The following is a 57671-nucleotide window of genomic DNA, read 5'->3' as shown; positions in this document are numbered from 1 at the left end:
GTAGGTGATGTTGAGGTAATCCGGGCAGCCGTTGTACTGCTCGCCGCCGTAGTGTTCAGCGGTCAGGTTGAGCTTTTGCAGGCTGGTGCCCATGGCGCCGTCATAGACCAGTACGCGCTTGGCCAGCGCATCCAAAAAGCCACGGCGGGTGTAAGTGCGGTGTGTGCTCAAAAGAATCTCCTAATTGCTTAATCAGTTAATCGATTGGTTGATTAACTGATTAACAGATGCTTTAAAAACGAAACGCCTCTATACAAGAGGCGACCGAAAACTAGACTTCATCGCCTCATCTCCCAGAATTCGTCTGTCGGATTTGGCACCGTCCGTTTCAGGGGGTTGCCGAGGCTTCAAAGGGCCGATTCCCTCCACCTCTCTGGATGAGTGCGCTGCTGCGCAGCGCGGCGAACGAAAGCGTGTTCGCCTATTCAATTGGAGGTGAGTATATCGCCAGCGGGGGGCAGTGTCAAACTGCCCAAGAAGTATCTATGCTGAACTTCAAGCTCTTTTAGGCTGCTTCAATTCAATACGTGTGTCTAGCGGATGTGATGACAAATCAACTAATCGACCAATCGACGATTTTGATTATCGATCATCGATTGGTCAATCCTCCACCTTCACCACCTCGCCCCGCTTTACCTGGAACGTATCAAAATCACGCGCCACAACCACATTGGGGAAGATCGCCCGCGCCTCGGCCAACACATCGCTCTCGCGATAGCGGCGTGAGATATGCGTGAGCAGTAGTTTGCCCACGCCCGCCTCGGCGGCCAGCTCGGCCGCTTGGCGCGCCGTCAGGTGCGCAAAATCGCGCGCCATATCCCGCTCCGATTCCAAATAGGTCGCCTCGATCACCAGCGCGTCTGCGGCGCGGCAGTGCTCCACGACATCATCCGTGCGGCCGGTGTCGCCAATGTGCACCAGTTTGGCGCCCTTCACTTCTTCGCCCAGCACTTCGTGCGGCTGCACTGTGTGGCCATCAGGCAATGTAACCGTCTTGCCCAGCACCAGGTCGCGGCGCAGCGGGCCATTCGGCACACCCAGCGCCTCGGCCTTCTCGGGCAGGAACGGGCGGCGGGCGGGCTCCTCAAACACAAAGCCCAGACAGTCTGGCCCACGATGGCTCACCGCAAAGGCACGGATGTCAAAATCTTCAGTTTCAAAGATCACCCCCGGCGCCACCGCTTTCAGGCTGACGTTGACCGGGTTCTGTTTGCCCTTGGGGATCACGCGCACGCCGTACAGCAGCGCCTCAATGCGCTCCAGCGTCCAGCTCCCCGCCATGATCTCAATATCCTCCAGCGTCTCCCAGCGGGTGAAGGTGGAGAACAAGCCAGCCAAACCCAAAATATGGTCCAGGTGGCCGTGGGTGATCAGGATGTGATTGAGGCGTTTGAAGCCCAAGCCAGATTTGAGGATCTGGCGCTGCGTCCCCTCGCCACAATCCACCAGAAAGCGATACTCATCATGCTTGATGATGTGGGCGGAGAGCCCGCGGTGCACAGACGGCGCCGAGGCAGAGGTGCCTAGAAAAGTGATCTCGAACAAAATTCCTCGTTTATGAGGGGATTGTACTTGACTCAGCAATGAGCTAGTCGGGTAGTCAACTGGTTGACCGGTCGACTAACTGACTAGCCGACTGGTAGGTATACTCAACTGAATTTAACAATGGCTAAAAAGAAACGCACCACCAAAAAAAGCTCGCGCAACCAAAGCGCCTATGAGCCGCAAATCCTGCCGGCTCTCGAATCGTTCTGGAACAGCATCTCGCCAGACCGCAAGCTGGATGCGCTCGGCATCCTGCTGGCCGGGCTGGGCATCCTCACCTTGTTGCTGGTCTTTTCCGATTCGCCCGGCAACCTCGGGGCGGCCTGGGTGCGCTTGCTGCGTGCCGGCTTCGGCTGGGGGCTCTACCTCTTCCCGCTGGCGCTGATCGTCCTCGGCGGGTGGCTGGTGCTGCGCCACTTTGAGCGCATCCCTCCACTGCGCCTGCGCCGCCTGCTCGGCATCGGCCTGCTACTGGGCAACGTACTGTTCCTGCTGCACGCCTTCCTCTTTCCGCTGGATGCTGGCGCGGCGCTGCAGATCGCCGAGCAAGGCATGGGCGGCGGGCGCGTGGGCGCCGGGCTGTACAACGCCCTGCTGGCCGGCCTTGGCCCGGCGGGCATGTGGGTCAGCGCGCTCACCTGGCTGGTGATCGCCGTACTGCTCAGCTTTGATCTGCCCGCCAGTAGCCTGGTGGCCTGGCTGCCACCCTTGCTGGCCACACTGCGCCGCCAGCCCACCAGCGCGGCCCCACCCGAGTGGGAGGTCTATCCTCCGTTGGAGCCTGATTACCCCGCCGAGCCTGAGCTGCCCGTGGCCAGCCCAGCGGCGCCGGCGGTGGTGAGCCCGCAACAACAAGCCGAGATGCAGCAACTGGCTGAACAAATTGAGGAAGAGATCGCCGAAGCAGCCCCGGCGGCAGCCCCCGTGTGGGAATTGCCCGCGCTGGCTGATATGCTCGACCCCGGCGATGTACTTACCTTCAGTGCCGACGCCGACCGCCAACGCGGTGAACTCATCGAAGAAACCTTGCACTCCTTCGGCGCGCCGGCCCGCGTGGTCGAGATCAACCGCGGCCCCACCATCACCCAGTTTGGCGTAGAGCCAGAATTTGTTGAGACGCGCGGTGGCCGCACGCGTGTACGCGTCGGCAAGATCGCTGCCCTGGCGGATGATCTGGCCCTCGCCCTGGCCGCCTCACGCATTCGCGTGCAGGCGCCCGTACCGGGCAAAGGCTATGTCGGCATCGAGGTGCCCAATGAGCAGATCGGCCGCGTGGCGCTGCGCGATGTGGTCGAGAGCGAAGCGTTCAACCGCTTGCGCTCGCCACTGCGCTTCGCCCTCGGGCAGGATGTAGCTGGCAATGCCGTCTCGGCGGATCTGGCCGCCATGCCGCACCTGCTGATCGCCGGCGCCACCGGCTCCGGTAAATCCGTGTGCGTCAACGCGCTGATCTGCTGCCTGCTGCTCAACAACACGCCGGAAACACTGCGCCTGATCATGATCGACCCTAAGCGCGTCGAGCTGACCGGCTACAACGGCATCCCGCATTTGCTCACTCCGGTAGTGGTCGAGATCGATCGCGTCGTCGGTATTCTGCAGTGGGTCACGCATGAGATGGACAAGCGCTACCAGAAGTTTTCCAAAGTGGGGGCGCGCCACATCACGGATTACAACCAACGCGTCCAACCCGCGAGCGACAAGTTGCCCTATCTGGTCGTCATCATTGATGAACTGGCAGACCTGATGATGGTGGCGCCAGACCAAACCGAGAAGCTGATCACACGTGTAGCTCAATTAGCGCGTGCCACCGGCATCCATTTGGTGCTGGCCACCCAACGCCCCTCGGTGGACGTGGTCACCGGCCTGATCAAAGCCAACTTCCCGGCGCGTATTGCCTTCGCCGTGGCCAGCACCACCGATAGCCGCGTGATCCTTGACCAGCCCGGCGCCGAACGCCTACTGGGCAAGGGTGACATGCTCTTCCAACCGCCAGATGCGCCCGCCGCGGTGCGCTTGCAAGGCGCCTTCCTGGCCGAGAGCGAGATCACGCGCATCACCACTCACTGGCGCAGCTTTGCCGGTAGCGCCGAGCAGGTGCACCCGGGCGCGCCGCGCCTCACCACTGACCACGAAGGCGAAGAAACCCTGGCGCGCGATCTGCCGCTCAAACAGATCCCTATTTGGGAAGAGATCGAAGAAATTCAGAATCAAGATGAGCAAGACAGCATTTTCGATGAAGCCGTAGACCTGGTGCGCCGCCGTGGCCGCGCCTCGATCTCGATGCTGCAGCGCCGTTTGCGCATCGGCTACACGCGCTCGGCGCGCATCATCGAGCAGATGGAAGCGCGCGGCATCATCGGGCCGCAGAAGCCCGGCGCCCAGCATCGCGAGGTGTTGGATTACGGCGGCGGCGACGCTCCGCCAGTGGGCGAGTAAATGGCCGCAGTCACTTTGCGTCCCATCACCGCGGAGAATGTGCACGCCATTCTGAAATTGCGTGTGGCTGCCGCGCAAGAGAAGTTTGTGGCCTCTAACGCCTACTCGCTGGCCGAGGCGTTGTTCCAGCCAAAGGCCTGGTATCGTGCGGTCTATGCCGGCGAAACGCCCGTAGGCTTTATGATGATGGAAGAAGACCCGGAGCAAGGCAGATACTACTTGTGGCGCTTTTTGATCGGCGCCGAGCACCAGGGGAAGGGCTATGGCTATCAGGCAATGCAATTACTGATCGAGCGCGTAAAGCAGTTGCCCAAGGCCACCGAGATGACCTTGAGCTACGTGCCTGATGAGCACAGCCCACAGCCCTTTTATAAGAAGCTCGGCTTTGTAGATACGGGGGAAGTAGATGAAGATGAGCTCATCATGCGGCTCACATTCTGAAGCGAAACAAAAAAAGCGGCCATATGGCCGCTTTTTGTTTCGCTTGGCACCAACACTTACGGAGAAACGGGGCGCGCCCCCAGCGTAAGCTCAATTTGTTGCGGTTGGCCCTCACGCAGCACGTCCAGTTGCACTACATCTCCGGGGCTGGCATGGCTGAACAAGTAAGAGATCAGCTCGTCAAAATTTTTGACGTGCCGGCCATCGATCGCCACGATCATATCGCCCTGGCGCAGGCCGGCTTTGTCCGAGGGGCCGCCGGCCACCACATTGGCCACCAGGGCGCCTTTGGTATCCTGCAGGCCCAGTTCGCGCGCCGCCGCCAGGCTGAGGTTGCTGGTGCTGCTCAGCCCCAGGTAGGGATATTCATAGTGGCCGGTGGCGATCAAGCTGGGCACAACGCGCTTCACGATATTCGAGGAGATGGCGAAGCCCACGCCGGAGTTCAACGCATCGCCCGAATCGTTGAAGCTGAACGAACGGATCGCCCGGTTGACGCCGATGACTTCGCCGTACAGGTTGAGCAGCGGCCCGCCGGAATTGCCGGGGTTGATCGCCGCGTCGGTTTGCAAAATATCGCCGGCACTAAAGTATTGGTTGGTATCAGGGGCAAAGTTCAGCGATTCCAGCGAGCGCCCTTTGCTGGAGATCACGCCCAGGCTCATGCTGCCACTCAACCCGAACGGGTTGCCGATCGCCACCACATACTGGCCCACATGCAGCGTATCCGAATCGCCGATCACCAAGGGGGTCAGCTCGCTGGCCGGGGCCTCGATCTTGAGCACGGCCAGATCCGAATCGCGGTCCTCGCCGATGACTTTGCCAATCGCCTGAAAGCCAGACGGAAAAGTCACTTCGATGTATTGGGCGTTTTCGACGACATGGAAATTGGTGACGATGTGGCCTTGCACATCGTACACAAAACCAGAGCCTTGGCCACTGCCTTGCTGCGTGGCCACGGCGATCGAAACCACGCCCGGGCTCACGGCTTCATACAACGAAACCAGCGCCTCCTGCTGCGAGAGCATGTCACTGGAGACCTGGATCTGCGGGTTGCTTTGTATCTGCGGCAACTGCATGTTCTCCATCTGCTCTTGCACCTGCTCACTGAAGTTTTGCAGGGCTTGGGAAGCATCCGGCAGGCGGATCGTGCCACAGGCCAGCGTAGCCAGCACCAGCACGCTGATGGCGGCTACAAACGAACGTGTGCGCTTTGGTTGCATAGGTCCTCTACGGTATTACTGAGTGAGATTTTCGAGAAAAGCCTTCTCGTCAGGATTGGTTACTTTAGGAATGCGCACGCGTACCTGCGCAAACAGATCACCGCGCTGGCTGGGTTGGCGCAATTTGGGCATGCCCTTGCCCTTCAGCCGGAAGGATTGCCCCGGCTGCGTGCCCGCCGGCACGGTCAGCACTACTTCGCCGTCCATGGTGGGTACGCGCACCTCGCCACCCGCGGCCGCGGTGGCCAGATCCAGCGTGATTTCGCAGCGCAGGTTATCCCCTTCACGGCTGAAGCGCGCATCCGCGCCAACCTCCACCACCAGGTACAAGTCGCTGCCATTGGCGGCGCCGGCCATGCGAATCTTGGTGCCCGTCTGGGCGCCAGCGGGGATCTTTACCTCCAGCCGCTTGCCATCCAGTTGCAGCAGGCGCGTGCCGCCGCGAAAAGCTTCTTCGAGACTGATGCCGATGGCTTGTTCGTAAGCAGGCGCGGGTTGGGCGCGGCGGCTTTGGCGCGTGGCGGTTTGGGTGAAACCGCCACCAAAGATCTGCTCAAAGAAATCAGAGAAGCCGCCCATGCGGCCACCAAACACGTCGGCCGGGTCAGCATATTGCTCGTTGCCGCCGCGGTTGGCCCATTGGCCCCAGTTGAACCCGCCGGGTTGGCCGCCGCGTTCCCATTGCGTGTAGGCGCTGCCCAATTGGTCATACTTGGCACGTTTTTCGGGGTCACTCAGCACTTGATGGGCTTCGTTAACCTCTTTGAACTTGTCTTCCGCGCTTTTGTCATCCGGGTTACGGTCGGGGTGGTATTGCAGGGCCAGCTTGCGATAGGCTTTTTTGATCTCATCCGCGCTGGCATCCCGGCCTACGCCCAGCACTTTGTAATAGTCTTTGTATTCCATAGGGTTACTACGCTCGGGTCGTTCTTGTGTATTCTATGACCGCCGTGCGCCGAGTCAATAAGAGCATTGTTAGAAACAGGCATCATGCTATGATGTCAAAACAGTGCCCAAGCAAGTCCTGCTCTCTCTTTCTCAAGCGCCACTGGCTGCCCATATGGCCCAGCATGTGCTGGAGCCTGCGGGGTATACCGTGCAGGTAGCGCTCGATACAGCAGCATTGCAGGCGGCATTGGCGGCCAGCCAACCCGATGTATTGTTCCTTGGTGAATTGGCCGGCGCGGATGCGTTTGAGCTGGCCGAACGCATCAAGGCTGAACAGCCCACGCTGCCGGTGGTGTTCCTGGCCGCGCACGCCTCGCAGGAGCAGTTGTTGCGCGGTGTGCAGCTCGGCTTCGTCGATTACCTCACCCTGCCGGTCGAGCCGTTGGTGCTGCTGGAAGCGGCCAGCCGCGGGCTGGAGCGCAAGCGGCGTTGGGAAGGCTGGCTGCGCAAGGAAACCGGCCGCGTTACAGGCACGCTCACCCGGCGCCTGGCCGAACTCGAAAGCATTCTGCAACAAGTCAATGATGGCGTGATGTTGGTGGACCGCGAGCACAAGGTGCTCATGGTCAACCGGGCCATGCGCAAAGCCTTCTCGCTGGGCAGCCGTGACCCGGTGGGCCGCCCGGTGCAAGACGTAATCCCCAATCGTGAGCTGCATGAGCTGCTGCGCAAACCACCGGCGGAGACTGCTCATATTGAGATCAAGAGCCCGGCGGGGCGCAGCTACGATGTGCGCCTTTCACTGATCGCTGGGATCGGCACGGCGATCAGCCTGCTGGATATTACCAATCTGATCGAGCTGGACCATTTACGCAAAGACTTTGTCAACACCGTTTCGCATGATCTGCGCTCGCCACTGACCGCTATCCTCGGCTATGTGGAGCTGATCGAGCGTGCCGGGCCGGTAAACCCGCAGCAGGCCGAATTCATCAAGCGCGTCAAGACCAGTGTGTATACCACCACCGAGTTGATCGATGATCTGCTGGATCTGGGGCGCGTGGAGGTGGGCCTGATCGACGAGCTGGCGCCTGTAGACATGCCGGCGATCGTGCAGGCCAGCCTGGATGCCTTACAAGGCCAGATTGAAAACAAGCAGCTGACAGTGAAGCTGGCCGTGCCGCAGGATGTCCCGGCGGTGCTGGGCAGCCATACACAATTGGGGCAGGTGGCCGCCAACTTGATCGGCAATGCGGTGAAGTACACACCGGCGGGCGGCGAAGTGCGCGTGCTGCTGCGCCGTGAGCAAAACCAACTGATCCTGCATGTGGCCGATAGCGGGCCGGGCATCCCGCTTGAGGAGCAGGGCAAGATCTTTGATCGCTTCTACCGCGCTACGAATGCGCTGCCGAGCATTCCCGGTACCGGGTTGGGCTTGGCGATCGTGAAGACGATCGTGGAGAACCACCGCGGGCGCATCTGGGTGGATTCCAAAGTGGGGGAGGGCAGTATTTTTACCGTGGTGCTGCCGCTGGCGAAGCCCTAGCTCAAATTGGCCAGGAAGTTGCGCACATCCTCAATCGCTTCCTGCTCATTGGCGTAGTCTGCCAGGGTCAGGCCGGGCTTGGTGTTGCCCGTGATCATCTTGGAGACGCGCACCCCTTGGCGGAAGATACACAGCACCGGTTTTTGATACTCTAGCGCGTAGCCGATCTCATAGCCGACCCCGTGGGAGGGCGTGCTGACTTCGGCGATCAGGGCGTCACTATCATCGATCCAGCCAATGTCGCGGCTGTAGACTTCCTGCGGAGCCAGGTCGATTTCCATGCCGGGCTCGCCCGCGGCCAACACACCCGCGTTCGCGGCGGTGGGCACGGTGTGGCCATCGTCAAGCAGGGCCTGCACGATATGGCGATAGATCGCCTCATCCTGCCGGCCGCCTACAATGGAACATGCGAAATAGATTCTCATTCTTCGTATCCGTGTGGGTGGCTTTGGTGCCAGGCCCACGCACTGCCCACGATGCTTTCCAAACTGGAGTGTACAGCCTTCCAGCCCAGTTCGCTTTGAATCAGGGCAGGGGAGGCCACCAGGCGCGCGGCATCACCTGGGCGGCGCGGGCTGTCGATCGCCGGGATCGGGTGGCCGGTGACCTGGCGGGCCATCTCGATCACCTGGCGCACGGAGAAGCCCTCCCCGCTGCCGATGTTGTAGATCATACGATCGCGCGCCCCCAGCGCGTCGAGTGCCAGCAGGTGGGCGGCAGCCAGATCCTGTAGATGGATGTAATCGCGAATGCAGGTGCCATCTGGCGTGGCGTAATCCTCGCCATAGATGGCAATCTGCTCGCGCTGGCCCAGCGCCACCTGCAGGATCAGCGGGATCAGATGGCTCTCCGGCTGGTGGCCTTCGCCGTGCCCTGGCATGGCGCCGGCGGCGTTGAAGTAGCGCAGCGCGGCGAAATGCATGCCGTGGGCGCGGCGATACCATTCCAAGGCTTCTTCCACCATCAGCTTGGTTTGCCCGTAGGCGTTCTCCGGCCCCAGTGGCGAGGCTTCGCTCAGCGGGGTATCGCTGCTGCGGTAGACCGCAGCAGTGGAGGAGAAGACGAAGCGTTTTACTCCCGCTTGTTGGGCGGCCTGCAGAAGAGCAAAAGAGGCACTGACATTATTGTCAAAGTACTTGCCGGGGTTTTGCATGCTCTCCCCGGCTTCAATGAAGCCGGCGAAGTGCAGCACTGCTTCATAAGGCTGCGCAGCCAGCGCGGCCTGAAGTGCGGACCGATCGGCCAGATCGGCCTGGATGAAGTGCGCCGCGGCGGGCAGGGCGGCGCGGTGGCCGGTTACCAGCGAGTCGTAGATGGTGACCTGGTGGCCGGCGGCGAGGAGTTGGGTGGCAACGGCTGAACCGATATATCCGGCGCCGCCAGTGACGAAAATGTGCATAGCTATTTCCCTTTAGGGAGTGGTTGTAAATTGGCGAAGGCCGCCATCACTTTTTTGAGGCCCACGCCCTGGAAGAAGATATCCACCAGCTCATCATCATCCTGGATGCGGCTGTTCAACACCATGCCCTCGCCCCAGGTAGGGTGCAGAACGTTCATGCCGGGCGTGAACTTGGGCTGCAAGATCGGCGCGCTGGGCTGGCGGGGATTTTGCCAACGGTCAGGGCGGTTAGGGTGCTCCCGGCGGGTTTGGTTGCCGCCTTCCACCAATTCATCGGGCAGATCATCTAGAAAGCGCGAGGGCAGGGTGCCTTCGGCGTAGCCGTAACTGCTCTTGTACATGTTGTGCAGCAGGATCAGTTGGTCCTTGGCGCGGGTAATGCCCACGTAAAACAGGCGGCGCTCTTCCTGCATTTCTTCGGGGTCGTCGAGGGCGCGCTGGTGCGGCAGGGTGCCATCATTCAGGCCGGTGATGAACACGGTGGGGAACTCGAGACCCTTGGCCGCGTGCAGGGTCAGCAGGGTGGGCACCTCGGCGGCTTCATCCAGCGTATCCTGATCTGACACCAGGGCGATGTTCTCCAAAAACTCTGGCAGGGTTTTGCCGCTGTATTCGGCGGCCAGGCGGCGCAGCTCTTGCACGTTGTCCCAACGGTCCTGGGCTTCGTCATCCGGCCCATCATCCGCCATCAGGTAGCCGTGGTAATCCACATCGTGGAGGATGCGATCCATCAGTTGCATTGGCTCGCTGCCCGCCTCGGCGAGGGCGTGCCAGTGGGCCAGCAAGGTGCCGAACTTCGCCATGGCTTGCGCGGTGGGGGAAGGCAGCGGGGCGAAGCGCGGGTCTTCGGGCGCGGCGCCCAATTGCATCAGTAGATCGCCAGGGGTGGTTTTGTGCTGCAGCGCCAGGGTGCGCAAAACCGCCTGGCCCTTGATGCCGATGCGCCGGGTGGGCACGTTGATCACGCGGTTAAGGCTGACTTCGTCATTGGGGTTGAACACCAGGCGCAGATAGCACAAGACATCTTTCACCTCGCGCCGGCCATAGAAGCGTTGGGCGCCTACCAGCTTATAGGGCAGGTTGGCGTACAAGAAGGCTTCTTCGATCAGGCGCGATTGGGCGTTGGTGCGGTACATCACGGCGAAGTCGCCTAGGCGGGCGCCCTCGGCCACGCGGCTGGCAATCGTCTCCACGATAAATTTGCCAGTCTCTTGCTCGTTGAGCGTTTGCTGGTAGATCACCTTGTCCCCGCCGCCGCGCTGGGTGAAGAGCTGCTTGCGCGTGCGGTGCGGGTTGCGATCGATCACCGCCATCGCCGCATCCAGAATGCGCTGGGTGGAGCGGTAATTTTGCTCCAGCAGAATGACCTGGGCGTCGGGATAATCTTCTTCGAAGCGGATCACGTTGCGGTAATCGGCGCCGCGCCAACGGTAGATCGATTGGTCAGTATCGCCGACTACATAGAGATTGCGGTGCACTGAGGCCAAATGCTTTAGCAGGCTGTATTGCGCCTGATTGGTGTCTTGAAATTCATCCACCAGGATGTGCTCGTAGCGCTGGGCATACTTTTGGCGCACGGTGGGGTTGGTGTCCAGCAGGTAGGCCGTCCATAGCAGCAGGTCGTCAAAATCCATGGCGTTGTTGGCTAGCAGCGCCTGCTGGTAGCGTTGGTAGACGCGCGCCACCACCTCGTCGCGATAGCTGTTGACGGGCATATCTTCGGGCAGGGCCAGCTCATTCTTGGCGGCGGAGATGCTGGCATGCACCCCGCCGGCACGGTGCATCTTCTCGTCAATGTTGAGGTCCTTGAGCGCCTGGCGCACGATGGCGAGCTGGTCGTCGCTATCGTAGATGACGAAATTCTGATTGACCGGCAGGTGCTCGGCTTCCTGGCGTAGCAAGCGCGCGCAGATCGAGTGAAAGGTGCCCAGGGTCAGGCCGCGCGGGCGCCCGCCGAGCAGATTCTCTACGCGGGTATTCATCTCCTTGGCGGCTTTGTTTGTGAAAGTCACCGCGAGGATGTTGTAGGGATTGACCCCCAGCTCGCTGATCAGGTAGGCGATGCGATGGGTGAGTACCCGAGTTTTCCCCGAGCCGGGGCCGGCCAGTACGAGCACCGGGCCGGCGCTGGCCAGCAGGGCTTGTTGTTGTTGTGGATTCAGGCCCACGGCAAGGTCTAGCATAACGTGATTGTACCTGTAGCGATTCTTGGCGTTGTAAGCCCATGGCACATGCTGTATAGTATTTAAACATTCCAGCAGCTGTGGAGGAAGAGCAATGGAGATGAACGAGAAGAAGATTGGCGTTGTCACTCATTTCTTCGGCGGTCCCAGTGCGGCAGTGTTGAGCCTCAGTGCACCGCTTAAAGTGGGTGATGAGATCCATATTGCCGGCTTCAGCACAGAGTTAGTGGAAGAAGTACGCTCGATGCAAATTGAGCACACTAGTGTCTCCGAGGCGTTCCCGGGAGACGATGTGGCCATCTTGGTGAGCGCCCCCGTGCGGGCTGGCGACGAAGTCTACCTGCGCCAGGCGGAAGCGGTTGGCTTTGCCGCCGCCGCCGAGGCAGATGACACAGGTATGGATGCTGGCGATGAACCGGCCAGCAATCTTCCGGTGCCGCAGCCGGCCAGCAGCATGCCCAGCCCGGCGCGCCCGTGGGATGCGCCGTCTGACGCAGTGAAGCCCGCGCCCGAACCCAAGCCAGAAACGATGGCGACGCCCTCGGCGGCGATGGCCGCGGTGAGCCCGCCCGCGCCGGCGGCTACACCCAGCGCGCCCAAAGCGCCTCCGGCAAAATCCACGGCGAAAGCTGCTGCTAAGCCGAAGGCCAAAGCGGCCACAAAGGCCAAGCCCAAGGTGAAGCCTAAGACTAAGGCGGCAACAAAGAGCAAAGCTGCACCGAAATCAAAAGCTAAAGTAGCTACCAAGGTTAAAGCCAAGCCGAAGTCGGTAGCTAAAGCTAAAGCTAAAGCCAAGCCGAAAGTTGTTAAGAAGTCTGCGACAAAGGCAGTAGCCAAGGCCAAGACTAAGGCCAAAGCTAAGACGAAGACGGTAGCTAAGGCCAAAGCCAAGACAAAAGTTGCCAAGAAGACGGTGACAAAGGCCAAAGCCAAGACCAAAAAGAGTAGCGCGCCTAAAAAGAAGACCCGGCGCTAAGCGTTTGCTGACCAAAGAGTAGAATGGGTGCTTCCAATGGAAGCACCCATTGATTTTTTAACCAACTGGGGTCTCATCGGGCATGCTTGGGCTGTGGATCTGTTGCGCCGCCAAGTGGCAGAAGGCCGCCAACGCCATGCGTACCTCTTCACCGGGCCACCCGGCATCGGGCGGCGCAGCCTGGCGCTGCATCTGGCGCAGGCGCTTAACTGCACCCAGCCGCCTGCGCCCGGCCAGTTTTGCGGGCAGTGCCGTGCTTGCCGCGGCTTTGGCCGCGCCCAGCACCCTGACCTGTTGCTGGTGGAACGCCAGGAAGGCGACCGCGAAATTAAGATCGATGCGCTGCGCAGCCTGACCCGCTCGCTGTCGCGTACTCCGCTGGAAGCTCGCTACCAGATCGCCTTGCTGCTCGATTTCCACGAGGCCAGCGAAGAAGCCGCCAATGCCTTGCTCAAAACGCTGGAAGAGCCCGGCCCTTCGGTGATCTTGTGCCTGACGGCGCGCGATGCCGACAGCCTGCCGGCCACGGTGGTCTCGCGCTGCGAGCATGTGCGCTTGCGCCCGCTGCCGCTGGAGGCGCTGGCCGTGGCCCTGCAAGCCCGGCTGGGCTTGCAGGCTGCCGAAGCGCAGTTGCTGGCCGCCACCAGCCAGGGCGTGCCAGGGCTGGCGTTGCGGCTGCAGGCGCATGGCGCCCTGTTGGAGCAGCGCCGCGAGTGGCTGGCAACGGCCGAGGCCTTGTTGCCGGCTGGCCGGGTGGAACGGTTTGCCTTCGCCGAAAAGGCCAGCAAAGATCGCCAGGAGCTTAAGCAGCTACTGCTGGTATGGCTATCGTTCTGGCGTGATGTGATGGTGGCCGCAGCCGGGGCGCAGCTACCCTTGCACAACTATGATCGCCAAGCCCAGGTGCAGCACCTAGCGGGCGCACTGGGGCTGGCGCCCGCGGCGGCCGCACTGCAGGCGGTGGAGCGCACCCTGGCGCAGTTGGAGACCAATAGCAATGCCCGCCTGGCTCTGGAAGTGTTGTTATTGGAATTGCCTACGCTGGCATGAGCAAGGAAAGGGGGCTGCATGCTATACTGGCTTAATAGCCTGACTTTGGCAGTTCCGATGCCAACCCCCTATGTGAAACCCCATGGCCGCACTCCCCGCCGCCTCTAAGGGCGACGCCGTTCGAGACGAACGGCCGCAATCCTCGCTGGACCTTTTAGTCCATGTCAGCCGCGAGCTGGCCTCTGCGCTCGATCTGCGCCTGGTGCTCGAACGCGTGATCAAGCTGTGCCTGCACAATGTGGGCGGCAGCAGCGGCAGCATCATCGTGTTGGACGATCAAGGCGCGCCGCTCGATTCCATCATCGTGGTGGAAGACAAAGTCATCCAAGAAACCACCGAACAACTTAAATTCACTTTGCAAAACGGGCTGGCTGGCTGGGTGCGCAACCACCGCCAACCTGCCTTAGTTACTGATACCAGCGTCGATGCGCGCTGGCAAGCCGCGCCCTCGGGCCGGCAAACTGGCCCCAAGTCAGTCGTGGCGGCGCCCCTGCTGGTGCGCGAAAAGCTGGTTGGCGTGTTGACCCTGACTCACGGGCAACCCGGCCTGTTTAGTGAAGAGCACCTCGCCCTGGTAAAGATCATCGGTGAGCAGGCCGCCTTCGCCGTGCTCAATGGGCGCCTGTATGCCGAAAGCCAACGCAATGCTGGCATTATGACTGCGATTGCTGAGAGTGCCTCGGTGATCAACGCCAGTTTGCAGCTCGACCAAGTGTTGCAAACCATTCTGGAGCAGACTACGCAGGCTCTGGATGTGGAGGCCGTCTCGCTGGCGCTTATCGATAGCGGCGGCCAGACGCTCACCTTCCGCGAGGCCACGGGCCAGCGCAGCAAGCAGGTGATCGGCTTGCAGATCCAGTTAGGGCAGGGCATCGCCGGCTGGGTGGCGCAGCAGGGCAAAGGCGTGCTGGTCGTTGATGCTCAGGCCGATGCGCGTTTCTACCCTATGGTCGATGAGCTTACCGGGTACCGTACCCAGGCGGTGGCCTGCGTGCCGATCCTGGCGCGCGGCCGCGTGATCGGCGTGATCGAGGCGCTCAACCCGCGCGATGGTCACTTCGATGCCACTGACCTGCCGGTGCTGGATGGCATCGGTACCCTGGCGGGCACGGCCATCGAGCATGCGCAATTGTTTGCGCAGATGGAATCGGCCCGCACGCGTTACCGCGAACTCTTCGAAGACAGCATCGATGCCATCTTTGTCACCGATCTGCAAGGCAACATTGCTGAGGCCAACCGCCAGGCGGAACTGTGGATCGGCTTCGACGAAGAAAGCCTGCACAGCATGAACGTGCACCATTTTCACCAGGCAGATTACAAGGCGCTGGGCACGGACATGGCGCAACTGCAAGATGGCCGCAGTGTCTCTTACGAATCGGTGCTGCAAGGGCAAGGCAATACGCAGATCGCGGTGGAAGTGTTTGTGCACTCGATCGTTGTAGAGGGCCAGGAGCAATTGCAGTGGATCTTGCGCGATATTACCGAGCGCAAACGCCTTGACCAGTTGCGTGAAGACCTGGCCTCGATGATCTACCATGACCTGCGCTCTCCGCTGGCCAACGTGGTCTCTGGCTTGGATGTGCTGCAGATGATGTTGCCCGAAGACCAGGATCCTACGATCCGTTCGGTGCTGGATATTGCCATGCGCTCCACCGAGCGCGTGCAGCGCCTGGCCAACTCGCTACTGGATACCTCGCGCATGGAAGCGGGCCAGCGCATCGGCAACCCCGAGCCCACCGCGGTGGCCGATATTGTGCAGGCCGCGCTGGATGCCACCGCGCCTGGCGCCCAGGCCAAGGAGATCCAACTGAAGGCGGCGGTGGTCAAGGGCCTGCCCAAAGCGATGGTGGACGCGGAGATGATCCGGCGCGTGCTGATCAATCTGATCGAAAACGCACTGAAGTATTCCGCCAAAGACCAAACGGTGACCGTGGCGGCCAAGCGCAACGGCGATTTTGTTGAAATGTCGGTGCAGGACCAGGGGCGCGGTATCCCCAAGGGAGACCTGGAGCGCATCTTTGAGAAGTTTGCCCGCGTGCAAGTAGGCGCCACTGGCAACACCAAGGGGTTGGGGCTGGGGCTGGCTTACTGCAAGCTGGCGGTTGAAGGCCACGGCGGCAAAATTTGGGTGGAAAGCGAATTGGGTAAGGGCTCTCGTTTTATCTTCACATTGCCCATCGCGCGTACGGGCGAATTAAAACAATGAGGAAGATAAAACCGGCAATTTTTTACGAAGACGGTTACAAAGGCGTCACGCTCGGCGCCGTACTTTCCCCTGACCACACGCTACTCATCGATGCTCCTTTGCGCCCCGAAGACGGGCGTGCCTGGCTGGATAGCCTGGCGGCGGCTGGCGCCAGCCGCCAACGCAGCCTGGTGTGCCTGGATGCCCACCCAGATCGCACGCTGGGCGCCCAGGCGCTGGAAGCGGATACCCTCGCGCAGGTCGAAGTAGCGCACCACGTCGGCCGGCGGGCCGCGGTATTCAAGACCCAAGCGCAAGAGCATGGCTCGGAGTGGGAGATCACGCCGGGGCTCACCGGCCTGCGTTTTGCCCTACCGCGGCTTACTTTTTCAGCAACGATGCAACTTCATTTGGATGGCCTGCTGGCGCTCGTTGAACCACATGCCGGCCCCGGCCCCGGTGCCAGTTGGCTGGCATTGCCGCAGGCCGAGGTTGTTTTCGTGGGCGATGCGCTGACCTTGGGTGAGCCGCCTTTTCTGGCCCAGGCCGATATCCCTGCCTGGCTGGAGCAATTGGAATTGTTGCAAAGCCGTGCCTATAAGAATTTCACGGTAGTGGCGGGGCGCGGCGGCAAGGCCGAGGGGCGCGACATCAAACAAATGCACAGCTTGTTGAAGGACCTGCAGGTCAAGCTGCGCAGCCTGAGCCGCAGCAAAAACCGCGTGGCCGAAATTGACAAGTTGGCCGTGCGCTATGCGGAGCGCTACAAGCTCAGCGCACGCCTGCGCACCCAGTATGTGCAGCGTTTGCGTTTTGGCATGCAGGAATACGTAGAACGCCAGGCTGGCGCTCGCCGCAGCTAGCCATGATGCCGCCCGGATACCAGCCGATCTTCGCCCTGCACCGCGGCGAACACCTTGAATCGCTGCACTATGGTGCCGTGGCCGTTGTGGATGTTCACGGCGCGCTGCGCGCCTGGCTGGGCGATCCGCAGCAGGCGGCGTTTTTGCGCTCGGCCGCCAAGCCCTTTCAGGCGCTGCCCTTTGTGGTCGCCGGTGGAGTGGCGCACTACCAGCTCACTCCGCAGGAATTGGCCTTGCTGTGCGCTTCGCACTCTGGCACGCCGGCGCATGTGGCCGTATTCGAAGGCTTGTTGCAAAAATTTGGCTTGCAGGCACAGCAATTGCTGTGTGGCACGCACCCGCCGTATCACGCGGCCAGTGCAGAAGAATTACGTGCGCGCGGCGAAGCCCCCAATGTAGCTCACCATAATTGCTCCGGCAAACACTGCGGCATGCTGGCCTACGCCAAACTGCGTGGCTGGCGCCTGGATGATTACATTGATCCGCAGCACCCGCTGCAGCAGGAGATCGTGGCGTTGTTTGCGGAACTAGCGGGAATGCGTGTGGAGCAGTTGGCGATTGGTGTGGATGGCTGCTCGGCGCCCAACTGGGCCGCCCCGCTGGCGCACACTGCCTGGGCCTATGCGCGCCTGGCCGATCCGGCGGGCTTGCCGGAGGCTCAGGCGCAGGCGGCCGGCCAGATCGCCGATGCGATGCGCGCCCACCCGGATATGGTGGCTGGCCCGCGGCGCTTTGACACCGCCTGCATGCAGCACCTGCCCGGCTTGATCTCCAAACTGGGCGCCGAGGGCTTTCAGGCCTTTGGGCTGCCGGCGGGCTTCCTTGGGCCGCAGTCGCCCGCGCTGGGGATTGCGATCAAGATCGCCGATGGCGACGCGCGCCAATGGGCCAGCCATGCGGTGGCTCTGGAGGTGCTGCGCCAATTGGGCGCGCTCGATGCGGGCCGCATGGCGGCGCTGGCTGACTATGGGCCGCTACGCCCGGTCACCAACTGGAGCGGGCAGGTGGTGGGGCAGGCCGCGCCGTGCTTTACCCTGGAGCTGGCGTGAAGGCGCTGGCCCGGCGCGCCCTGGCGATGCACCAGCGATTGCTTGAATTCTTCGGCGAGCCGGAGTGGCGCACCCCGCTGCCCGCCCTGCATGAGCTGGTCTCCACCATCCTGTCGCAAAATACCAACGATGTGAATCGCGATGTAGCCTTCTTCGCCCTCACCAGCACCTTCCCCACCTGGGAAGCGGTGCGCGATGCACCGGTAGAAGCGATCATCGAAGCCATCCGGCCCGCCGGGCTGGCCAATCAAAAGGGGCCGCGGATCAAAGCCGTGCTGCAGGCGATCACTGCGGCACGCGGCGAGCTTACATTGGATTTTCTTAAAGACTATCCTTTGGAAGAAGCACGCCAGTGGCTGATGCAGTTCAATGGCGTGGGGCCCAAAACCGCCGCGATCGTCTTGCAATTCTCGCTGGAAAAGCCCGCCTTTCCGGTGGATACGCATATTTATCGCGTTTCGGGGCGGCTGGGCTTGCGTCCGGCCAAGATCAGCGTGGAGGATGCGCACCCGGTGCTGGAGGCGCTGTTCCCGCCGGAGACGCACTACGCCGCCCACCTCAACATCATCCGCCTGGGGCGCGAGATCTGCCAGGCGCGCAAGCCCAATTGCCCGGCCTGCCCAGTGAAGGATCTGTGCGATTACTACGCGGCGAATTACAAAAATGGAAAGCCAAAGCGCTAGCGCCGCGATATACTAAACCTACAACTGAAATCGCTCGGGGAGCTTTGCGGTGTTTTACACCGCCGGAGCTGAGAGGCAGACCGCAGTCTGCGACCCGTACTACCTGATCCGGATCATGCCGGCGGAGGAATGCGCACTTGCTGAACGACCAACCTCCGGCACTTTGCAGGAGGTTTTTGTTTTGCACGCACTCGTGTTTGCCAATGGAGAACTAGCGCTGCCTGCCCGCGGCCTGCCCGCCGCGGAGCTATACATTGCGGCGGATGGCGGCTCGCGCCATTGCCGCACCCTCGGCCTCTACCCGCATGTGGTCATCGGTGATCTGGATTCGTTGCCGGCGCCGTTGCAGCAGGAGCTGCGCGCCCATGGCAGCGAGCTGCTGCCCTTTCCGGTTCGCAAAGACGAGACCGATTTTGAGCTGGCCCTGTTGCACGCCCAGTCGGCCGGAGCCAGCACGGTCAGCGTGATCGGCGGCCTGGGACGCCGCTGGGATCATAGCCTGGCCAACCTGCTGCTGGCCGCCGATGCGCGCTTTGCGCAGCTGCCGATCACCTTCTTGCATGGTGAGCAACAGCTCTTCCCCATTCGTTCGCAGGCCAGCTTGGCAGCCCCGCTCGGCAGCCGCATTTCGCTGATCCCGCTGGCCGGCGATGCGCACGGCGTGCGCACGCGCGGGCTGGAGTACCCCCTGGACGACGAAACCATCCCCTTTGGCAGCAGCCGCGGCGTAAGCAATGTGGTGGCGGCGGCTGAAGCTCAAGTGACTTTGCAGGGCGGGCTGCTTTTGTGTGTCGTAAGCCCCGCCAATTTTGATTAGGAGAATGGAAATGAAAAAACAACATACTCTGGCCCTGGTGCTGATGCTGGCTTTGGCTGCCTGCCGCCCGGCGCAGCCCAGCGGGCCGCGCACCCTCACCGTGATGGTGCACGATTCGTTTGCGGTATCCGCTGAGGTGGTGGCGGCCTTTGAGGCCGAGCACAACGCCACGGTCACCTTCCTCAAAATGGGTGATGCCGGTTCGGCCACCAATGCGGCCATCCTGGCTGGCGAACAGCCGCTGGCGGATGTGTTCTACGGTGTCGACAACACCTTCCTCAGCCGCGCCCTGGATGGCAACATCTTTGAACCCTACGCTTCGCCCTTGCTGGCCGAGATACCTGACGCGTTCGAGCTCGACCCGCAGCAGCGGGCACTGCCGGTGGATTTTGGCGATGTGTGCCTGAATTACGAGAAAGCCTATTTTGCGGAAGCCGGCATCGCTCCGCCGGCCAACCTGGAAGATTTGCTGCGGCCGGAATACAAAGACCTGCTGGCGGTGGAAAACCCGGCCACTTCGTCACCGGGCCTGGCCTTCTTGCTCGCCACCATCGGCCACTTTGGCCCGCAAGGGTACCTGGAGTATTGGCAGGGCTTGGTGGCCAATGGCGTCAAAGTGGTCAACGATTGGGAGACGGCCTACTACGCCGAGTTTAGCCAATGGGGCGGCACGCGGCCGGTCATCGTCTCGTACGCCTCCAGCCCGCCGGTGGAGCTGGTCTTCGCCGAAACTCCGCTGGACGAGCCGCCCACCGCAGCGGTAGTGGCGGATGGCGCCTGCTTCCGCCAGATCGAATTCGTGGGCATTTTGCGCAACACAGCCAATCGGGAGTTGGCCGAGGCGTGGGTGGACTTTATGCTCTCCACTCCGTTCCAGGAGGATATGCCCCTGCAGATGTTCGTCTTCCCGGTCAACCCCAATGCGCAGTTGCAGGCCGAGTTTGTGGATTATCTCGAGGTGCCGGATGAAACCGCGCCGGTGAGCCCGGCGGATATTGCCGCACACCGTGAAGAATGGATCAACGCCTGGACGCAAACGGTGTTGCGCTAGCGCGCAAGCAAGCTGAGCGATGCGTAAGTTAACCTGGCTGGCCCTGCTGCCATTGGCCTTTCTGGCGTTGTTTTACTTCTACCCGCTGGGAAGTGTTTTGGCGCTCAGCCTGGCGGAGGGGTGGCGGCCGGCCTTGCTGCAATTGCTTGGTGACGGTGCTATTCATCGTGTGCTGGGCTTCACGCTATGGCAGGCCAGCTTGTCTACCGCACTCACGCTGGCTTTGGGGCTGCCCGCAGCCTACCTGCTGGCGCACTACACCTTCCCTGGTAAGCGCTGGCTACGCGCCGTCAGCAGCATCCCGTTCGTGTTGCCCACCCTGGTGGTGGCTGCGGCGTTCAACGCGTTGTTGGGGCCGCATGGCTGGGTCAATCAAGGCCTGCAGGCGCTGGGTGTGGCGCCGCTGGAGTTCATCAACAGTTTTGGCGCCATTCTGATGGCGCATGTGTTTTATAACACCACCATTGTGCTGCGCATGGTGGGCGATTTCTGGGCGCGGCTCAGCCCGCGCAGTGAGCAGGCCGCGCGCAGCCTGGGCGCCAGCCCCTGGCAGCTCTTCACCAAAGTCAGCTTGCCGATGCTGGCGCCGGCGCTGGCGGCGGCCGCCCTGCTGGTGTTTATCTTTAACTTCACTTCGTTCGGCGTGATCCTGGTATTGGGCGGGCCGCGCTTTGCCACCCTGGAGACCGAGATCTATTACCAAACGGTGGCTTTGTTCAACCTGCCGGCGGCCGCCTTGTTGGCGTTGCTCCAACTGTTGTGCACGCTGGCGCTCACCAGCGTGTACACGCGGCTGGCGGCGCGCCTCTCGCGCCCGCTGGAGTCGCGCGCTGCACGCCTGCGCCCGCTGAGCGCACAACCGCAGCGCTGGCTCAGTGCGGCCTTTCTCGCCCTGCTGGGCCTGTTCTTTGTGGCGCCATTGGGTGGGCTGGCGGCGCGCTCGCTGACCCGCCTGGACACGGACCGTCGCCAGGCGGCGCAGGCGGGCATCACGCTGGATTACTACCGTGCCCTGGGCGAAGACCCACGCAACAATCTGTTCTTCGCCTCGCCCTTGCGTGCCATCCAAACCTCACTGGTATACGCGGGCAGCACGGTGGTGCTGGCGCTGCTGGTTGGCCTGCCCGCCTCCTGGCTGCTGGCCAAGCCCGAGCAGGCCAGGGGGCCAGCGCGCCTGATGCGCTGGCTTGATGCGCTGCTCATGCTGCCCTTGGGCACCTCGGCGCTTACCTTGGGGTTGGGTTTCATTGTGGCCTTGGATACGCCGCCGCTGGATCTGCGTGCCTCTCCGTTGTTGGTGCCCCTGGCGCATACCCTGGTGGCACTGCCTTTTGTGGTGCGCAGCCTGGTGCCCGCGCTGCGCAGCATCCGCCCGCGGCTGCGCCAGGCAGCCGCGCTGCTGGGCGCCAGCCCGGCTGAGGTGGTGCGCCGTATCGATGTGCCACTGGTCGGGCGGGCCTTGGTGGCGGCGGCCTTGTTTGCCTTTGCCATCTCGGTGGGCGAATTCGGCGCTTCGGCGTTGATCGCCCGGCCGGAATACCCCACCATGCCGGTGCTGATCTACCGCCTGCTGGCGCAGCCGGGCGCAGTCACCTATGGCCAGGCGATGGCCTTGAGCACCTTGCTGATGCTGTTCACTGGCGCGGGCATGCTGCTGATCGAGCGTGTGCGCATTGCTGAGGTAGGAGAGTTCTAGTGTTGGAGCTACGCAAGATCACCAAATCGTATGCTGGCCGCACCATCCTGAATCAAATCGACCTGCAGGTGGCTACTGGCGAGGTACTGGCCTTGCTGGGTCCTAGTGGCAGCGGCAAATCCACCCTACTCTCGATCGTAGCTGGCTTGGAAGCACCCGATGGCGGCCAGGTGTTGTGGGACGGCGCAGAGCTGACCCATACGCCGGCCCATCTGCGCAACTTTGGGCTGATGTTCCAGGACTTCGCGCTCTTCCCGCATCGCAATGTGTTTGGCAATGTAGCCTTCGGTTTGCAAATGGCGCGGCAGCCTGATGCGCAGATGGCTGCGCGCGTGAGCCAGGTATTGCAATCGCTCGGCCTGGCGGGCTTTGAGCCACGCGAGGTAGCCAGCCTCTCGGGCGGGGAGCAGCAGCGCGTGGCGCTGGCGCGCGCCCTGGCGCCACGCCCGCGCCTGCTGATGCTGGATGAGCCGCTCGGCTCGCTGGATCGCGCCTTGCGTACCCAATTGCTGACGGAGCTGACCGCGGTATTGCGCCAACACGGCCAGACCAGCCTCTACGTGACGCATGACCAGGAAGAAGCCTATGCGATCGCTGACCGCATCGCCATCTTGAACGCCGGGCGCCTGGTGCAGGTCGGCCCGCCGCAGGAGCTCTATCGCCAGCCCGCCTCAGCGTTTGTGGCGCGTTTTCTGGGCATGCACAATGTATTTCACGCCGAAATCGCCAACCAGCAGGCGCACACGCCGCTTGGCCTATTGCCAGTGGCCGCGCCGGATGGCCCGGCCACCCTGCTGCTGCGCCCTGACCGGCTCTCGCTGGGCAGCGGCGGGCCGGCCAGCCTGGCCGGCCACATGGCGTACAAGCAATTCCGTGGCAGCCAGTGGCTGGCCCGCGTGGATGTGCGTGGCGTGCCGATTGAACTAGAATTGTCGTCGGCGATGGCGTTGCCGCCACTCGGCGCCCCGGTAACGATCCATTTCGAGCCCGCGGAGGCGGTGCAAATCCTTGCTGATGACTGAAATTACCGTATACAAGCAGAACCCTGCCGGCGAGCTGATGTACAGTTGGGCCGGGCAGTTACTGCACTACCGCTCGCCTGAGGCCCTGGTGGAAGCACGCTTCAATGCCAAGAGCGGCATGATGGAAGAGATCGCATTGCAGCAGGGCGATCGCTTCATTGAGACCTATTACGATGATCGTTGGTTCAATGTGTTTGAGATCCGCGATAAAGATGACGACCGGCTCAAGGGGTGGTATTGCAATGTTAGCGCCCCGGCAATCATCGCCGCCCACCAGGTCAGCTTTCGTGATTTTGCCCTCGATCTACTGGTGTACCCGGACGGGCGCCAGGTGGTGCTGGACGAAGACGAATTCGCTGCTTTGGAATGTTCGGCGCAGGAGCGCCAGTTGGCGCAGCAAGGCTTGGCGCAAGTACAAGCCTATTTTCGAGAAAAGTTTGCCAGATAAAAAAAGCGCCGGCTACGCCGGCGCTTTTTATTTATACGATGCACGCTTACATGAAGTTGCGCAGCATATCCATGATCCCGTCGCCAAAGGTCCAGGCGGCCAGGAAGGTAAAGATGCAGCACAGCAGCAAAATGACGATGCCCAGGATCACCAACCAGGTGATGCGGCCACCGCCGCCCCCACCGCTGTTGCCGTAGGTGGGCTGCACGCCCGCCTGGCCGCCAGAGAGGCCGCGGCGGCTGGCGCCGGCGGAACCACTGCTGGGCAGACCGGTACCACTGCGGCGCGGCGCTGCGCCGGCGGAGCCGCGGCCGGGCAGGCCAGTGCCGCTACGGCGCGGGGACGCGCCCGCGGCGCCCGAGCCACGGCTGGGCAGCCCGGTGCTGCGAGAACCACTGCCGCTGCTGCGGCTACTACCACTGCGGCTGCCGCCGCCCGCCGGGCGGCTGGAGCTGGAACGCGTGGACTTGCCACGGTTGCTGCCGGATGAACCTCGAAGTGTCATGATGTCTTTCCTTACTTAGCTAATTAGTTTGTGTTGCCGTGTTGCGGCTGGCACGGCGTATCACCAGCCAGATCACCAGCGCCAACACAGGGATAAACACTATACCAATGATTACCGGGATGAGTACCGCCACCAGCGACATTGAGATCGCCGCCACATCCTCCACCAGGCCAACGGCCACGTTGGCCGTGCCGCCGCTCACGCCGGTGACGGCCGGGCGCATCACGCCGGCTTTGGCTACATGCACCGTGCCGGCGACCAGCAAACCTGCCGCCAGCGCCATCACCGGGTTGATGCCATCGATCACCTGCGTGCTGGCGGCGAAAGCGATCGCGCCGGCCGCCGGGCGGATGAAGGTTTGGATGGCGTCATTGAGGTGATTCACCAACGGGGTCTTATCGGCAAAGAATTCGATTGCCGAGAGGGCTACCAAAAGCCCAATGATCCAGCCATTGGTCAGCGTATCCCAGGGAGCGTTGAGTTGGATCACCGAGGTGTAACGCCCCAACAGGGAGACAACCAATAACGGGATGTAGGCGTTCAATCCCGCGCTCGCCGAAAGGCCAAAGGCAGAAAAGATACCGCTCAGTACGTCCATTTTTCTATCGTTCTCTCCTTAAAAGTGCACTTGATGTGCAATTAACTACGATTTTAGCATTCAAAGGTTTTGCGAATGCGTTAATCATTTATCAATAACGTAGCGACGCGGGCAATAGTTACCAGCTCCAGCCCGCCAATTCGGGGATCAGGTTGAATGAGGTCATGTCCATGTGCAGAGGTGTCACCGAGACGTAGCCGGCTTGCAGCGCGGCAACCTCAGTACCTTCATCCGGCTGGCCAGTGGGCGCCTCACCGCCGATCCAGTAATATGGGTTGTGCTGCGGATCGATGCGGCGCACCAGCTCGTCGCGGTAGACGCGCATCCCCAGCCGGGTAACTTGCACACCCTTGATCTCTTCCAGCGGCAGGTAAGGGATATTGACGTTTAGCAGGGTTTGGCGCGGCAAGCCGGCCGCCGCCACCCGGGTGGCCACGCGGCGGCAGATCGCGCTGGCCGCGCTGAAATCGCGCTGGCCGTTGAGGCCGATCGGTGAATCGAGCGAGAAGGCGATGCCGGGCAGCCCGCCGATGGCGGCTTCCATCGCTGCGGTCACCGTGCCGGAGTAGGTGACATCATCGCCGATGTTGGCGTAGGGGTTGATGCCCGAAACCACCAGATCGAACGCGTGGTCAAAGTAGCCCAGCAGCGCCAGGGCGATGCAATCGGAAGGGGCGCCATCGCTCATGTGGGCGGGGGTGCCATCGGGTAGCTCGGTGGGGCGTACACGCAGCGGGCGGTGCAGCGTTTTTACGTGCCCCGAGGCGCTCCAGTTGCGGTCGGGCGCCAAGACGGTCACGTCTCCCAGCGGTTTAACCGCCTGCACCAGGGCCAGTAGCCCCGGGTGGGTGATGCCATCATCGTTGGTTACGAGTATCTTCATAAGACATACCGTGTTAACCTTTATAGTGTGTGATAATTACCCCTGCGGTAGCATTATCGCACACGCACCGCTTTGCGGTGCCGTGCTGCCTGTGGCGCCTGTGCGAACCAGGCACAAAAACGCCGTATGGTGGCGTAATTCTCTCATTGTAGAGGTTTAAACGATGGAAATACCCCAAGAAGCCCTGAAAGTGGCCAACCCTGTCCATGCGTGGTTGCGCCAGATCGAAGTGACGTTTGTGCCGGGTGAGGCCCCCGTCTCTTCGGCAATCGAAGAAGTGGCCGATGGCCTGCTGGATAAGTTCAAGCAACTCGGCCACAACGTAGTGGACGCCCCCACGGACAATACGGACGTCATTCTCACCACCGCCAAATATGGCGAGCCGATCCCCTGGCGCAAGGCTTTCATGTTCATGGCGCGCCGCCAGTTTGGCTTGAAAGAATCCCCCGTCATCTACACCATGATCCACATGACGGAGCAGGAATTCAAAGAAAAGATCGATCACTTCACCGCGGCACTGGCGAAACAGCCGCTGGACCCGAAGGATTTTGAGTTTGAAGGGCTCTCGCCCGAGTCGCCGCGGGTGCTGATGGAGCAGGGCATGCGTGGCGGCCCGATCATGTCGCTGCTGCGTTTGCTGCAGGCGCAGGCCAAGAGCATTCGCGTGCTGCTCACCGTGGGCGACGAGCACCCCGAGCGCGTCTACCACTTTGACCTGGTGGGCGCTTTCCCTGCCTCAGTAAATTCCAGCGCGGATGCCTTCTACACCGATATTGCCCTGCGCATGGTGACCACGGAGAGCACGCATGAGATCACCAACCACCAGGTGCTGGAGCCCAAGGTAACCGCCGAGGATTGGCAGGCGATGAGCACCCCCGAGGCGATGCGCCGCGCGGGTAGTGAGCTGGGCAAGCGCAACTTCTTTACCGAGATGGTGCGCATCGAAGACCTGGTGGCCGTTCCGGCGGTCAATGACTCGATTGCCAGCCAATACAGCGAAGGCTGCTTTGGTACCTGGGACCCCAAGGTAAAGGGGCTGGTAGCCACCATCACCGGCAGCGCGCGCCCGGTGGATAAAGGCAACATCACCGATGATGACCTGGCGCTGATCGTGGGCGTGCGCCCGGATGGCGCCGGCGCTCAGGTGCGCCATGTGGATGGCAAGCGCAACGACAAACCGTCCTCCGAAGCCGTGGAAATGATGGATTTGGATGGCCCGCTGCCGTGGATCGAGATCCAGAGCGGCGAGGTCAAGGCGGAAGTGCCGGTGGCGCGTTCCAAGCTGCACGGCCACCGCGGCGTGAAGGCCTTCAACCCGGATCTGGTGGAATACGTTCCGCTCGACCCGCCGTACTATCACTACCTGGTGTCCTGCGCTACCGAAGCACAGGCCAAGGGCATCAAGGGCGCTTTCAGCCGCTCGGAGATTTTGCTCAACCCCAGTGACCCGCGTAAGATCGCCTTCACGGTGTTGCCTGGCCACGGCCTGGTAATGATCGAGAAGTGGGAAGACGGCAAGGTGCCCTTCCAACTCTTCTGGGATGCGATGGACAGCGGTGACCTGGAGATCGACCCGCACGTTCCGCAGGGCAAGATGAGCTACGAGCCCGGCCCGGATGGCCGTATGCACCTGAAGGAAGAACAAGTGCCGATGTAGGCACGCAGTGAGTGAATCAAAGAGCCCGCCATTTTGGCGGGCTCTTTTTTTTTGACTTAAGGCAAAAGATCAGCTAAATCTTGTAATGCCCTAAAGGATTCCTCACCACTCGCTACGCTCGGGTTCGGAATGACAGCCGGGACACGTGCTGCACCGCTTCATGTCCTCGCAATGACCAAAACCTTGACGTGTCATCCTGAGCGGGTTTTAGATGCCACACCAGACCGCCGAACCGTGACCAGCGTGAGGATCCTTGCTGGCATGTATTCTGTGCCTAGCTGGTTTCACACATGCGCAGCGTCCCGCGCTGCGGTCAGGATGCACGGCTAACAAAAAAGCCCCGCCATTTGGCGGGGCTTTTTGCTTTTGTTGTTTGGTGTTGCTACTTCGCTAACTCGCGCAGCACGGTCTGCAGGATGCCGCCTTGCTTGTAGACTTCGAGGTCGAGCGGGGTGTCGAGGCGGCTCTTCACGCTGAAGGCGGTTTCCTTGCCATCCTCTCCCAGCGCCATCACCTGAATCTCCGCTGCCGGGCCAGCCATAGCGGCGATGCCGGTGAGGCTGAAGCTCTCGCGGCCGGTGAGGCCCAGGCTCTCGCGGCTCTCACCGGGCAGGAACTGCAAGGGCAGCACGCCCATGCCCACCAGGTTGCTGCGGTGGATGCGCTCGAAGGATTCGGCGATCACGGCCTTGACGCCCAGCAGCAGCGGGCCCTTGGCGGCCCAGTCACGGCTGGAGCCGGAGCCGTATTCCTTGCCCGCCAGCACGATCAGTGGCGTGCCATCCGCCTTGTATTGCTGCGCGGCATCGTAAATGCTCATCTGCTCGCCGTCGGGCAAGTGCAGGGTGTAGCCACCCTCTACGCCATCCAGCATCAGGTTCTTGAGGCGAATGTTGGCAAAGGTGCCACGCGTCAGCACCAGGTCATTGCCGCGGCGCGAGCCATAGGAGTTGAAGTTGGGCACAGTGACGCCGTTATCGAGCAGGTACTTTCCGGCCGGGCTATCGGCGGGGATCGAGCCGGCCGGCGAGATGTGATCCGTCGTCACCGAGTCACCCAGGCTCACCAGCACGCGGGCTCCCAGCACATCCTCGCTGGGGGTCAGTTGCATGGTCAGCCCGTCGAAGAAGGGCGGCTTGTGGATGTAGGTGGAGTCAGCCTTCCAGTCGAACAGCTCGCTGCTGCCGGCCTGGATGGCGTTCCAGGTGTCGTTGCCAGTGAAGACGTTGGAGTAGCGCTCGGCGAACATCTCCGGCGTGACGTTGTTTTCCACCGCTTCGCGCACTTCTTGCTGGGTGGGCCAGATGTCCTTGAGGTACACCGGCTCGTTGTCCTTGCCGATGCCAATCGGCTCGGTGGAAAGGTCAATATCCACCGTGCCCGCCAACGCATAGGCGACCACCAGTGGCGGCGAGGCCAGGTAGTTGGCCAGCGCATAGGGGTGGATGCGGCCTTCGAAGTTGCGGTTGCCCGAGAGCACCGCCGCGGTGACCAGATCGCCGCTGGTGATGGCCTTGACCACCTCGCCGGCCAGCGGGCCGCTGTTGCCGATGCAGGTGGTGCAGCCGTAGCCCACCAGATTGAAGCCGAGCTCGGCCAGCGGTTCCATCAGCTGGGCCTTCTCGAGGTATTCGGTGACGACGCGCGAGCCAGGGGCCAGGCTGGTCTTTACGTAGGGCTTGACTTTGAGACCGCGTTCAACGGCTTTCTTGGCCAGCAGGCCGGCGCCCAGCATCACCGAAGGATTGCTGGTGTTGGTGCACGAGGTGATCGCGGCGATCACCAGGGCGCCGTGGCCCATCTCGGTGCGCGAGCCATTGCTGCCAAAGGTCACCGTGTCGCTCATGCGCTCAGCTGGCAGGGCAAAGCCACGCTCGGTCTTGGGGGCTTGCAGTGCCTTGTGGAACTCGGCACGCATATTCTCCAGGCTCACGCGGTCTTGCGGGCGCTTGGGGCCAGCCAGGCTGGGCTCCACGGAGTCGAGGTCAAGCTCCAGCGTATCGGTAAATTGCGGCTCGGGCGTAGTGGCGTCGCGGAACAGATTCTGTTCCTTGCAATACGCTTCCACCAGGGCGATCTGCTCCTCGGTGCGGGCGCTGGCGCGCAGGTAACGCAGCGTTTCCGCGTCCACCGGGAAGAAGGTGATCGTGCCGCCGTTTTCTGGGGTCATGTTAGCGATCATGGCGCGGTCGGCCAGGCTGAGCGAATCCAAACCTGCACCGTAGAACTCAATGAACTTATCTACCGCACCCTTTTTGCGCAGCATCTGGGTAATCGTCAGCGTCAGGTCAGTGGGGGTCACGCCTTCGCGCAGCTTGCCGTGCAGTTTGAAGCCGAGCACATCCGGCGTGAGCATGTCGATGGCGCGGCCAAGCATAGCGGCCTCGGCCTCGATGCCACCCACGCCCCAACCTACAACGCCGAGGCCGTTGATCATCGTGGAGTGCGAGTCCGTGCCGACCAGCGTGTCGGGGAAGGCGAGCACGTCCTCGCCCACCTGGCGGGTCATCACCACCTGGGCCAGGAATTCAAGGTTGACCTGGTGGACGATGCCAGTGGCCGGCGGCACCACGCGGAAATTATCGAAGGCTTGCTGGCCCCAGTGCAGAAATTCGTAGCGTTCACGGTTGCGCATGAACTCGATCTCGGCGTTGCGCTGCAGCGCATCCGCGCTGGCAAAGAAATCGACCTGCACTGAGTGGTCGATCACCAGATCGACCGGCACTTGAGGATTGATCTTCTTGGGGTCACCGCCGAGCGCGGCCACCGCGTCACGCATGGCGGCCAGGTCTACGATGGTGGGCACCCCGGTGAAGTCTTGCAATAGCACCCGCGCCGGCTTGAAGGGCATCGCGCCGCGCTTTTCGGTGCGCGGTTGCCAGGCGGCCAGGTTGCGCACATCCTGTTCAAGGATGTCGACATTGTTGCAGCCACGCAATGCGGCTTCCAGCATGATGCGCATGGAGAAGGGTAGCTTGTCCAGCTGGGTCAAGCCGGCTGCTTCCAGCTTCTTCAGGCTATAGAACGTATAGGTTTTGGGGCCAACAGAGAGGGTGCTGCGTGTATTGAAGAAATCAGTTGTCATGTAGTACTCCGCGGCTTGATTATACCGCCCGCCTCCGCATACCTTTTCAAGGCGTCTTTAATTATTTAGAAAGTTCTATAAAAAATTTTTCCGTATACAATTTTTCCCAGAGAGTTTCTTTCCCCCAGAAACCCTCCGGAGAGAAGGAAATTATGAAACCAATACGCCTTTGGGTACTTGTACTACTTTCATTTTTGCTGACCGCCTGCGCGGGCGCGGGCGGCCTGGTGTGGTTGGATGAAGACCGCGATGGTATCCACGATGCCGGCGAGCCTGGCGTGGCCGGCGTATCCATCACGCTGTACGATGACAGCGGGGCGGTGCTGGGCACTACCCAAACTGGCGCCGATGGCCGCTACGCGCTGCAACTGGAGCAGGATGAGATCTATATCTGGGCGGCGTTCGAATTGCCCGCTGGCTACCAGTTCACGCAGGCCCGCGCCGGCAATGACCCTAACGTGAGCAGCGCGGTGGACCCGCAGACCGGTGAAACGGATGTGTTCCTGCTGGAGGGCAAAGTTGACAACGTCAATGCCGGTTTGATCCTGCTGGCTAGCGCCGAGCCGGAGGCGCTGCCCGACGAGCCCGCCCGCGCCGCAATCAGCGGCCGCGCCTGGCTGGACGAGAACGCCAACGGCCTGCAAGATGCCGGCGAGCCTGGCCTGGCGGGGGTGCAGGTGCAATGGCTCAATAGTGATGGCGATGCCATGGATGAAAAGTTCACTGGCGAGGATGGCAGCTACATCCTTGATGATGTGCTCGCCGAAAGTGACTTCCAGTTGGCCTTCTTCCCGCCCGAAGGCTACGAGATCACTTCCATGGATGCGGGGAACGATGACAGCATCGATAGCGATGTTGGCCCGCAAAGCGGCCAAACCGCACTGCATACACTACCTGCCGAGGGCATGGCGTTGGACGCGGGCTTCGTGTCCGCAGCGCCCAGCAGCATGGGGCCGGATGAGTTCCCGGTGGGCTACAACCCGCTGACCGGCCAGCCCCTGTGCGAGCCGGCCGCGGCCGAGTGGGGCGTGGTGGGCCTTTCCATCTCGCAGTTCCCGCCGGCCGCCACGCGGCCACCTACCGGGCTGCAATGGGCCGCCTGGGTCAGTGAGTGGTGGATCGGCGATGGCGATACGCGCCTGTATGCCCAGTTCTACGGCTGCTACCCCGAAATTGATGTGGATGCTGTGTTGGGTGATCAGCAGGGTGAGGCGGCCCCGCAGCCGGAGGCCGGCAAGGTGCTGATCGGCGACCGCGTCTGGTATGACCTCAACGGCAATGCCGAGCAAGACGCCGGCGAACCCGGCATACCGGGCATCGGCGTGGATTTGATCCTGAGCAGCCAGGTGATCGCCAGCACCACCAGTGATGGTGCCGGGGGCTATCACTTCCTGGTCGAGCCACAGTACGGCTACAGCTATCAGGTGCGCTTTAACATTCCCGCCAATTTGCATACCTTCTACTTTGTCAGTGCCAACCTGGCCGATGACGCGGTCGATAGTGACCCCAACCCCGACACGGGCGTGACCCAGGGCTTCACCCTTACTGAGGGACAAAGCGAATACCTGAACATCGATGCCGGGTTGCGCCATTCGATTCGCATCGAAGGCATCCGTTCGGGCCGCCTGGTCTATGAAGTCATGCGCGGCTACTTTGAAGGCTGCACTGTGATCGCCGGGGCGGATCCCACCGTGCTGGCGCAGATCCAGGTCTGCGCACAGGCGGCCAGCAGCGATACCAATGACATCGGCGCAGCCGGCATTGACGTCACCAAGCTGGAAGAGGTGGCCAAGAACAACATCAGCATCTATGGCCCACCCAACCTGACCGGCAATCTGTTCCAGGTGGCCCCGCCGGATGGTTGCGTGCCGGCCAACTCGCTGACCATGTTCTACAACGTCAATAACCAAACCTACTGGAGCTATGACGAAGCCGCCGGCGCCTACATCCGCCACCAAAACACCTACCTGGCGCCGGATGTGCAGGAAGTCAGTAGCGAATCGTTGAATGGCCAACCCCTGGCGTTTGAGAATGTGCTGGTCTACTTCGTTGCGCATGAGCAGTTGAACACGGCGGGCACGATCTTTAATGTGCACATGGAAAGCACCACGGGCCGGGTGAAACTGTTGCGCGACGGGCTGGTATGCGATGCCTACTGGTCCACCGTTAATGGGGAGTATGAAAAAGACACCGGGCGTACCCGGCCGATCCGTTTTACCTATGCGGATGGCACACCCTTCCCGCTGAAACCCGGCCAGCTCTTCATCCATATGGTGCACACCAATGCTGATTTCTTCGAGCCCACCGCGGGCTCAGGGGATTGGCGGGCGCGCTGGTATGCGCCTTAACTGATAGAAAAAAGAAGAGCCGCTAGTGCGGCTCTTCTTTTTTGGGTTGCGTCATGGCGATGATGCGTTGGTACAGCGGAACGGTGGGCGACAGGATCAGCGCAGAGGTGACCAGGGCGGCGCGCATCGAGTACAAGCGCCCCACGCTGCCCAGCAGCGGGCCGCCGCTCAGCTCGCCGAGCGCATCGATTTGCCCGGCCAGGGAGAGCACCGTGGCGCGCGAACGTGAATCGATCTGCTGGTTGATCCAGGTGCGCGCCAGCGGAAAGGTTACCCGCCGTAATCCGTTGAATAGCACCATTGCCAGCAGCGCAATACCAAACTGCGCGGTGAGCGAGTAGACCAGCAGCGTTACCACCATGCCGGCATACAGCCACTGCAGCCCGCGGGCCATTGCCGGCCCGTGGGTAGTATCGACAGCGTGCTTGGCGATCTGGTTGGCCAGCAAGCCCACCAGCAGGAAGACCACATTGAGGATGCCAAACCACTCGATTGTGCTGAGTTCTAAGGCGCCCAGGCTAGGGAAGCTGAACGTCTCCAATAGATAAGGCTGCGCCAAACGATCCCAGGCCTCACTGAACAGACCCACAAACAAGCCGATCACCGCAAACACCATCAGGGCCGGGCGCAGGCGGGCGGTTTGCACGCCGGCGCGCAGCGTGCTGAACAGCGTGCGCCAGCCCTGGCGCTGCGCAGGCGGCACGGCGCTGAAACCGCGTTCGGGCATCCACAGCGCCAGCGCCACTACCAGTGCCGCCAACAGGCCGCCGGCAGCAAAATACGCGGCCTGCAAACCGATCTGCTCGCTGACCCATACCCCAACAGGAATCCCCAGTAGGCTCCCTAGAATTTCCATTTGATTGCCGGCGATCAGCACCGGGCCTACCTGATCGGCGCCCACTTCGTCCGTCACCCAGGCATCCAGAGCGCCGCTGATAAAGGTTTGGCCCACGCCGCTGATGATCTGGGCCACCAGGATCACCAGGAAGACTGGCAACAAGCCCTCCACCGCCCGGCCGGCCCCGATCAGGCCAATGCCAATGATCGCCGAGAGCCGCCGGCTATACACATCCGCCACGATGCCTGTGGGAATTTCACACAGGAAGATAGTGACTTCCAGCGCGGTGCCCAGCAGAACCAATTGCAGCGCGTCCAGCTCGGCCACTTCAACGCGGTAGACCACATGGATGGTGAGGATGATGAGCGTGCTGAGGCCGAAAATAAAATAGATCAGGCGATAGACGAGGGCAGCATTGAGCTTGGGCAATTCATCTCCGATGTCGGGGGAGGGAGGCTAGCTGGCGCTACGGATGCCGCTGAGTTCGCCTTTGATGATGATGCGCTGGGTGTTGATCATATAGGGGTAGCAACTGATCAAGGTGATGGTGGCGTCTGTGGTGGGGAACATCACCTCTACAAAGGTGGGCGCCACCAATTGGCGTTGGGTCACGGTGTAGATATAGCGCGTTTCGGCGGTCAGGATCACGATCTCGTCACCTGGCTCCAATTGGTCCAGATGGCGAAAGACTTCGCCATAGATGTCATTGTGGCCGCTGAGCACCAGATTGCCATTCTCACCGGGGTTGGCGCTGCCGATGTGCTGGCCCACCCCGCGCTTGAGCGCTTCCCAATCATCGCCTTGCACCACTGGCGCGTTCAACCCCAATCTAGGAATGCTAATGCCCAGCGCCTGTTCGGGCCCGGGCGTGGGCAACACCAGCGCGGCGGTGTAGGCCTGCACCAAGGGGCGCAGATGCTCTGGGATCTCAGCTTCGTTGGGTGCGGCGGCGTTGCCCGCGCTCGGCGCAGTGTGCCCGGAGGGCAGCACGACCGGGCCAAGCAAGGGGGCTGCGCTGGGCGTCGTGTTGACTTCCGTATTGAGCTGGCCGAGCAGATCAAGTCCGTTGAGAAAGATGTAGCCAAGCCCAGCCACTGCCAGCAGTTCGATCACCAGCAGGCTGCGTTCCACCCATAGGCGGGCGCGGCTGGTCTTCGGTGGGGCCAGGCGTAGATCGGCATCGGCATGAATGCGCGTGCCCGCCAGCGGCTCTGCCACCACGCCTTCGGTAGCCTCGGCGTCCAGCGGCAGCAGCTCGCCGGCCTGCGCATACGCTGCCACGCGGCGCTTGCGGTCCGCGCTGCGGCGCTCCAGCAGCATGCGGCGCAATTCGCCTTCTTCTAAATGCAGAGTTTTGCTCTTCTTGGCCATGCGCGTAGGGATTTTACTGCTCGGTCGCCGGCGGCTGCTCAAGCAACACAGCTTCCAGTTGGGCGGCCAGTTGCGGGCGGTTGAAATGTTGCTCTAAAAAGGCGCGCCCGGCGGCGCCCATCTGGCGCACTGCGTCCGCTTGCTGGGCCAATTGGCGCAAGGTGTCCGCCATCGCGTTGGCGTCCCCCGGTGGCACGAACACGCCAGCGTGTGCCTCGCTGACCACTTGGCGGATCACGCCATCGATCGCCAGCACCACCGCCCGTCCGGCGGCAAGATAATCGAAGACTTTGTTGGGATACACGGTGGCGTAGAGCGGCAAGGGCTTGAGGATGGCGATACACACATCCGCGGCGGCCAGGGCGTTGGCCATAGCTTCCTTGGCTAAGGGGGCAATGAAGTGCACGTTGGTGAGTTGGCGGGCAGCCGCTTGGGCTTGTAATTGCGGCTTGTCCTTACCGTCGCCCACCAGCACCACTTGAATGTGTGGCTCGCTCTGCAGCAGTGCCGCGGCATCCAGCAGCACGCCCAGATCATTCGAGAGCCCGTGCGCGCCGGCATAGAGCGCAACAAAAGCTCCTTGCAAACCGTGCTGGCTGCGGAAAGCGGCGCCATTAGCGGCGGGGTCAAACATGCTGGCATCGGCGCCGTTGGGCACCAGGCGTACGCGGCGGGCGCCGCGCGCCTGCACATGGCGCTCAAAGCCGGGGGAATTGATCAGCACCGTATCGGCAGCGCGATAGAGCTGGCGCTCCAGCCATTCGGAGGCGGCAATCAAGGCGCGGTTGCGCAGCACGCCCACGGCGATGGCGAAGGCCGGCCAAAGATCACGCACCTCCAAGACAAAACGCGCCCGCTGCCAGCGTGCCAGCGCCCAGGCGCTGACCGCCTGGAAGATCGGCGGGGTGGTGCCCCAGACCACATCCACGGGCTTGACGCGCAGCCCGGCCCAGAAAGCGTTCCAGGTAAAACTCAAAAAATTGAGCACGCGCCGCGTGAAACTGCGGTGCAGCCCAGGCAAGGTTTTGACGCGCAGGATGCGCAATTGGCCGCCGCCTGGAAAATCGTGGCTTTCAAGGCCTTTGTCGGCATCACTGCCGGTGAGGTAACTGGTTTGGCTGGCGATCACGGTGACGCGATGGCCGCGCTGTGCCAGGTAGCGCGCAAATTCGTAGTGGCGCGTGCCGCCGGCCTCGTCGAGGGCAACGAAAGCCTGGTGAATCAGCAATATATGTAAAGGAGAGGCGTTCATGCGGGCAACCGGAAATATGTGGTGATTTTGTGCAAAGCCCCATCGTATGGCTCGGCGATCAGTGCCAAGGCGGGCTGCTTGCTGCCATAGGTGGCTGAAACCCAGCCGGCGATGGGAGAGCTAGCCGCGCTGCCATGCAGGCGTTGGCCGGCACGCAGCAGGCTGAGCGCCTGGCCCTCGATCTGGATTTCGATGCGCCCGCGCGGCGAACGCAGTTGCAGGGTATCGCCGTGCAGCTGCCACGGCCAATCGGGCAGCAGCCAATGCAGGCGGCCGCGCTGGCCTTGCGTATCGCCCAACACTTCATCGGTGATGCGCCAGGCCTGCGGCAGCGCCAGCACGCTGCGGCGGTGGATGCATCCTATTGCGCGGTAGCCATCGTGCTCGGCACTGGCGTGCTGGCGGCTGTGTTGCAGCACGCACGCTTGCGCAAAATCAAGCCATAAGAAGCGCCCGGCGCGTTGCATCTGTTCGCGCCCGGCCAGCATCAGGGTGTTATGCACCGCGGTACTGGCCAAGGCATTATCCCAGGGGGCGGCGGCAGTATAGCGGTAGGTGCCAGCATCCAGGGCAATGTTCAAACCGCGCCACCACAGATCCAGATGTAGTTGATCGGCGTGGCCTGGGCGCCCGTTGAAATGGGCGGCGCGCAGATAGGCCCAGCTTTCGCCGCGTTCCAGGCGCAGCGGGGCACGCGTTTTGCGTGCCGCGGCGGATGTGCGTGGCGTGCCCCGCGGCGCGGCCAGCCCGAGCCATAGGGGCAGCTCATCCCACGGGCCGGCTGGCAGCCCGGTTACGCCGAGTGCCCAGGCGGCGGCTTGCAGCGCCGGGCGGTAATCGGCAAAGGGCGCTACGCTGAATGGCAGGATGTAGGCGCCGTCATTGGGGCCGAGATTGACTGCCTGGCCGCTGCGCTCGTCAAGCAGGCCGAAGAGCCAACGGCACGCCTGTCCCAGCTGGGCCAGGGTGGCGCGGGGCAGCGGTTGGGCTTCTGCTCGCGCCAGGGCGGTGGCCCAGGTAGCCAATTGCAACATCAGCCGTTGGTAATTGGCGCTGTGCTGGCTGTAGGCACCATCCGGCGCCACCTGGCGGCGCACGCCGTCTATAAAGTGCTGGCGGCCCAAACGTTGCCACTGCGCCGCCTGGGGGTGATCGGGCAGCATCAACCCCGCCGTCCACAGCCCCAGCGCTTCACTGAGCAGGTGATTGTTGTTCTGGGCGCGGGCATAGCGCAGGCTGATCGGAATGCGCGCGGCGTGCGCGGCCAGCGCCTGGCTCAACCAGGCTTGGCGAGCCACCGTGCTGGCCTGCGCTTCGGCCAGCAAGTTGAAGCTAAAACTCAATGCCAGCAGGCGCAGCGCCACTTCCTGAGCGGAAGACCAGTGCGGACCGCAATTCACCGGGTTGGCCGCCAGGAAACGTTGCACGCGTTGCCACCAGGCGCGCGCATAGCGTTCGTCACCACTGAGCCAGTAGGCGCGTGCCAGCAAGGTAGCCCAGCCCAAACGGCCCAGCTCCCATACGGGCTTGATGTCCTCGCCATCCGGCAGCGAGCGCGTGTACTGCGTCCAATGCTGTTGTGGAGTGCGCCGCGCCAGTGCCAGGCGGCGCGGCGGGCCGCCGAACAAGCGCACCTGCCCGCGCAGCACCTCGGCGGCGGCGGCCAGTACTTCGCGCTGGCGCGTACCGAGCAGGCGGCGCAGAGCGGCAGGCGCTGCCGGTTCGATGATGCGCTGCAGTGCGCTGGGCGGTTGTGCCCGCCCGCCAGCAGGAGTGCGCAGGCGCAGCCAGCCGCTGCGCAGTTGCAGCGCGTAGAGGGCGTAATCCGCCATTTGGCGCAGGCCAAGCTGGCGGGCCGCTTTCATCAGGGTGCGAATGCGTTGGGCAGCCATGCGAAACTGAATTGTAGCCGCCGCCTGTTGCCCGGCGCGGCTTAATTGGCTTCACACCTTGGCGGCCGCTGCTCAGGTTAGAATCCAGCAGGTGAAGCGCCTTGTCGTAGTGGTGGCCCTGTTTGCCGCCGCCATCCCCTTGCAGGTATCGGCCCAAACTGGGGCGCGTATTAATCTGCGCTCCGTGCAAACCGATCAGTTTCCGGTGATCACCGGCTATTTCAATGCGCAGGATGCCAGCGGCGCACAGATCAGCGGGCTGCAGGCCGAGCAATTGCAAATGCAGGAAGATGGCATCCCCCAGCCGATCCAGCAACTGCGCAATGTGGATATTGGCCTGCGGGTGATCCTGGTGATCACGCCGGCCGAGCCCTTCGGTATCCGCGATGCGCAGGCCACCTCACGTTTCGACTATGCCAAGCAAGCCATCCATGCCTGGGCGGGCACGCTCTCGCGCACCAGCGATACCTTGCTCACCCTGATCACGCCGCAGGGCACGCAAGTTAGCAATGGCATGGTGGCGGAATGGCAAACCGCGCTGGATGCGCTGGAGATCGGCACGACCACGCTGTATCCCGATGTAGGGCCTTTCAGCCAGGCGCTGGCCCTGGCCGCTCAGCCGGCCGCCAACGATGCCAATACTGTCATCTGGTGGGTGACCAGTACGCCGCGCCTGAGCGATCTGGAGGCCAATGCGGCCGACTGGCTGGCCCAACTGGAGGACACAGGCGTTCCGGTGGTGATCTGGCAGATCGATTCGCCCTCCCTGTTCGAGAACGAGGCCTCGCAAACCTTGCTCAGCCTCAGTGCGGTCAACTCCGGCCAGCGCGTGGCCTCCTCCGGCCCTGAGGCGCTCAGCAGCCCCGAGCCGTATTTTGCCCCGTTGCGCAGCGCCTACTTCTTTCAATACTATTCGCAGCTGCGCCGCAGCGGCGATCATGAATTGATCCTGCAATCGCAGGGCGACGGGCTGACCTCACAGCCGTACCCGATCGCCCTGGATATCCTGCCGCCCAATCCCATGCTGGTCAGCCCGCCAGGCCAGATCGCCCGCGGCCCGGCCGCGATCGACCCGCAGTTGCTCTCGCCGTTCAGCCAGCCGATCGAGCTGCTGGTCGAGTTCCCGGATGGCTTTGAACGCAATCTGGTACGCAGCAGCCTGTACGTCAATGATCAGTTGGTGGCAGAGAACAGCACTGCACCCTTCACCCATTTTGCCTGGGACTTGAAGCCATATACCCAAAGCCAGCAGGTGTTCTTGCGTGCCGAAGTGCAAGATGAGCTGGGCCTGGTGGGTGAGAGCATTGAATTCCCGATCGAGATCAGCGTCCAGGCGCCGGCTACCTGGTTCCAGGCGCTGCTGTCACGCGCCGGCTCTGTGCTGGCCTTTTCGGTGGTACTGATCGCCGCCGGGGCGTTCTTTCTGGTGATGGTGCTCTCTGGACGCATCGCCCCCGGGCGCCTGGGCCGTTTATTGACCCGCCAACGCCGCCCGGCGCCGCGCCCGGCGATCGACCCATTGCAAGACACCCCGCTCGATATGATCGTCACGCCACAGCTTGCCAGCGCGCCGGAAAGCGAAAGCGAGCGCCCGCCAGCCTATCTACAGCGCCTGGCCATGCAAGACCCCACCCAGCCGGCGCAGATCTTCCCGCTGGCGGCTGCCGAGAACCTGATCGGCGCGGCGCCCACCTGTGACCTGATTCTGGCTGAGCCTTCGGTGGAGAAGCAGCACGCCCGTATTCGCGTAGATGAGCTGGGCGATTTTTATCTACTCGATGAAGGCTCGCACGCCGGTAGTTGGATCAACTATGCTCCGGTATCGCTGGAAGGCAGCCGCCTCCAGGATGGCGACATCGTACATATTGGGCGCGTGGCCTTTCGTTTCCTGCTGACCAAATAAGCTTCGCCGGCCCACTGGTGTGCCGGCACGCTCTCCACTATCATGTGGGGGTGGATGTCTATCTGCCCCTGCGCCAGGCCCTGGCGCCCTTGCCGGCGGCCACCCGTGGCTGGTTGCGGCGCGTGATCCGCGCCGCGGAGCACGCCGGCGTGCCGCTGTATCTGGTGGGCGGCTACGTGCGCGACCGGCTGCTTGAGCGCCCCAGCCTGGATTTGGATCTGGTGCTGGAAGGCGATGCGATTGCGTTCGGGCGCCGTGTCCAGCGCGCCCTGGGGGGAGCGCTCACCGTCCACAAAGCTTTTGGCACCGCTGTGTGGCAACTGCCGGCGCAACGCGGCCTGCCCGTCTTCGTCGATTTGATCTCGGCGCGGCGCGAGCAATATGCTCACCCCGGTGCGCTGCCCACGGTTGAGTTTGCCCCCTTGGTTGAGGACCAGTTCCGCCGTGATTTCACCATCAATACCCTGGCGCTGCGCCTGGATGGGCCGCACGCGGGGCAGATCCTGGATGCGTGGGGTGGCCTGGCCGACCTGCGCGCCGGTGTCATCCGTGTATTGCATGAGCACTCGTTTAGCGATGACCCTACGCGCATCCTGCGCGCCCTGCGCTTCAGTGGCCGCCTGGGCTTTGCGCTCGAGCGCCAGACGCGGCGACAGTTGCGCGCCAATCTGCCGCAGTTGGAGGCCGTGTCAGGCGAGCGCATCTACAAAGAATTGGAACTGATCCTGCTGGAGCCGCAGCGCGAGGCCATGCTGCTCGCGCTGCAGCGCTACAAGGTGTTGGCTGCGATCAGCCCCGGCCTGCGTTTTGATGCCCGGCGGGCAGCGGGCTTGGCGCGTAGCCGGCCGCCCGAGCCGGAGTGGGAGCTGAGTACCACGCCAGCGCAGCTCGGCTTCACCCTGTGGTTTGCACAACTACGCCCCGCGGCGGCGATGGCCGCGGCCACGCGGCTGCGTTTTAGCTCCAGCGTGACCGAAGCCGTGCTGGCAGCCACCAGGCTGCAGGCGCAAGCCGCCAGGCTGGCTGCGCTGCCGGTTAGCGCCTTCACGCAGTATATGGATTCGATGCCGCGCCTGGCACTGTATAGCGCCTATGTACTACAGCCGCGTGGCAGATACCGCAACCGTTTGCTGCGCTACGTCAAAGAATGGCGCCATGTGCAGCCCTATACACGCGGCGCAGAGCTGCTGCGGCGCGGCCTCACACCGGGGCCAGCGTACAAATCCATCCTCTACCAGTTGCGCGCCGCCTGGTTGGATGGCAAGCTGAAGACCCAGGCGCAAGAGCAGGCCCTGCTCGCGCAACTGCTCGCCCAGCAAAGCGGGGCCGGCGATGAACAACACTGAAGCACACGCGCCCGCCTTGCCTGCCGGCTACCGCATTCGCGCGCTGGGGCCGCAGGATGCGCTGGCCCTGGAATGGGAAGGCGAGTACAGCCACTACCGCCGGCTGTATGCCTTGGCGCTTAGCCGTGCCGCGGCGGGCCAGGCGCAGTTGTGGGGCGCCGTGGATGCGCATGATGCCCTGGTGGGGCAGGTGTTTGTGTTGCTGTATGCGGAGAACGACCTGGTGAGTGCCGATGGCCACTCTTGCGCCTTCATCCACTCGTTTCGGGTGCGGCCGCAGCACCGCAATGGCGGGCTGGGCACCGGCTTGATGCAGCATGCCGAAGCAGACCTGCGCCAGCGCGGCTTTGGCTTTGTTACCCTCAACGTGGCTGACGATAATCCCGCGGCGATGCGCCTGTACCGCCGCCTGGGGTACCAGCCGCTGCAGCCTATCTCCGGCTATTGGAGTTTTGTCGATCACGAAGGGGTGCAGCGCTATCGCCATGAACCGGGCTGGCGGATGGGTAAGCAGCTGGTGAGCGGCTGAGCGCGCAGGCTGCCAGACTTGCCATTTCGATTTCAGAATGCTAAAATATCCAAGCTTCGTAACCGCATAGTAGTGGCGAGAGAAGTGGGCAACCCCCACTTTTTTGCATATGTAGTATTGGTAGCCTTTTAGGAGTTAGGGATGAAGAAAGAATTCGCTCTGGCATTCAATGAAGTCCTGGATGACAAGCAGCTGCCGCGCGACGTAGTCGTCGGCGCATTGGAGGCTGCGCTGGTTTCGGCCTACCGCAAGACGGTCAATGCATCCGCGGCCCAGCAGATCGAGGCGCGCATCAATGAGACCACTGGCGAGATGCAGATCTACGCCGAAAAAGAAGTGGTGGAAGAGGTGCAAGACCAGCGCACGGAAGTGACGCTGGAGGACGCCCGCAAAGAGACCCCAGAAGCCCAACTGGATGACATCGTGATGGTGGAAAGCACGCCCGAAGATTTCGGGCGCGTGGCCGCCCAGGCGGCGCGCCAAATGATCCAGCAGCGCATCCGCGAAGCCGAACGTTCCGCCCAGAAGGATCACTTCTCCACCCTGGAAGGCGAGATCGTCAACGGTGTGGTGCAGGCGGCCAACCCGCACATGATCACGATTGGCCTCGACCGCAAGGCCGAAGGCAAGATGCCGCGCAGCCAGCAAATTCCTGGCGAGCGTTTCCGCGTGCATGACCGCGTGCGCGCCCTGCTGCTCGAGGTCAAAGACACCACGCGCGGCCCCGAAATTATCCTCAGCCGCGCCCACAAAGACTTCCTGCGCCGTTTGCTCGAAGACGAGGTGCCTGAGATCTACCAGGGCTTGGTGGAGATTCGTTCCATCGCCCGCGAACCCGGTTACCGCTCCAAGGTGGCCGTCTCGGCGCTGCAAACCGGTATTGACCCGGTGGGCGCTTGTGTAGGTATGCGCGGCGTGCGCATCCAGGCCATCGTGCGCGAGCTGCACGACGAAAAGATCGACGTCATCGAATGGAATTCGGATCCCTCGCAGTTCATTGCCAAGGCGCTCAGCCCGGCGCGCGTGACCGGCGTCTATCTCGAGGAGCTCGGCGGCGGCAAGACCGCCACGGTGGTGGTGCCCGAAGACCAGCTTAGCCTGGCGATCGGCCGCGATGGGCAGAATGCCCGCCTGGCCGCCAAGCTGACCGCCTGGCGTATTGACATCAAGAGCCTGCCCGAGGCGGCGGCGGATGCCCTGGCCAAAGCCCAGGCGGATGCTAGCTTCCTGGAGCAGAACCCCGAATGGGGCGAGCAACTGCCTTTGGTGGAAGTGGCGCTGGCCAAGAAAGCCGAGGGCCGCCCGCTTACCCCTGAAGAATATAGTTTGCTTGGCCGCTTTGTGGATCGCATTGAACGCGGCGCCCAGAGCGAACGCGAAGCCATCCTGGATGCCGAGCGGCAGAAGCGCGCCGATGTGGAAGCTACGCTGCCGCAAAGCGCCTTCGATATTCCGCTCGACGATCTGGGCCTGGCGCCGAGTTTGGCGATCAAGCTCAGCGGCGAGGGCTACTCCACGATTGGCGAGCTGATGACCCAGCTCGCCTTGGATAGCGATGTGCTACTGGCAATGGAAGGCATTGGCCCGGAGACCTTGAAGGCCATTCAAGCCGCGGTTGACGCGTTTGACTTCCCGGTGGTGGAAGCTGCCGAGGTGGTGGAAGCCGAGCCGGTGCTTGCCGAGCCGGAGCCGCAGCCAGTAGCGGAAGCGCCGCAGGCCGTGGCCCCCGCTGCCGTAGAGGCGGTGGAAGACGACGCTCCGGTGCAGCTCTCGCAGGAAGATGAAGACCTGCTGGCGGCGATGCAGGCCGAACGCCCCGCCCCCGGCCAGTCTCTGGAAGAGATCTTTGCCAAGACCACGGCTAAGCTCACTCCGGGCAAGGGCAAGCCTGCCAGCAGCCCGGCCGCGGACGACAAGAAGAAAAAGAAGAAAAAGAAATTCCGCGAGCTGGACTACGATCCGGATACGGATACCACCATTCCGCACATGCGGGATGAGTGGGAACAAGACTAAACTCGCTCAAAGGACTTATGGCGAAGCCCACGAAGCCATCTTCTGGGCGTCCCCGGCATGTGCCCCAGCGCACCTGCGTAGCCTGCCGCGAAACTGAGGCCAAGGCTACGCTGGTGCGCCTGGTGCGCACGGCAGATGGCGTCTTTGCAGATCCCACCGGCAAACAGCCGGGGCGCGGGGCCTACTTGCATGCCCAGCGTAGCTGCTGGGAGCGTGGCATCCGCCACAGCCTGGCCAGCGCCCTGCGCACCAACCTCAGCGAGGCGGATGTGCAGCGGCTGAGCGCATTTTTTGACGCGCTGCCGCCGAGTGAGTAGTTGCCGTGTGCTCCTGATGGCACGCGCGCAGCGAAAAAAGCCAGTTGGTAGAATGTGCTGCGGGGGAAGCAGTTCTTATGGATAGAAGGAGATAGTGTCATGGCAGAAAATGTGAAAGATCCTCAGAGCAAGTCCATTGAGCTCCCCGCCAACCTCACCGTGCGTGAGTTGGCCGAAGCCATTGATGCCAGCCCGATCCAGATCATCAAGACCCTGATGTCTAACGGGGTCATGGCCAATATCAACCAGCAGATCGATTTCGATACCGCCGCCGTGGTGGCCGCTGAAATGGGCTACGAGGCCAACCTGTTGAAGGTGGACGAGCTGGAGAACAAGCCGGTGGGCGAGGTGCCCCTGTGGCGCCAACTGATCGCCAACGAAGATAAGGCTAACCTGCAGCCGCGTGCCCCGGTGGTAACCATTCTCGGTCACGTAGATCACGGTAAAACCACGCTGCTGGATGCCATTCGCCAGACCTCCGTGGTGAGCGAAGAGGCCGGTGGCATCACCCAGCATATCGGCGCCTATCAGGCCACCCACAAGGATCGCTTGATCACCTTCCTGGATACGCCGGGCCATGCGGCCTTCACCGCCATGCGTTCGCGCGGCGCCCAGGGCGCTGATGTGGTCATCCTGGTGGTCGCCGCCGATGACGGCGTGATGCCGCAGACCAAAGAAGCGCTGGCGCACGCCCGTGCTGCCCGCGTTCCGCTAGTGGTGGCGCTCACCAAGGTGGATCGCCCCAACGCCAATCAAGAGCTGGTCAAGAAGCAGTTGGCCGACAATGGCCTGATCCCGGATGAGTGGGATGGTGACACCATCGTGGTGCCCGTCTCGGCCAAGCAGAAGATGGGCTTGGAAGACCTGCTGGAAGCGATCCTGCTGGTGGCGGATAACACTGAAATTTTGGCCAACCCCAACGGTGAAGTTATCGGCACGGTGATCGAGGGCGAGCGCGATCCTTCGCGCGGCGTGATCGCCACGCTGCTGGTGCAGAATGGCACGCTCAACATGGGCGACACCGTAGTAGTGGGCACCACGCATGGCCGCTTGCGCGCCATGTTCGATTTCGCCGGCAAGAAGATCGAGAGCGCCGGCCCTTCCACGCCGGTTTCGGTGATGGGCTTGAATGATGTGCCCGTGGCGGGTGAACCCTTCCGCGTCGTAGAGAACGAACGCGAAGCGCGCGTCCTCGTGGCTGAGCGCATCGAAAAAGAGAAAGCCGAGAAAACCAACTCCGCTGGCCCGCTGACCCTGGAGAGCATGTTCGAAGCCTTCCAGGCCGGGCATGTGCGCGAGCTGCGCTTGATCGTCAAGGCTGATGTGCAAGGTTCGCTGGAGCCGATTGTCTCCTCTTTGGAAGAGATGAAATCGACTGACAAAGAGGGCGAGATCGGCGTGCATGTACTGCACACCGGCACTGGCAACATCAGTGAGAGCGATATTCAGCTCGCCGCGGCCTCCAAGGCGATCGTCATGGGCTTCAATGTTGTGGCGGATGGCCCGGCGCAACGCAAGGCCGAAAAAGAAGGTGTCTCCATCCGTATCTACGACATCATCTATCGCATGACCGAAGATGTAGAGAAGGCGCTTAAGGGCATGCTCAAGCCCGAGCTCAAAGAACGGGTGATCGGCAAGGCGGAAGTATTGCAGGTCTTCAAGATCAGCCGCTACGGCAAAATTGCCGGCTGCCGCGTCACCGAAGGTGAGCTGCGCCGCGGCGCGTTCATTCGTATCTACCGCGGCGGCACCCTGGTGCACGAGGGCGATCTCAGCTCGCTGAAGCATGAGAAGGATGACGTCAAAGAGGTCAAGACCGGCTTTGAGTGCGGGATCAACCTCAAGGACTTCGATGACTTCAAGGAAAAAGATGTCATCGAGTGCTATGTGCGCGAGCTGGTGGCGGCCCAGTAGGCTGGCCGCTAGCAGGGCTTGATAGGCAACCATGGTTTCGCTTTCACGGGCTGCACGGATTGGCAAACGCATGCGCGAGCTGCTCTCTGAGCTGCTCTTATTCCGCGTGACCGACCCGCGCTTGCAGGGCGTGTATGTAACCGACGTAAACGTTGACCGCGAGCTCTCCGTAGCCAGCGTCTTCGTCTCGGCGCTCGAAGGCGTGGCACGCGAGAAGGAAGTGCTGGCGGGGCTCAAGCATGCCAGCGGCTTCCTGCGTAGCGAGCTGGCGCGTGAGCTGGATTTGCGTACCTTTCCGCGCTTGCGCTTCGTGTGGGACCCTACGCCGGAGCGCGCTGAGCGCATCGAACAGATCATCAACGAACTTAACCAGAACAAGCCGGATGCCTCGGGCGGCGGTAGCCGTGGATAAGGCCCGGCTGCAACAGGCCGCCGCGCAACTGCACGCCGCCCAACACATCCTGATCACCTCGCATGTACGCCCGGATGGCGATGCGATCGCCTCGGTCTTAGCGTTGGGCCTGGCGTTGCAGGCGCAGGGCAAGCATGTGCAAATGGTGCTGGCCGATGGCGCCCCGGCTGATTTTGATCATCTGCCAGGCTGGCACCAGGTGGTGCGCAGCGGCCAGGCGCCGGTGGACCTGGTGGTGACCGTGGACGCGGCCAGCCAGGAGCGCTGTGGCGAAGCCCTGCGTACTTTCCCCCAAGTGCACATCAATATCGATCATCACATTAGCAACACCAATTTTGGTGAACTCAATCTGGTAGACCCAAGCGCGGTGGCCACTTGCGCCCTGTTGGCCGAGCAGTTTGCCGCCCTGGGCCTCGAATTCTCGCCCGGAGTGATCGATGCGTTGCTCACTGGCATCCTCACCGATACCATCGGTTTCCGCACCTCCAACATGAACCCCAAGGCGCTGCGCCTGGCCGCCGATTTGGTAGAGATGGGCGCTGATCTGCCCGCGCTGTATGAACGCGCCTTGTTGCGCCGCTCTTTTCGCGCCATGCGCTATTGGGGCGCCGGCCTCACCAGCTTGCAGCAGGAGCCCGGCCTGGTATGGGGCAGCCTGACCCTGGCAGACCGTAAGGCCGTGGGTTACCCCGGCAACGATGATGCCGAGCTGGTCAACAATATCGCCACCATTGAAGGCGCGCAGATTACTGTGCTGTTTGTGGAGCAGGCCGACCAGCAGGTCAAGGTCAGTTGGCGCAGCCAGGGCGGCCAGGATGTAGCCCGCATCGCCGCCCAGTTTGGCGGCGGCGGCCACACCGCCGCGGCCGGTGCGGTGGTGGCGGGCAGCCTGGCGGAAGCCCAGGCGCGCGTACTCAGTGCCACCCGCGCCGCGTTGCAGGATGCCTAGGCGGCCGGCGATATCCGAAAGACCTATAGTTAATTTGCGTCTAAGACGTTAGAAAGAACATGGAAAGGAAACTATCGTTTTCACATGCATGACTATCACTCAGATCCTGGGGATAGGGGAACTATGAATCACGACGTCAACAACCTTGTATCCGGCGTGCTGGTAGTAGACAAGCCCGTAGGCCTCACTTCGCACGACGTAGTGCAGATCATCCGCCGTGGCACCGGCATTCGCCGGGCAGGGCATACCGGCACCTTGGATCCGCGCGCCTCAGGCGTGCTGGTGGTGCTGATCGGCCCGGCGGTGCGCTTGAGCGAATTCGTATCCGCCGAAGACAAGCGCTATCAAGCCACCATTCGCCTGGGGAGCTCCACGGATACCTATGATGCCGAGGGCACACCCAATGGGCCTGAGGTGCCGGTGGATATCGAAAAAGAGCAGTTCACCGAGCTGCTGACCCACTTCGTGGGCGAGATCGAGCAAAAGCCGCCGGCCTATTCGGCGATCAAGGTGCAAGGGCAGCGCGCCTATGACATGGCGCGACGTGGCGAGGAAGTTGATCTGGCGCCGCGCATCATCCATGTGCACAGCCTGGAACTGCTGGAATGGGCGTTGCCCGAAGCGGTGGTGGACGTGCACTGCTCTTCGGGCACCTATGTGCGCTCCCTGGCGCACGATATCGGCGAAGAGTTGGGCGTAGGCGGCCACCTGGTCGGCCTGCGCCGCACGCGCAGTGGCCGCTTCACCCTGCGGGATGCTGTTTCGCTGCGCCGCTTGCGCGAAGCGTTTGAGCAGGGCACCTGGGCGCAATTCCTGATCCCGGCGGCCGAAGCGCTGGCAGATTGGCCGGCCGTGGAGCTGGATGAAGAGGCTTTGCACAAGATCAGCAACGGGATTCGTATTCCCGCCGAGCCGGGAGCCACGGGGCTGGCGCGTGCCGTCAGCCAACAGGGCGAACTGGTGGCGGTGGTTGAAGTTAAAGAAGGGGAGTGGCAGCCGCGTAAAGTATTTCTGGCTTCCTGAATGAATTGATGCAGCACTATCACGCTCTGCAATTGGCCCATGCCAACAAGAGTTGGCTTACCATCGGCGCCTTTGATGGCGTGCATGCCGGCCACCAACAGATCGTCCGCCAGCTGGTGGCCGGAGCGCACGCCGAGGCGGCTCCGGCGGTGGTGCTCACCTTCGAACCGCACCCGGCGGAAGTGTTGCACGGGCCGCTGAAAAATTTTTACCTGCATGACCCCGAGGACAAGGCCGCGTTGTTTGCTGAACTGGGCGTGGATATCCTGATCTCGCAACCGTTCGATGCCTCGTTGCGCAATACCTCAGCGGAAGAGTTCATGCGGCAGGTGCACCAACAATTGCAACTGAGCCAATTGTGGATCGGGCATGACTTTGCTCTGGGGCGTGACCGCCAGGGAAACTTTGATGCCCTGCGCCGCTTTGGTGCCGAGCTGGGCTATTCGGTGCACCAGGTGTTACCGGTGCGCGTGGATGGCGCGGTGGTCTCTTCCAGCATGGTGCGCACTGCCCTGGCCGAGGGCGATGTAACCACCGCCGAACGCTTGCTGGGGCGGCGCTACCGGCTACGCGGCGAAGTGGTCAGCGGGGCGCAGCGTGGGCGCACGATTGGCATCCCCACTGCCAACGTGCAGGTGCCTGAGCGACGCCTGGTGCCCGCCAGCGGAGTGTACGTGACCTGGGCCACGCTGGCGGGGACGCGCTGGCCGAGCGTCACCAACATCGGCGTGCGCCCCACCTTTGCCGATGGCACCCCTGCACCGGTTGTCGAGACACATATCCTGGATTATTCCGGGGGGGAATTTTATGGCGAGGCGCTGGAGTTGGAATTCGTGGCGCGCCTGCGCGGGGAGCAAAAGTTTGCCGGCGTTGACGAGTTGGTGCGCCAAATTCACCTGGATATCGAACAGGCCCGTAACACCTTGAGCTGATGCAGGCATACCTCGATTTGATGCGCCGCGTGCTGGATGAAGGTGTGGACAAGCAAGACCGCACCGGCACTGGCACGCGTTCACTGTTTGGCCATCAAATGCGTTTCGATCTGCAGCAGGGCTTTCCGCTGCTCACCACCAAAAAACTGCATACCAAATCCATTTTCTATGAGCTGCTCTGGTTTCTGCAAGGCAGCACTAACGTTGCCTATTTGCAGCAGCAGGGCGTGCGTATTTGGGACGCGTGGGCGGACGCTCAGGGCGAGCTGGGGCCGGTGTACGGCGCGCAGTGGCGTAGTTGGCCGGGGCCGGATGGGCAAAGCATTGACCAGTTGCGTGGTGTGTTGGCCGAGCTGCAAAGCAACCCCGATTCGCGCCGCCTGATCGTCAGCGCCTGGAACGTGGCCGAGCTGCCCCAGATGGCGCTGCCGCCCTGTCATCTGCTCTTTCAATTCTATGTAGCCGCTGGCAAGCTGTCTTGCCAGCTTTACCAGCGCTCAGCCGATATCTTCCTTGGTCTGCCGTTCAATATCGCTTCGTATGCTTTGCTGACCCATATGGTGGCGCAGGTCAGCGGCCTGCAGCCGGGCGACTTTGTGATTTCGCTGGGCGATTGCCACTTGTACCGCAATCACTTCGAGCAGGCCCGCCTGCAGCTCAGCCGCCAGCCGCTGCCGCTGCCGCGGCTACAGCTCAACCTGGCGGTGACTGACTTGTTTGCCTTCACGTATGAAGATTTCACCCTGCTGGATTATCAAGCCCACCCGCATATTGCGGCAACGGTGGCGGTGTAGTGATCATTTCCTTGCTGGCCGCATTGGATGAGAAGGGGGGCATTGGCCGCCAGGGCGGCATGCCCTGGCACCTCAGCGATGACCTTAAACATTTTCGGCGTCTGACGCGTGGCCACCACGTGCTGATGGGGCGCAAAACCTACGATACGGTGGCGGGCAAGCTGCCCGGCCGCCATTTGCTGGTGCTCTCGCATAACCCTAGCTTCAGGCCAGGCGATGCCCAGGTCTTCGCCGCGTTCGATGCGGCCGTGGCTGCCGCGCAGGCGGCCGGCGAGCAGGAGCTCTTTGTCATCGGCGGGGCGCAGGTATTCGCACGCGCCCTGCCATTGGCGCAGCACTTTTACCTCACGCGCGTGGCTGTGGATGCGGGCTGTGATGTCTTCTTTCCCCCGTTTGATCTGAACGACTGGCAGGAACTTGACCGCCACTCGTTTGCCGCCGGGGGCAAGAACCAGCATGCGTTCACCATCACAACACTAGTGCGTAAATAAAAAAGACCGGCCAAAAGCCGGTCTTTTTTATTTTCTGTGTGCAGCAGCTTATTGATCAGCCAGCTTGCGGCTTTCTTCGATGTAGGCCAGGCTTTGGTGGCGGAAGTAGGTGTTGTACAGGGTAGCGTAGTGGCCGCCCTGCGCCAGCAAGCCGTCATGGTCGCCCTCTTCGATGATCTGGCCTTCTTGCAGCACGATGATGCGGTCCGCAGCCTTCACGGTGGAGAGACGGTGGGCGATCAGAATGCTGGTGCTCTTGCTGAGGATCAGATCCAGCGCCTGCTGGATCTGCCATTCGGTAAAGGGGTCGATGCTGGCAGTGGCCTCATCCAATACGAAGATGGCCGGCTTTTGCACCAGCACGCGCAGCAACGAAACCAGTTGCCGCTGGCCCATGGAGAGCCGCCCGCCGCGTTCGCCCACCTGCGTCTTGAGCCCATCCGGCAGCGTTTCCAGCCACTCGCCCTTGCCGATCTGGCGCGCCAGGCGCAGGATCTGCGCGTCTTTTACGCCGGGCGCGGCGTAGCGAATGTTCTCGGCTACGCTGCCATCAAACAAAAACGGCACTTGCGAAACGATGCCCAGTTGGCGACGATACTGTGTGAGATCCAGGCTGCGAATATCCTGGCCATCGATCAGCAGCTGGCCTTCCTGAAACTCGTAAAAGCGATTGACCAGCTTGGCGATCGAGGTTTTGCCCGCCCCGGTGTGGCCCACCAGGGCCACGGTTTCGCCAGGGCGAATGTGCAGGCTGAAGTCGCGCAGGATCGGCTCGCCGGCGGTGTAACGGAAATTGACATGCTCGAAGCGAATATCGCCCTTGAGCCGGGCGGTGCGCACCTTGGCAGTTTGCACAACGCGCGGCTCGGCATCGATGAGGGCGAACGAGCGCTCGGCGGCGGCCAGGCCGGATTGCAATTGCGTCCAGAAGGCCGAGAGGTTCAATACCGGGAACCAGAAGCGATCCAGCCCCTGCAGGAACAGGTACCAGGCGCCGGCCGTGATCACCGCGGCGGCCACGCGCATACCGCCCACATATAGCAACAGGGCGGTGCCCAGCGCAGCCAGCGCGTTAAGCGAAGGGAACACCATGCTGAGCACAAAGCCACGACGCAGGTTCACATCGAAGGAGCTCTGGTTGCCGCGGTCAAACTCCTGGAAGATAGCTTCTTCCTGACGGAAGTTCTTGGCGACGGCGATGCCGCTGATCGTTTCCTTGATCACGGCGTTGACGTTGCCCATGGCGCGCATCCCGGTGCGCGTGGTGCGCCGCGCGGCTTCGCGGAACAGCGTGGCGATCCAATACACGATCGGCAGCATGCCGAACAGGTAGAGCGAAAGCCGCCAGTTGATGGCGATCAGCGCCACGCCCACGATCAGCGCCTGGCCGAATTGCGAGATCAGATCGGTGATCAGCACGATCATGTCGCCGTATTCACGCGTATCCGAGGTAATGCGCGAGACCACTTTGCCCGAGGGGTTTTCGTCGTAGAACGAGAGGTCGTGCGACATGGCGGCGCGGAAACCATCCAGACGAATGGTGAGGATGACATCGCCGATGGTGCGTGCGGTGAGGCGCCGCCGCCACCAGTTGGCCGCCCAGGTGATGAAGCCGGAGACGAACACTACCGCCACCACCAGCCAGATCTGCTGGCTGGTGAGCTGGGTGCCGATCTCGTCGAGGGCGCGGGCCAGTAGCAGCGGCACGGCCGCGGCGGTGATGGCGGCCAGCAGCGCCAGCAAGCCGATGGCCCACAAATTGGTCATGTGTGGGCGGAAATAGTTCGCCATGCGCTGCAACAATTGCTTGTCGCTGTATTGGCGGTCGTAGTGCTCTGCGTCGAGTCCGGAAAAGAAGCCCATGGGTTACTCGCTAAAAATGCGTTTGTAGGCCGGCGAAGTCTTGAGTAGCTCATCATGACTGCCGGAGGCCACCACCCTGCCACCGCGTAAGACCAGGATCAAATCGGCCCAGCGGATCTGCGAAAGGCGGTGCGTAATGATCAGGGTGGTGCGCCCCTTGGTGGCGGCGTAGATCGCCCGTTGGATCTTGTCCTCCGTGGCGCTATCGATGGCGCTGGTCGAGTCGTCCAGGATCAGGATGCGTGGATCGGTAAGGAAGGCGCGTGCCAACGCCATGCGTTGGCGCTGCCCGCCGGAGAGCGTGACGCCGCGCTCGCCCACCACGGTATCGTAGCCGTGGGTGAACTCCATGATGAAATCATGCGCCTGGGCTTGCTTGGCGGCCTCGATCACCTGGTCGCGCGTAGCCGTGGGGTGGCCAAAGGCAATGTTGTCGGCCACGCTGCGGGAGAAGAGGAAAATATCCTGCTCAATGATCGAGATCTGGCGGCGCAGCGCCTCCAAATTCCAATCGCGCACGTCTACCCCGTCTACCTGCACCGAGCCGGCGCTGACATCATAGGTGCGGTTGACCAGTTTGGCTAGCGAGGTCTTGCCGGTGCCGGTTTGCCCCACGATCGCCACGGTCAGCCCGGGCTTGACGGTGAAGCTCACCTTGCTGAGCGCCGGCTCCTGATCCTCGTAGGCGAAGCTCACATTCTTGAATTCGATTGCGCCTTGCATCGGCTGGTGATAGCCCTCGGCGTTTTGATCCAGATCGGTCTCGTTGTTGAGCAGATCCAGAATGCGGCGGGCGCTGGCCACCCCCAGCGAAACTTGCGAATAGGCGAATAACGAAGTGAAGACGGGGAAGCCGAACAGCCCCAGCAGGCCAAAGTACGCGATCACATCGCCCAGCACGATCTGGCCTTGTTGCATCAGCACCAGTGAGTGCCACAAGCCGCAGGCTTGCGCCAGGGCCATCAAGAGCATCGGCAGGAAGCGTGCCTCAATATAGCCTTGATGCACATACGCATCGCGGAAACGGCGCGCATTGCGCCGGAACAGATTGACCTCGAAGGTCTCCTGGGCCATGCCCTTGACGGTTTCGATACCATCCAGGGCTTCGGAGAGCCGCGCATTCAGCGTGCCGAAAGCCTTGCGCTGCTTGCTGGTGACCGGATTGAGCTCGCTGAGGTATTGCCAGATCGAAATGAAATACACCACGGTAAACACCGCCGGCACGATGGCTAGCGCGGGGTGGATGCCGAAGCCGGCCGCGATTGGCGTTACCAAAAAGAAGGCTGCACCGATCACCAGGTTGAGGCCTGGGTTGAACATCAGGTTGATCTCACGCACGTCATTGGTGGCACGTGCCATCGTGTCGCCTACTGACTGCAAACTATGAAAGGTCATGCTCTTGCCGAGCAGGTTGGTGTACAGCTCCTCGCGAATGTTACGCTCAAAGAGTTGCCCGAGCCATTCGGCGGCGAAGTTGCGCGCGAACTGCAGTAGCGAGCGTACCGTTTGGCTGATGATGATCGTCCAGACGAAGCCCATCAGCAGTTGGGTCTGTGGTGGCTGGGCCATGATGGCCTCAAAGGCTTTGCCGATCTCGATCGGCACATAGGCCGCCAGGGCACCATTGCTCAGCGCGCCTACAAACAGCATTAGGCCCAGGGCCCAATGCGGCTTGAAGTGCGAGAGCAGCCAGCGGCCGGGGCTGGTGCGGTCAGTTGTGTAGCGCTGGGGCAGTGTAAATTCAGCCGCATGAGGTGCGGGGAGGGGTGTTGTGCTCATTCAGTCCTAGGTGTGGCGAAATTTGTTGGATTGGCCTGCGAGTAGCCACCGACGAGCTAGGATACCACATCGCCAAAATGGCGGCATTATCCGCCCCGGGGGCATAAAAAAGCACCTGCCAGAGACAGGTGCTTTTGGTTGTGTGGCTTCACACCCTAGTGGAGCCCCATTTTCTTCATTACTTCATTGAATGTACTTTCCACCAGGGGGCGTGCCTTCTCGGTGCCTTCATCCAGGATTTTGACCACCTTGGCGGGGTCTTTCAAGAATTCCGCACGGCGTTCACGGATCGGGCGCAGATAGGTATTTAACGCCGCGGCCAAACTCTTTTTGACCTCTACATCGCCTACTTTGCCTTGGCGGTAGCGCGTCTTGAAGTCCTCAACCTCATCCTTATCAGGGTTGAAGACATCGTGATATTCGAAGACCGGATTGCCCTCCACGGTGCCAGGGTCGCTGGCGCGCAGGCGGGTGGGATCGGTGTACATGCTCATCACCTTCTTGGTGGTGTCTTCTTCGCTCTCGATGAAGCGGATGGCATTGTTGTAGGAGCTGTGCATCGTGCGATTGTCGGTGCCTGGCAGGCGCGCCGTCTTGGTCAGCAGGCCCTCGGGCTCGGGGAAGGTTTCACCGTACAGCGTATTGAAGCGCCGGGCGATCTCGCGCGTCAGCTCGATGTGTGGCAACTGATCCTCGCCCACCGGCACCAGGTTGGCTTTGTAGACCAAGATGTCAGCGCTTTGCAGCACGGGGTAGGCCAGCAAGCCCAAGGAGGGGTTGAGGCCCAGGTTCTGGATCTGGTCTTTGTAGGTGGGCACGCGCTCCAGCCGCGCTACCGTGGTCATCATGCCGAAGAGTTGCGAGAGCTGGGCGTGCTGTGCCAGCGCCGATTGGCGCACCAGCGTGGCCTTGCTCGGGTCAATGCCCGCGGCGAGCCAATCGGCCACTACGTTGATGATGTTCTCCTGGATGCGCTCGGGGTGCTCATAATCTGTAGTGAGCACATGCAGATCCGCGATGAGGAAGTAGCACTCATAGTCATCCTGCATCTTGGCCCATTGCTCCAGCGTGCCCACCAGGTGGCCGATGTGGCGCGGCCCGGTGGGGCGGTGGCCGGTGAGGATGCGTCCTTTAGTTTTTGTTGCGTTCATTTCCGTACTCCTTGAAAGTCCATGTCTCCGTCTTTGCGAGGAGGCTGCATGTGTATATACAGCCGACGAAGCAATCCCGAATCATTCGTGCTGTGAGCCCGAAACAAAACGCTCGTCCTCAGAGCAAACTAGTTTGCTCTGAGGACGAGCGTTAGCCCGCGGTGCCACCTCAGTTGCCTGCGCCGTGGCGCAAGCCGCTTTTTTTTTGTTGTGTACTGGATGGAAGTTGCACAGCAACTTCCGCGCTGCTACGCAGCACACGGGCCCATTCGGCTCCGGCGTTGGGCTGGGTCTCAGCGTTCCAGCTTTCTGTGCCAACGGTTCAGAGCCTACTTATTCCGTGACGCTATTTTACACGCGTCTCGCAGGCGATTGTTAAAACCAGGCTGCAATCACGTCTATCAAAAAATAGAATATTAAAATGGCAAAGCCAGCTACTACAAACCAGATAATCACAGGGTGACCTTTAATCCTTGGGAGTAGATTATTGACTGCATCTTTGTTGCTGAATAATCTCATCGAGAGATAGGTTGTGGCTGCAACATAGATAAGTAATGGCACTTCAAGCCAAACAATTGCTTCTAAACGAAAGCCAAACCCTCCCAAAATGGCCAGAGTAATCACACCGCTAAATATGACTCCTACAAGGGCTGACTGCCATCTGCTTCGTGGCCCGACAATAGCCAGTAGCTTGGGAATAGCCAAACCCGTGATAAATCCAAGGCTCATAGCTGCAAGCGTTGCAGGAAGTCCTGCAACCAAGCCTACTACTGCAAATGAAAGGAATGTGTGTATTGGAGCTATTGAGAAGAGCTCTGCTTTATCCGCATTTCCGACTGCAGTCAGCAGAGCCACTACAACAAGATAGTATCCAAGCGCAAGTAGTGCACCAAATTCGGCTCCTTGTTTTCCATAAGTAAAAGCAGTTGTAGTGGAACTTGAACTGGCCATGTGTGCTCCCCTCAATTAACCTTACTATACCCAAAAAACAGCGCCCCCCATAGGGGCGCTGTTTTTTGGTTACATGGTCTTGCCTTCGTCTTTGGCCTGCGCGATCTGTTGCTTTATCTGCTCACGCTCCTCAGCGCTCAGGTCCGCCCAGGGCGGGCCCCATGTGCGGCCGTGTTTGCCCTTGGGCCCGCGGCGCCCAGGGCCGCCTGGCCCGCCCACGCCGCCGAAGAGGATGCGGCTCAGCGCCAGCAGGCCAATGCCCTGCCAGAAGCTGATCTGCGGCCAGCCGAACAGTTCGGGCAGCAGCCAGTTCCACAGCCCACTGACCACAAAGCCGCCCACCAGCACGAACAGCGTCAGGCCGATCGCCACCATGATGCCGATGCGAATGCCTTTGGCAATGTTGAATTGAGTACGTTCTTGCATGTCCATTTCCTTTTTTAGAAGTCTTGATAAAGATGTGCCAAACGTCTGCGTAGATACAGCACGGCATAGCGTTTGCGAGAGAGCAGGGTATTGAGGCTGGTGCCGCTTTCGGCGGCCAGCTCGCTGAAGTTGCGCCCTTCTACTTCGTGTGCCACGAACACGGAACGCTGCTCGTCAGGCAGCTCGCTCAGTGCCACTTCCAGTTCGGCCAGCACCAGCTTGCGCGCATAGGCGGCTTCGGGGCCATCCTCGGCCGCCGGCAGGATCTCTGCCAGCAGCAGGCCCTCGCCGTCCTCGTCTTCCGCGTCCAGTTCGCGGATGCGCTCGGGCGCCTGCTTGCGGAACAAGTCGGTGATGCGGTTGCGCGCCACCTGGAACAGCCAGCCGCTCAGGTGCTCGATGGGCACCAGCAGCCGGTTGGCGCGGGCCAGCTCGTAGAAAACATCCTGCAGAATGTCTTCGGCGTCCAGCACATCCGGCACGCGCGCTTCGATAAAGCGGCGCAGCCGCGGTTCGTGCTGTTCCACGGTTTCAGAGAGGTGTTTGTCGGCCATCGGGCTGGCTACCAAGCCAATTCCTTCGCTCATCTTACCTATGAAGACGAACGAGGGCGCAGAATATTGTAGGAAATATGCTTTGGCGCTAAAGCTGCAAGACAATTGTCAGAGCGGCGGCAATGCGTTGCATGTCTTCGTTGGGGAGTTTCCCCAAGCGTTTGACCAGGCGTTTTTCGCTCACGGAGCGCACTTGTACGGTGTCTGCGGCTGATTTTTGCTTGAGCCCTTTACCAGGCCCAGCCTGTATAGGTACCAGCCACACCGCTTGAGTGAAGCGCTCCTGCCAGGTGGTGAGTGGCACGACCACGCGTAGGGGCAAGGCACCAATCGCATTCCGGCTTACGATGACTGCAGGCCGGGTTTTGCGAAGCTCAGACCCGATCACTGGGTCCAG

The 57671-nt window shown here is 61.8% G+C and carries 50 protein-coding genes and 2 riboswitches (2 of these 52 cut by a window edge); of the genes, 28 read left to right on the top strand and 22 right to left on the bottom strand.

All coding sequences use genetic code 11. From position 1 onward, the window contains the following. Together metH and KF821_05815 are read right to left on the bottom strand one after the other, a co-directional pair. Positions 1-93 carry the start of a methionine synthase gene (gene metH / locus KF821_05820; protein MBX3005329.1) on the bottom strand. It extends 3351 nt beyond the left edge of the window, so the window shows 93 of its 3444 coding nt (coding positions 1-93); its start codon is at positions 91-93; its stop codon lies off the left edge, out of view. Between the two features lie 190 nt (positions 94-283). Continuing rightward, positions 284-384: riboswitch (SAM riboswitch) on the bottom strand. 216 nt (positions 385-600) lie between these two features. Next, on the bottom strand, positions 601-1545 hold the full coding sequence (locus KF821_05815) for a ribonuclease Z (GenBank protein ID MBX3005328.1): 945 nt from the start codon (positions 1543-1545) through the stop codon (positions 601-603). A gap of 120 nt (positions 1546-1665) precedes the next feature. On the opposite strand from KF821_05815, the gene KF821_05810 reads away from it, so the two are divergent. Together KF821_05810 and KF821_05805 are read left to right on the top strand one after the other, a co-directional pair. Continuing rightward, positions 1666-3981: a DNA translocase FtsK gene (locus tag KF821_05810; protein ID MBX3005327.1), complete on the top strand. Its 2316-nt coding sequence runs from the start codon at positions 1666-1668 to the stop codon at positions 3979-3981. Further along, a complete protein-coding gene (locus tag KF821_05805; GenBank protein MBX3005326.1) occupies positions 3982-4422 on the top strand; it encodes a GNAT family N-acetyltransferase in 441 nt (146 codons plus the stop codon). A gap of 56 nt (positions 4423-4478) precedes the next feature. Here KF821_05805 and KF821_05800 read toward each other — a convergent pair whose 3' ends face one another. Together KF821_05800 and KF821_05795 are read right to left on the bottom strand one after the other, a co-directional pair. Next, entirely contained in the window at positions 4479-5645 is a 1167-nt protein-coding gene (locus KF821_05800) for a trypsin-like peptidase domain-containing protein (GenBank protein MBX3005325.1), read from the bottom strand. A gap of 15 nt (positions 5646-5660) precedes the next feature. Then, positions 5661-6551, bottom strand: coding sequence for a J domain-containing protein (locus KF821_05795; protein MBX3005324.1), 891 nt, complete (start codon positions 6549-6551; stop codon positions 5661-5663). A gap of 103 nt (positions 6552-6654) precedes the next feature. On the opposite strand from KF821_05795, the gene KF821_05790 reads away from it, so the two are divergent. Continuing rightward, complete coding sequence (locus KF821_05790; GenBank protein MBX3005323.1) at positions 6655-8076, top strand: response regulator; 1422 nt, start codon at positions 6655-6657, stop codon at positions 8074-8076. Here the strand turns inward: KF821_05790 and KF821_05785 are convergent. From KF821_05785 to KF821_05775, 3 genes are read right to left on the bottom strand one after another with little or no spacing between them, the layout of a single operon-like run. After that, positions 8073-8501, bottom strand: coding sequence for a nucleoside 2-deoxyribosyltransferase (locus KF821_05785; GenBank protein ID MBX3005322.1), 429 nt, complete (start codon positions 8499-8501; stop codon positions 8073-8075). The genes KF821_05790 and KF821_05785 overlap by 4 nt on opposite strands. Continuing rightward, positions 8498-9475 (bottom strand): UDP-glucose 4-epimerase GalE, encoded by a 978-nt coding sequence (galE, locus tag KF821_05780; protein ID MBX3005321.1) that lies wholly within the window; start codon positions 9473-9475, stop codon positions 8498-8500. Before galE ends, KF821_05785 begins: the two co-directional genes overlap by 4 nt. 2 nt (positions 9476-9477) lie before the next feature. Then, positions 9478-11658 (bottom strand): UvrD-helicase domain-containing protein, encoded by a 2181-nt coding sequence (locus tag KF821_05775; protein MBX3005320.1) that lies wholly within the window; start codon positions 11656-11658, stop codon positions 9478-9480. Positions 11659-11758: 100 nt separating this feature from the next. On the opposite strand from KF821_05775, the gene KF821_05770 reads away from it, so the two are divergent. From KF821_05770 to KF821_05720, 11 genes are all read left to right on the top strand, one after another. Next, positions 11759-12634 (top strand): hypothetical protein, encoded by an 876-nt coding sequence (locus tag KF821_05770; protein ID MBX3005319.1) that lies wholly within the window; start codon positions 11759-11761, stop codon positions 12632-12634. A gap of 36 nt (positions 12635-12670) precedes the next feature. Further along, a complete protein-coding gene (locus KF821_05765) occupies positions 12671-13684 on the top strand; it encodes a hypothetical protein (GenBank protein MBX3005318.1) in 1014 nt (337 codons plus the stop codon). 82 nt (positions 13685-13766) lie between these two features. Then, positions 13767-15890 carry a GAF domain-containing protein gene (locus tag KF821_05760; GenBank protein MBX3005317.1) on the top strand — a complete coding sequence of 708 codons (2124 nt, stop codon included), beginning with the start codon at positions 13767-13769 and terminating at the stop codon, positions 15888-15890. Continuing rightward, a complete protein-coding gene (locus KF821_05755) occupies positions 15887-16732 on the top strand; it encodes a hypothetical protein (GenBank protein ID MBX3005316.1) in 846 nt (281 codons plus the stop codon). Before KF821_05760 ends, KF821_05755 begins: the two co-directional genes overlap by 4 nt. 2 nt (positions 16733-16734) lie before the next feature. Continuing rightward, complete coding sequence (locus KF821_05750) at positions 16735-17781, top strand: asparaginase (protein ID MBX3005315.1); 1047 nt, start codon at positions 16735-16737, stop codon at positions 17779-17781. Continuing rightward, complete coding sequence (locus tag KF821_05745; protein MBX3005314.1) at positions 17778-18464, top strand: endonuclease III; 687 nt, start codon at positions 17778-17780, stop codon at positions 18462-18464. The genes KF821_05750 and KF821_05745 overlap by 4 nt, the downstream gene beginning before the upstream one ends. A 25-nt stretch (positions 18465-18489) precedes the next feature. Continuing rightward, positions 18490-18611, top strand: a riboswitch (TPP riboswitch). Between the two features lie 34 nt (positions 18612-18645). Beyond that, positions 18646-19281, top strand: a complete 636-nt coding sequence (locus tag KF821_05740) for a thiamine diphosphokinase (protein MBX3005313.1) — start codon at positions 18646-18648, stop codon at positions 19279-19281. Between the two features lie 4 nt (positions 19282-19285). After that, positions 19286-20332 (top strand): thiamine ABC transporter substrate-binding protein, encoded by a 1047-nt coding sequence (locus KF821_05735; GenBank protein ID MBX3005312.1) that lies wholly within the window; start codon positions 19286-19288, stop codon positions 20330-20332. A gap of 19 nt (positions 20333-20351) precedes the next feature. Continuing rightward, positions 20352-22028, top strand: a complete 1677-nt coding sequence (locus KF821_05730; GenBank protein ID MBX3005311.1) for an iron ABC transporter permease — start codon at positions 20352-20354, stop codon at positions 22026-22028. After that, positions 22028-23050 (top strand): ABC transporter ATP-binding protein, encoded by a 1023-nt coding sequence (locus tag KF821_05725; GenBank protein MBX3005310.1) that lies wholly within the window; start codon positions 22028-22030, stop codon positions 23048-23050. Before KF821_05730 ends, KF821_05725 begins: the two co-directional genes overlap by 1 nt. Further along, positions 23043-23498 (top strand): DUF402 domain-containing protein, encoded by a 456-nt coding sequence (locus KF821_05720; protein ID MBX3005309.1) that lies wholly within the window; start codon positions 23043-23045, stop codon positions 23496-23498. Before KF821_05725 ends, KF821_05720 begins: the two co-directional genes overlap by 8 nt. A gap of 46 nt (positions 23499-23544) precedes the next feature. On the opposite strand, the gene KF821_05715 is transcribed toward KF821_05720, so the two are convergent. The 3 genes from KF821_05715 to surE all read right to left on the bottom strand — a co-directional run bounded on the left by KF821_05715 (position 23545) and on the right by surE (position 25484). Continuing rightward, positions 23545-24003, bottom strand: a complete 459-nt coding sequence (locus KF821_05715; GenBank protein MBX3005308.1) for a hypothetical protein — start codon at positions 24001-24003, stop codon at positions 23545-23547. Between the two features lie 19 nt (positions 24004-24022). Continuing rightward, positions 24023-24601, bottom strand: a complete 579-nt coding sequence (locus KF821_05710; GenBank protein MBX3005307.1) for a DUF4126 domain-containing protein — start codon at positions 24599-24601, stop codon at positions 24023-24025. A 118-nt stretch (positions 24602-24719) separates the two neighbouring features. After that, entirely contained in the window at positions 24720-25484 is a 765-nt protein-coding gene (gene surE / locus KF821_05705; protein ID MBX3005306.1) for a 5'/3'-nucleotidase SurE, read from the bottom strand. 163 nt (positions 25485-25647) lie between these two features. Between surE and KF821_05700 the strand changes: the two genes are divergently transcribed. Continuing rightward, positions 25648-27141, top strand: a complete 1494-nt coding sequence (locus tag KF821_05700) for a hypothetical protein (protein MBX3005305.1) — start codon at positions 25648-25650, stop codon at positions 27139-27141. A gap of 382 nt (positions 27142-27523) precedes the next feature. Here KF821_05700 and acnA read toward each other — a convergent pair whose 3' ends face one another. Continuing rightward, positions 27524-30226, bottom strand: coding sequence for an aconitate hydratase AcnA (gene acnA / locus KF821_05695; GenBank protein MBX3005304.1), 2703 nt, complete (start codon positions 30224-30226; stop codon positions 27524-27526). A gap of 152 nt (positions 30227-30378) precedes the next feature. On the opposite strand from acnA, the gene KF821_05690 reads away from it, so the two are divergent. Further along, a complete protein-coding gene (locus KF821_05690) occupies positions 30379-32574 on the top strand; it encodes a DUF3048 C-terminal domain-containing protein (GenBank protein MBX3005303.1) in 2196 nt (731 codons plus the stop codon). Between the two features lie 22 nt (positions 32575-32596). Here KF821_05690 and KF821_05685 read toward each other — a convergent pair whose 3' ends face one another. From KF821_05685 to KF821_05670, 4 genes are read right to left on the bottom strand one after another with little or no spacing between them, the layout of a single operon-like run. Further along, positions 32597-33841, bottom strand: coding sequence for an MFS transporter (locus KF821_05685; GenBank protein ID MBX3005302.1), 1245 nt, complete (start codon positions 33839-33841; stop codon positions 32597-32599). Positions 33842-33868: 27 nt separating this feature from the next. After that, on the bottom strand, positions 33869-34783 hold the full coding sequence (locus KF821_05680) for a class D sortase (protein ID MBX3005301.1): 915 nt from the start codon (positions 34781-34783) through the stop codon (positions 33869-33871). Between the two features lie 13 nt (positions 34784-34796). After that, positions 34797-36035, bottom strand: coding sequence for a glycosyltransferase family 4 protein (locus tag KF821_05675; protein MBX3005300.1), 1239 nt, complete (start codon positions 36033-36035; stop codon positions 34797-34799). Continuing rightward, complete coding sequence (locus KF821_05670) at positions 36032-37927, bottom strand: alginate lyase family protein (protein MBX3005299.1); 1896 nt, start codon at positions 37925-37927, stop codon at positions 36032-36034. The genes KF821_05675 and KF821_05670 overlap by 4 nt, the downstream gene beginning before the upstream one ends. Positions 37928-38018: 91 nt before the next feature. On the opposite strand from KF821_05670, the gene KF821_05665 reads away from it, so the two are divergent. The 12 genes from KF821_05665 to KF821_05610 all read left to right on the top strand — a co-directional run bounded on the left by KF821_05665 (position 38019) and on the right by KF821_05610 (position 50550). Further along, positions 38019-39830, top strand: a complete 1812-nt coding sequence (locus KF821_05665; GenBank protein MBX3005298.1) for an FHA domain-containing protein — start codon at positions 38019-38021, stop codon at positions 39828-39830. Positions 39831-39880: 50 nt separating this feature from the next. Beyond that, a complete protein-coding gene (locus KF821_05660) occupies positions 39881-41176 on the top strand; it encodes a CCA tRNA nucleotidyltransferase (GenBank protein MBX3005297.1) in 1296 nt (431 codons plus the stop codon). Continuing rightward, positions 41163-41705: a GNAT family N-acetyltransferase gene (locus KF821_05655; protein MBX3005296.1), complete on the top strand. Its 543-nt coding sequence runs from the start codon at positions 41163-41165 to the stop codon at positions 41703-41705. Before KF821_05660 ends, KF821_05655 begins: the two co-directional genes overlap by 14 nt. A 141-nt stretch (positions 41706-41846) precedes the next feature. Beyond that, complete coding sequence (gene nusA / locus KF821_05650) at positions 41847-43718, top strand: transcription termination/antitermination protein NusA (GenBank protein MBX3005295.1); 1872 nt, start codon at positions 41847-41849, stop codon at positions 43716-43718. Between the two features lie 17 nt (positions 43719-43735). Then, on the top strand, positions 43736-44035 hold the full coding sequence (locus KF821_05645; GenBank protein ID MBX3005294.1) for a YlxR family protein: 300 nt from the start codon (positions 43736-43738) through the stop codon (positions 44033-44035). A 99-nt stretch (positions 44036-44134) separates the two neighbouring features. Then, positions 44135-45949, top strand: a complete 1815-nt coding sequence (gene infB / locus KF821_05640; protein MBX3005293.1) for a translation initiation factor IF-2 — start codon at positions 44135-44137, stop codon at positions 45947-45949. 70 nt (positions 45950-46019) lie between these two features. Further along, positions 46020-46361 carry a 30S ribosome-binding factor RbfA gene (gene rbfA / locus KF821_05635; protein ID MBX3005292.1) on the top strand — a complete coding sequence of 114 codons (342 nt, stop codon included), beginning with the start codon at positions 46020-46022 and terminating at the stop codon, positions 46359-46361. Next, entirely contained in the window at positions 46354-47310 is a 957-nt protein-coding gene (locus KF821_05630) for a DHH family phosphoesterase (protein MBX3005291.1), read from the top strand. The genes rbfA and KF821_05630 overlap by 8 nt, the downstream gene beginning before the upstream one ends. A 123-nt stretch (positions 47311-47433) precedes the next feature. Beyond that, complete coding sequence (gene truB / locus KF821_05625) at positions 47434-48333, top strand: tRNA pseudouridine(55) synthase TruB (protein MBX3005290.1); 900 nt, start codon at positions 47434-47436, stop codon at positions 48331-48333. Positions 48334-48341: 8 nt separating this feature from the next. After that, complete coding sequence (locus KF821_05620; protein MBX3005289.1) at positions 48342-49265, top strand: bifunctional riboflavin kinase/FAD synthetase; 924 nt, start codon at positions 48342-48344, stop codon at positions 49263-49265. Then, the gene (locus tag KF821_05615; protein ID MBX3005288.1) at positions 49265-50059 is read left to right on the top strand and encodes a thymidylate synthase; all 795 of its coding nucleotides are present in this window, start codon (positions 49265-49267) and stop codon (positions 50057-50059) included. Before KF821_05620 ends, KF821_05615 begins: the two co-directional genes overlap by 1 nt. After that, positions 50059-50550 (top strand): dihydrofolate reductase, encoded by a 492-nt coding sequence (locus tag KF821_05610; GenBank protein MBX3005287.1) that lies wholly within the window; start codon positions 50059-50061, stop codon positions 50548-50550. The genes KF821_05615 and KF821_05610 overlap by 1 nt, the downstream gene beginning before the upstream one ends. A 48-nt stretch (positions 50551-50598) precedes the next feature. Here the strand turns inward: KF821_05610 and KF821_05605 are convergent, their stop codons facing one another. The 7 genes from KF821_05605 to KF821_05575 all read right to left on the bottom strand — a co-directional run. Next, positions 50599-52413, bottom strand: a complete 1815-nt coding sequence (locus KF821_05605) for an ABC transporter ATP-binding protein (protein ID MBX3005286.1) — start codon at positions 52411-52413, stop codon at positions 50599-50601. Between the two features lie 3 nt (positions 52414-52416). Further along, entirely contained in the window at positions 52417-54192 is a 1776-nt protein-coding gene (locus tag KF821_05600; GenBank protein MBX3005285.1) for an ABC transporter ATP-binding protein, read from the bottom strand. A gap of 155 nt (positions 54193-54347) precedes the next feature. After that, the gene (gene trpS / locus KF821_05595) at positions 54348-55343 is read right to left on the bottom strand and encodes a tryptophan--tRNA ligase (GenBank protein MBX3005284.1); all 996 of its coding nucleotides are present in this window, start codon (positions 55341-55343) and stop codon (positions 54348-54350) included. Positions 55344-55718: 375 nt separating this feature from the next. Continuing rightward, entirely contained in the window at positions 55719-56294 is a 576-nt protein-coding gene (locus KF821_05590) for a hypothetical protein (GenBank protein ID MBX3005283.1), read from the bottom strand. Between the two features lie 69 nt (positions 56295-56363). Continuing rightward, entirely contained in the window at positions 56364-56720 is a 357-nt protein-coding gene (locus tag KF821_05585; GenBank protein ID MBX3005282.1) for a hypothetical protein, read from the bottom strand. A gap of 14 nt (positions 56721-56734) precedes the next feature. Next, entirely contained in the window at positions 56735-57307 is a 573-nt protein-coding gene (locus tag KF821_05580) for a sigma-70 family RNA polymerase sigma factor (protein MBX3005281.1), read from the bottom strand. Between the two features lie 55 nt (positions 57308-57362). Further along, positions 57363-57671, bottom strand: the 3' portion of a protein-coding gene (locus KF821_05575; GenBank protein MBX3005280.1) for a type II toxin-antitoxin system PemK/MazF family toxin. 30 nt of this gene lie beyond the right edge of the window; 309 of the gene's 339 nt are visible here — the last part of the coding sequence; the start codon falls outside the window, past its right edge; its stop codon occupies positions 57363-57365.

The sequence above is a fragment of the Anaerolineales bacterium genome (assembly GCA_019637755.1).
Lineage (GTDB): Bacteria > Chloroflexota > Anaerolineae > Anaerolineales > UBA11579 > JAMCZK01.
This window is presented reverse-complemented; position numbering and strand designations above follow the sequence as displayed.

What these genes read in the sequence shown, in the direction of transcription:
- KF821_05810 (MBX3005327.1), top strand. Translation starts at nt 1,666, where the DNA reads ATGGCTAAAAAGAAACGCACCACCAAAAAAAGCTCGCGCAACCAAAGC.
- KF821_05805 (MBX3005326.1), top strand. Translation starts at nt 3,982, where the DNA reads ATGGCCGCAGTCACTTTGCGTCCCATCACCGCGGAGAATGTGCACGCC.
- KF821_05800 (MBX3005325.1), bottom strand. Translation starts at nt 5,645, where the DNA reads ATGCAACCAAAGCGCACACGTTCGTTTGTAGCCGCCATCAGCGTGCTG.
- KF821_05795 (MBX3005324.1), bottom strand. Translation starts at nt 6,551, where the DNA reads ATGGAATACAAAGACTATTACAAAGTGCTGGGCGTAGGCCGGGATGCC.
- KF821_05785 (MBX3005322.1), bottom strand. Translation starts at nt 8,501, where the DNA reads ATGAGAATCTATTTCGCATGTTCCATTGTAGGCGGCCGGCAGGATGAG.
- galE (MBX3005321.1), bottom strand. Translation starts at nt 9,475, where the DNA reads ATGCACATTTTCGTCACTGGCGGCGCCGGATATATCGGTTCAGCCGTT.
- KF821_05775 (MBX3005320.1), bottom strand. Translation starts at nt 11,658, where the DNA reads ATGCTAGACCTTGCCGTGGGCCTGAATCCACAACAACAACAAGCCCTG.
- KF821_05770 (MBX3005319.1), top strand. Translation starts at nt 11,759, where the DNA reads ATGAACGAGAAGAAGATTGGCGTTGTCACTCATTTCTTCGGCGGTCCC.
- KF821_05765 (MBX3005318.1), top strand. Translation starts at nt 12,671, where the DNA reads ATGGAAGCACCCATTGATTTTTTAACCAACTGGGGTCTCATCGGGCAT.
- KF821_05760 (MBX3005317.1), top strand. Translation starts at nt 13,767, where the DNA reads ATGGCCGCACTCCCCGCCGCCTCTAAGGGCGACGCCGTTCGAGACGAA.
- KF821_05755 (MBX3005316.1), top strand. Translation starts at nt 15,887, where the DNA reads ATGAGGAAGATAAAACCGGCAATTTTTTACGAAGACGGTTACAAAGGC.
- KF821_05750 (MBX3005315.1), top strand. Translation starts at nt 16,735, where the DNA reads ATGATGCCGCCCGGATACCAGCCGATCTTCGCCCTGCACCGCGGCGAA.
- KF821_05735 (MBX3005312.1), top strand. Translation starts at nt 19,286, where the DNA reads ATGGAAATGAAAAAACAACATACTCTGGCCCTGGTGCTGATGCTGGCT.
- KF821_05730 (MBX3005311.1), top strand. Translation starts at nt 20,352, where the DNA reads ATGCGTAAGTTAACCTGGCTGGCCCTGCTGCCATTGGCCTTTCTGGCG.
- KF821_05720 (MBX3005309.1), top strand. Translation starts at nt 23,043, where the DNA reads ATGACTGAAATTACCGTATACAAGCAGAACCCTGCCGGCGAGCTGATG.
- KF821_05715 (MBX3005308.1), bottom strand. Translation starts at nt 24,003, where the DNA reads ATGACACTTCGAGGTTCATCCGGCAGCAACCGTGGCAAGTCCACGCGT.
- KF821_05710 (MBX3005307.1), bottom strand. Translation starts at nt 24,601, where the DNA reads ATGGACGTACTGAGCGGTATCTTTTCTGCCTTTGGCCTTTCGGCGAGC.
- surE (MBX3005306.1), bottom strand. Translation starts at nt 25,484, where the DNA reads ATGAAGATACTCGTAACCAACGATGATGGCATCACCCACCCGGGGCTA.
- KF821_05700 (MBX3005305.1), top strand. Translation starts at nt 25,648, where the DNA reads ATGGAAATACCCCAAGAAGCCCTGAAAGTGGCCAACCCTGTCCATGCG.
- acnA (MBX3005304.1), bottom strand. Translation starts at nt 30,226, where the DNA reads ATGACAACTGATTTCTTCAATACACGCAGCACCCTCTCTGTTGGCCCC.
- KF821_05690 (MBX3005303.1), top strand. Translation starts at nt 30,379, where the DNA reads ATGAAACCAATACGCCTTTGGGTACTTGTACTACTTTCATTTTTGCTG.
- KF821_05680 (MBX3005301.1), bottom strand. Translation starts at nt 34,783, where the DNA reads ATGGCCAAGAAGAGCAAAACTCTGCATTTAGAAGAAGGCGAATTGCGC.
- KF821_05675 (MBX3005300.1), bottom strand. Translation starts at nt 36,035, where the DNA reads ATGAACGCCTCTCCTTTACATATATTGCTGATTCACCAGGCTTTCGTT.
- KF821_05670 (MBX3005299.1), bottom strand. Translation starts at nt 37,927, where the DNA reads ATGGCTGCCCAACGCATTCGCACCCTGATGAAAGCGGCCCGCCAGCTT.
- KF821_05655 (MBX3005296.1), top strand. Translation starts at nt 41,163, where the DNA reads ATGAACAACACTGAAGCACACGCGCCCGCCTTGCCTGCCGGCTACCGC.
- nusA (MBX3005295.1), top strand. Translation starts at nt 41,847, where the DNA reads ATGAAGAAAGAATTCGCTCTGGCATTCAATGAAGTCCTGGATGACAAG.
- KF821_05645 (MBX3005294.1), top strand. Translation starts at nt 43,736, where the DNA reads ATGGCGAAGCCCACGAAGCCATCTTCTGGGCGTCCCCGGCATGTGCCC.
- infB (MBX3005293.1), top strand. Translation starts at nt 44,135, where the DNA reads ATGGCAGAAAATGTGAAAGATCCTCAGAGCAAGTCCATTGAGCTCCCC.
- rbfA (MBX3005292.1), top strand. Translation starts at nt 46,020, where the DNA reads ATGCGCGAGCTGCTCTCTGAGCTGCTCTTATTCCGCGTGACCGACCCG.
- truB (MBX3005290.1), top strand. Translation starts at nt 47,434, where the DNA reads ATGAATCACGACGTCAACAACCTTGTATCCGGCGTGCTGGTAGTAGAC.
- KF821_05620 (MBX3005289.1), top strand. Translation starts at nt 48,342, where the DNA reads ATGCAGCACTATCACGCTCTGCAATTGGCCCATGCCAACAAGAGTTGG.
- KF821_05615 (MBX3005288.1), top strand. Translation starts at nt 49,265, where the DNA reads ATGCAGGCATACCTCGATTTGATGCGCCGCGTGCTGGATGAAGGTGTG.
- KF821_05605 (MBX3005286.1), bottom strand. Translation starts at nt 52,413, where the DNA reads ATGGGCTTCTTTTCCGGACTCGACGCAGAGCACTACGACCGCCAATAC.
- KF821_05600 (MBX3005285.1), bottom strand. Translation starts at nt 54,192, where the DNA reads ATGAGCACAACACCCCTCCCCGCACCTCATGCGGCTGAATTTACACTG.
- trpS (MBX3005284.1), bottom strand. Translation starts at nt 55,343, where the DNA reads ATGAACGCAACAAAAACTAAAGGACGCATCCTCACCGGCCACCGCCCC.
- KF821_05590 (MBX3005283.1), bottom strand. Translation starts at nt 56,294, where the DNA reads ATGGCCAGTTCAAGTTCCACTACAACTGCTTTTACTTATGGAAAACAA.
- KF821_05585 (MBX3005282.1), bottom strand. Translation starts at nt 56,720, where the DNA reads ATGCAAGAACGTACTCAATTCAACATTGCCAAAGGCATTCGCATCGGC.
- KF821_05580 (MBX3005281.1), bottom strand. Translation starts at nt 57,307, where the DNA reads ATGAGCGAAGGAATTGGCTTGGTAGCCAGCCCGATGGCCGACAAACAC.